This window comes from Terribacillus halophilus, assembly GCF_900101385.1.
GTDB lineage: Bacteria > Bacillota > Bacilli > Bacillales > Amphibacillaceae > Terribacillus > Terribacillus halophilus.
Genome location: NZ_FMZB01000010.1, coordinates 1 through 57671, shown reverse-complemented (window position 1 = coordinate 57671; position 57671 = coordinate 1). Strand labels below are relative to the sequence as shown.

Below are 57671 nucleotides of genomic sequence, written 5' to 3'. Positions count from 1 at the left end.
GGAGCGATACCGATACCGCCGACTTGTGCAGCAAGTGCATCGGAAATGTAATCTCCATTCAAGTTCATCGTCGCCACTACGTCAAATTCTGCAGGACGAGTCAAAATCTGCTGAAGGAAGATATCTGCAATCGCATCTTTGATGACAATCTTGCCAGCGGCTTCGGCTTCCTGCTGTGCTTTGTCAGCAGCTTCTCGGCCTTGGTCTTCGGCAATCTTATCATACTGCTGCCATGTGAATACTTTATCGCCGTACTCAGCTTCAGCTAGTTCGTAACCCCAGTTTTTAAAGGCGCCTTCGGTGAATTTCATGATGTTGCCTTTATGAACCAGTGTCACACTTTTTCTGTTTTCCTGGATTGCGTAGTCAATTGCTGCGCGCACCAATCGTTTTGTACCTTCTTCCGATACAGGCTTGATGCCGATACCAGATGTTTCCGGGAAGCGAATTTTATGTACTCCCATTTCATTCTCAAGAAAATCGATGACTTTTTTCACTTCCGGTGAGCCCTTCTGCCATTCGATACCCGCATAGATATCTTCCGTATTCTCACGGAAAATCACCATATCCGTATCTTCTGGTTTCTTCACTGGTGAAGGAACACCGTTGAAGTAGCGGACCGGACGCAAGCAAGTAAACAAATCAAGCTCTTGTCTAAGCGCTACGTTCAAAGAACGGATACCGCCGCCAACCGGCGTCGTCAATGGACCTTTGATGGCGATCTTGTATTCGCGGATTACATCCAATGTTTCTTCCGGGAGCCATTCGCCTGTCTTATCGAATGCTTTCTGCCCTGCATAAACTTCTTTCCATTCAATTGACTTCTCGCCTTTGTAAGCCTTATCTACAGCAGCCTCGAGTACACGGCTTGCGGCTGCCCAAATATCAGGACCTGTTCCATCTCCTTCGATGAAAGGGATGACCGGACGGTCTGGTACTTGCAACGCTCCGTTTGTTACTGTGATTTTGTTTGCTTCAGCCATGTTCGATTCCTCCTAAGGTAAAATCTGATACTCTATCAGTTTAGCAAAAATTGTCCTCTATAGTTGTAAAAAAATTAGACTCTTTCTTCAAGCGGGGTATACGTACGATGTGTTTCCCCGACATATTCTGCCCGCGGACGGATCAGACGGTTGTCTGCATACTGCTCCAGGATATGTGCAATCCATCCGGAGAAACGACTTACCGTGAATATCGGTGTATAAAGATCATGATCGATTCCCAAGCTGTAATAAACAGTTGCGGAATAGAAATCGACGTTGGCTGGCAGATTCTTTTCGCGCTTGACGATATCCTCTACTTTTACGCTCATCTCATACCATTTTGTCTGACCGGAGATCTCCGTCAGTTCACGGGACATTTCTTTCAGGAATTTAGCACGCGGATCACCGTTTTTGTAGACTCGATGTCCCATACCCATGATTTTTTCTTTGTTTGCGAATTTTTTCTCAAGGAATGCGTCCACATTGTCGATATCGCCTATTTCAAACAGCATTTCCATTACTGCCTCGTTCGCGCCTCCATGGAGCGGACCTTTCAAGGCACCAATCGCAGCCGTAAGACCGGAATACATGTCAGACAATGTGCCTACACAGACACGGGCTGTAAAGGTGGAGGCATTCAACTCGTGGTCTGCATGGAGCACAAGCGCCTTATTCATCGCTTCAATCTCGATGTCTTCTGGCTCCCTCTCATTGAACATATACAAGAAATTCGCAGCGTAGCTATACTCTTCCCTAGGCGCTACCGGTTCCTGACCGGAACGAATACGGGAGAACGCTGCCACTAGTGTCGCAATCTGCGCTTGGAGGCGGATTGCCTTTTTGCCATTCGCTTCTGCTGTATTCACTTCTGCATCCTCATCATACAACCCCAGCAGGGAAACAGCCGTGCGAAGTGCCGCCATTGGATGAACCGCTTTCAAATCACATGATTTCAGATGATCGATGACCGGTTCTGGAAGCTTCGCCTGCGCAGCCAATTCCCCTCTTAGCTGTGCAAGCTGCTCCTCAGTCGGCAGCTCACCATGCCATAACAAATAAATTACTTCCTCGAAACTGGAATTACTAGCAAGATCGTCGATGCTGTAGCCAGCATAAGTCAACTGATCATCGATGATCGAGCTGATCTTGGATTCTGCCGCTACAACACCTTCAAGCCCCTTAACTACTGCCATGTTAATCTCTCCCCTTTAGTAAAAGTCAAAACGCTAACATGTGTAATAAAAAATTCAAGTTGCTAGATATTTGAGTGAAGCACTTTCATTATAAACATAATATTTGAGTTTGTGAAATGAAAACGTTTTAATTTTTTTGTTTTCTTTATTATCTGATTATTACCAAATTATTGTCACTTTGTAAATAGCCCGATGATTTGGAACACCATATAGGCGATTCCCGCTCCGATCAGCGGCCCTACTGCAACGCCGTTCAATAGCACAACAGCAAGGATAGTTCCGATTACAAGTGCCACTGTCACTTGCGGATCCGAAGACATCAGGTTGACGCCGTATTTGCCGAGCACAGCCACCAAAATACCTGCTGCCAATGCTACCCATGCATAATATGATTTCACACTCGCATATAAATCCTTGAACCCAATTTCACCACTCGCTATCGGGACAAGCACCGCAATGGTAAGCACCGTTATTCCGATACTCAGTCCTTTGGACGCAAGGAAGGGAAACAGCTTGTCATCCAGCTGCAGGACTTTGATGCCGAGCAGGATGTATGCTGCGATTGTAATGGATTGGTTCTTTCCGATGATTCCTAAAATAAGTATGATTACTAAAAATAATGATGATGTATTTAACAAAATTTTTCCTCCAAACTTTCTTCATTACGATAAAGGATGTGAGCTCATGCAAATGACGACCCTTCACCAGCTGCTGCGATTATGCATAGTCCTGGGAACCACTGCCGGCAGTATTGCACTCATTCTGCTGGCCGCTCCTTATGTATATCCATTTATCATCTCTGTCATCCTCGCTATCCTGATGAATCCTGCTGTCCGGTTGATGGAACGAAAGACTGCATTGAACAGGACGGCAGCTGTCGGGCTTATCTTATTAATTTTTTTGGGCTTATGCCTAGGCGGACTTGCATTGGCCGTAAATGAAATTGCGCAAGGAGCAGCCTATCTTGCCAAGACCGTACCAGTTCATTTCACTGATTTTGTAAATTATGTACAAAAGATCGTGGAATTATATATTGTCCCTTATTACGAACGGTTGATGTCTTTTCAGCAGGATTTGAATCCTGGCCAGCAAGAAGCACTGGATGAGAATCTCCAAGCTGTCATCCAGCATCTTTCCGTTACACTTGGAGAAGGTATCCAAGCAGCACTGGAGGCTGTCCCCCTGCTGCTTGGCAAAGCCCCGCTTTATATAAGCGTCTGCATTTTTGCCTTACTTGGGACTTTTTTCATTTGTAAAGACTGGGAGAAAATCACGGCATTCCTGGATCGTTTTCTCCCTGCTTTGCTGCTCACTAGCACCAAACAAGTAGGGAAGGGATTGGTAAAGGCTTGCATAGGTTTCCTGAAAGCACAAGCTTTGCTGCTAAGCCTGACATTCGTCATCATGTGCTTAGGCTTTGCCGTACTTCGTATCGAGCATCCGATTGCCACGGCCTTTTTCATTTCCCTGGTCGATATCGTACCTTATTTAGGCACAGGCATTGTCTTCGTTCCTTGGATCCTCTACAGTTTCCTGACGGGTAATTTCTCTTTGACAATAGGACTGGCTGTATTGTATCTCGTAATCGTGCTGCAGCGTCAGCTTATGGAACCTAATCTACTGTCCGTCCAGATCGGGCTGCATCCGTTAGCTACACTGATTGCCGTTTTTGCTGGATTCCAGCTATTAGGCTTTATCGGACTTCTCGCCGGTCCCGTGCTGCTAGTAGTTTTGCACACACTTCACCATACTGGCGTCCTGCAAATCCTTTGGCAATATATCAAGAACGGCAAACTGCCTTAGCGACGGTAAACTCTGATAGTATTTTTCGATACGAGCCGCATGAGCAGTGCCTGTACCCAATAACGTAGTCTTTTACGAGTAAATGGCAGCAGAAACAAAAGACCGATCAAATCGCTGAAAAAGCCGGGCAGCAATAACAGAAAACCGCCAATCAATATGCACGTGCCATTCAAAAGTTCATCCGTGGGCGGTTGGCCATTCTGCATCTGTTCCCTGGCCCTCCTATATGTCTGGAGTCCCTCACGACGAGCAAGTGCCACCCCGAGCAGACCGGTTGCTACGATAAGAAGGAATAGCCAAAGAAAACCGATTTCCAAACCAGCCCAAATGAAAAATGTTATTTCAATGGCTGGAAACAAGATAAAAAGAAAAAGCAACGCTTTTTTCATACACAACGCTCCATTAGTCAGAATAGCTTTAGTTTAACACAGCCTTATAGCAAATAAAAAAGGAGAGGGTTCACATCCCTCTCCTCCATTCTTACATCTTAAAGGACACTAGCATGTCCATCGTAAATATCACCTTTGGCCGCATCGACTGTCACCAATGCACCATCGGTAATTTTCGATGAAGCTTCCGCCACACCTACTACGACCGGAATACCAAGGCTCAGGCCAACAACAGCTGCATGCGATGTCAAGCCGCCTTCTTCTACAATCAATCCGCCTGCTTTCTCGATGGCCGGCATCATGTCTTTATCTGTTCCGTATGTTACAAGGATGTCTCCTTGCTGCACAAGACGCTGTGCTTCGTCTGCATCCTTGGCAACAACAGCTTTACCATAGACACTGCCTTTACCAATGCCTTGGCCTTTGGCAAGGATATCGCCGATTACATGAACTTTCATCAAGTTCGTCGTACCAGTTTCACCTACAGGTACGCCCGCAGCGATGATGATGCGGTCTCCGCGCTGGAACAAATCAGTGGACAAGCCCGTATCCACAGCAAGATCCAGCATATCATCCGTAGATTCCACGCGTTCACCAGTAATCGCTTGAACACCCCAAACAAGGGAAAGTCTGCGATTGGTCGCTTCATCGAATGTTACTGCTACGATAGGAGCTTTCGGACGATACTTGGAAATCATCTTCGCAGTATAGCCGCTTGAAGTAGCTGTAACGATTGCGCTGACACTCAAGTTGATGGCAGTATGACCAACAGACTGGCTGATCGCATCTGTAATTGTCATATCACTTGCTTTGGAACGCTCTTCAAGGATTGCTTTATGGTCAAGTGCAGTCTCCGCCTTACGAGCGATGTTATTCATCGTGCGAACCGCTTCTACTGGATAGTTACCAGCTGCAGTTTCACCAGAAAGCATGATTGCGTCCGTACCATCGAAGATCGCATTCGCAACGTCGGAAGCTTCTGCGCGTGTCGGGCGCGGATTGCGCTGCATGCTATCAAGCATCTGTGTAGCTGTGATAACTGGTTTACCTGCGATGTTGCATCGTTTGATCATTTCTTTTTGTGCCAATGGTACATCTTCTGCAGGGATTTCCACACCAAGGTCACCACGTGCAACCATCAGACCATCACTCACCTGAAGGATCGCATCGAGGTTGTCGAAGCCTTCTTGGTTTTCGATTTTAGGAATGATTTGGATGTGACCAGCTTCATGCTTTTCAAGCAATTCACGGATTTCCAATACATCAGATGGACGTCTTACGAAAGAAGCAGCAATGAAATCGATGTCTTGTCCGATACCAAACTCGATGTCGCTTGCATCCTTGTCTGTGATACCTGGTAGGTTAACGCTCACGCCTGGTACGTTGACGCCTTTTTTGTTTTTAAGCAATCCGGAGTTCAATGCTTTTGTTTTGATTTCATTATTCGCTTTATCGATGTCAAGTACTTCCAATTCGATCAAGCCGTCATCCAATAGAAACTTCGATCCAACATGCACATCATTGATCAAACCTGGATACGTTACAGAGAATCTCTCTTTGGAACCTTCCATCTCGTTCATGCTGACAAAGATTTCGTCGCCCTTTTCAATGTTAGCTTCGCCGTCCTGCAGGACACCGGTACGGATTTCTGGACCTTTTGTATCCAAAAGGATAGCCACCGTTTTGCCAGTGCGTTTTGAAGCTTCGCGAATGTTCTTGATACGAGCGCCATGCTCTTCGAAATCCCCGTGGGAGAAGTTAAGGCGTGCAACATTCATGCCTGCCTCGATAAGCTGAACTAGTGTTTCTACGGACTCAGAAGCTGGTCCGATTGTACATACGATTTTTGTCTTTCTCATTTTGAGAATCCTCCTTCAGTAGTGCAACAACTATTAAATCGATAATTCCTGAGATAGTCTATACATATCCAAGTCGATTTCGTGTTTCCGGTCTAAAATTTCCAGGATATCATGGTCCACAAGTTTATTATTCTGGATTCCTACCATGCGTCCGGATTTACCTTCGAGCAGAAGATCGACCGCTTGAGCGCCGAGACGACTTGCAAGCACCCGATCATTCGCTGTAGGCGATCCACCCCTTTGCACATGTCCCAGAATAGTGACGCGTGTATCCATATTCGTTGCTTCTTCGATGCGTTTGCCGAACTCGAAACCACTGCCGACTCCCTCTGCAACGATGATGATACTATGTTTCTTACCACGCTCCTGGCCGCGCTTCAAACGTTCGATCACGTCATTGAAATCCGTCGGCTGTTCCGGAATAAGGATGCTTTCTGCACCATCTGCAAGTCCTGCCCACAGAGCAATATCACCTGCATGGCGGCCCATCACTTCCACTACATATGTGCGCTCATGGCTTGTAGCAGTATCACGGATTTTATCGATAGCTTCAATGACTGTGTTCAATGCTGTATCAAAACCGATCGTAAAATCAGTGCCTGGAATATCGTTATCGATCGTTCCCGGCACGCCGATGCAAGGATATCCTTTTTGAGTCAGTTTCTCTGCTCCGCGGAACGAACCGTCGCCGCCGATTACGACCAACCCTTCGATACCGAAACGCTTCAGCTGCTCGATGCCTTTCTCTTGTCCTTCATCCGTCTTGAATTCCACGCAGCGAGCCGTGTGCAGCATCGTTCCGCCGCGCTGGATGATATCACCGACGGATCCAAGATCCAGCTGTTTGATATTTCCATCAATCAGTCCTTGGTAGCCATTATATATACCATACACTTCCAAGTCATGATAAATAGCCTTCCTTACGACAGAACGGATTGCCGCGTTCATGCCTGGAGAGTCCCCTCCGCTTGTCAGAACACCTATCTTTTTCATGCGCTCACCTCTAGACAATTTCGATTATAGAACTTTTATACCCTTTTCAAAGATAATCCTTATCCAACTTATTATCAAATAAAACATATAATTTTCTTATTAAAAAAAGTAAGAGAAAGAATTCCGCAAAAAAGCCTATGTAAATCGTTTACAGAAGCGGAAGATGAAGTTAATCGGTCAGATGCTTATTCAGCATACGAACCGATTTTACTATATTTTTCCCATCTTTGTTCCAGTAATACTTGCTTGTCCAGTTTTTCCAGTTCCAAAAGCTGCTCCGTGATCACTTGATCCACAAGTTCAGCCTGGGCTTGGAGGTCCCGATGTGCACCGCCGCGAATTTCCGGGATGATGCTATCAATGACACCCAGTTCCTTCAAGTCCGGAGCCGTGATCTTAAGTTTTTCGGCAGCTTCCTTCGCTTTTCCGCCATCTTTCCATAGGATGGAGGCAGCGCCTTCTGGTGAAATGACAGAGAATGTGGAATTCTCCAGCATAAGTAGGCGGTCGCCTACGCCAAGTGCCAACGCACCGCCGCTTCCGCCTTCTCCGATAACGATGCAAATGATCGGTACTTCGAAGCCAGACATCTCCATCAGGTTGCGGGCAATTGCTTCACTTTGTCCCCGCTCTTCTGCTGCACGACCTGGGAATGCACCCTTGGTGTCGATGAAGCAAATGATCGGGCGGCCGAATTTGGCAGCCTGCTGCATGTGGCGTGCGGCCTTGCGGAATCCTTCTGGGTGAGGCATACCAAAATTACGGCGAATATTCTCTTTCGTCGTCTTGCCGCGCTGGTGGCCGACAATCGTGACCGGGCGGCCTTTATATTTGGCGATTCCTGCGACAATCGCCGCATCATCACCATAATAACGGTCTCCATGGAACTCCAGGAAGTCCGTGAAAAGATGCTCGACATAATCAAGCGTCGTCGGACGCTCTGCATGCCTTGCCATCTGGACACGATCCCAAGGCTTGAGATTCGTATAAATATCATTCTCCAGCTTTTCAAGCCGTGTTTCCAGCTTAACGATTTCTTCCGTCAAGTCAAGATCGCTTTCCTTCGTGAACGTCTTCAACTCCGCTATTTTTTCCCGCAGCGCGATGACTGGCTTCTCGAATTCCAATACTTGTTTCATGATACGTTTCCTCCTGCTTGATGGATATCGAGGATCGTGGTCAGATATTTTTTCATATCATGGCGATTGATGACAGCGTCAAGCTGACCGTGCTCCAGCAAAAACTCCGCGGTCTGGAAATCCTCCGGCAGTTTCTCCCGGATTGTTTCCTCCACAACACGTCTGCCGGCAAATCCGATCAAAGCACCAGGCTCGGCAAAGTTATAATCCCCTAAAGAGGCAAAACTTGCAGAGACTCCTCCATATGTAGGATTCGTCATGACAGAAATCATCAGTCCGCCTGCATCGCGGAAACGCTGCACAGCAGCAGACGTCTTCGCCATCTGCATCAGACTCAGTGCACCTTCTTGCATTCTGGCTCCGCCAGAGGCAGTGAAGATGATGAATGGTATATCTGCTTGTCGTGCTCTCTCGATCGCGCGTGCGATCTTTTCGCCGACTACAGAACCCATACTAGCCATTCTGAATCGTGAATCCATCACCGCAAAAGCAGTACGGTAACCACCAATCGTGCCTTCACCAGTCACAACGGCTTCTTTTAGCCCGGTTTTCAGCTGGTCCTTCTCCAACTTTTGCAGATAACTTGGAAATTCCAACGGATTGCCGGTATTTAAGTCTGTATCATATTCCGTAAACGAACCCTCGTCGAACAAGCTGTTAATTCGCTCGTCAGAAGGCAATTGATGATGGTGGCCACAATTCGGACACACATACAATTGCTTTCTCATCTCTTCTCGGTAGTAGATCTTTCCACAGCCCGAGCATTTGAGCATGAGTCCCTCAGGAATATCCTGCTTCGCCTCTTCGTTAGGCTTGGAAGCATGTTTCTTCTTGCTAAAAAAATCTTTAAGCAAGGTAATTCCTCCTTTTGAACAAACGCATCTAACTATTTATTGTACCATCATTTCCTTGTACGTGCGCGTTAAATTCAACTATGTAAACATATATAACCTGCGAAAAGCAGACATTTCCCAACAATGGAAACGCCTGCCTGTGCAGGTTGGATATCAGTCTTCGTCGATGATTGTCAGCTGACGAGTCTTTTCAGCTACTTCTTCCGGATCAACCGTGATACGGTTGACGCCCGTGTCCATTGCTGCTTTGGCTACTGCTTTGGCAACGGCTGGAGCAACGCGCGGATCGAATGGCGCTGGGATGACGTAATCTTCGTTCAAGTCGCTTTCGTCGATCAGCTCGGCAATCGCTTTGGCAGCGGCGATTTTCATTTCTTCGTTGATGTCAGTTGCGCGAACATCCAGGGCACCGCGGAAGATACCAGGGAAGGCAAGGACGTTGTTCACCTGGTTCGGGAAGTCAGAGCGTCCTGTACCGATAACGCGGGCACCAGCTTCTTTTGCATCATCCGGCAGGATTTCCGGATCTGGGTTCGCCATTGCGAAGATGATCGGGTCCTTCGCCATTGTGCGAACATCGTCTTTGGACAATAGGTTTGCCAAAGATACACCGATGAATACGTCAGCATCCTTGATTGCATCGGAAAGGCTGCCTTCCTGGCGATCACGGTTTGTGATTTTCGCAACGCGGTCTTTCATTTTGTTCATGCCTTCCGGACGACCTTCGTAGATCATACCTTTGGAATCACACATGATGACGTTGTTCACGCCAAGGCTGTGCAGCAATTCAATGATTGCGATACCGGCAGCACCAGCGCCGTTAGCTACCACCTTGATGTTATCGAAGCTTTTGCCAACCAATTTCAATGCGTTCAGCAAACCGGCAACTGTTACGATGGCAGTACCGTGCTGATCATCGTGGAATACGGGAATATCCGTTTCTGCTTTCAGACGCTCTTCGATTTCGAAGCAGCGAGGAGCAGAGATATCCTCCAAGTTCACGCCGCCGAATGTTGGAGCCATTAACTTCACAGTGCGAACGATTTCGTCCACATCGTTTGTATCGAGCACGATCGGGAAGCTATCAACACCTGCGAAGCTCTGGAATAGGACGGATTTTCCTTCCATTACTGGAAGGGCAGCTTCCGGGCCGATATTTCCAAGGCCAAGCACGGCAGTACCGTCACTGACAACGGCAACCATATTGCCTTTCATTGTGTATTCGTAAACGTCATCCCTGTTTTGGTGGATTTCTTTACAAGGTTCCGCTACACCAGGAGAGTAAGCAAGGCTCAGATCCGTCGCATTGCGAACGGGGATCTTCGACTTCATTGTCAGTTTCCCTTTATTTTCACGGTGTATTTTCAATGCATCTTCTCGTAGATTGGACATATTTTATCATCCTTTGTGTAATTTATAACATGACGGTCTGTGCAGACGTTTATACATTATATGGACATCTTCCCACAGTGTAAAGAAAGGTGAATCATCATTGACCCGACACAGCAACGTTTTCCTTGCCGAAATGCTTCCTGAGCTCACCCAATGTTCCATGATTCAGCTCAAGATGATATGCTCCGGATAGCTGATAGCTTTTACGCGTCTCCTTGTGTACAACAATGACAGGTACATTGCCTGGATACTGTTTGGCGCATTCACGGACAATTGCAAGAACTTCCTCTTCTTCTATATCATCATAGCGGATAAAAAGACGTTCCTTGCCATGTTCAAGCATGTCTTCCCGGAAAAGTTGACCTTCTTGTAAAATGAGCTGTCTTTCCCCATTTCTTTCTTCAATCCTGCCAGACAAGTCAAGCAGTGCTTCCTCTTCCAGGAAACGCCCGATTTGCCGATGCAAATCCGGGAATACAACAGCTTCCATTTCACCAGTTTCATCACCAAGAGTCAGAAACGCCATCGGTTGTCCTTTCTTTGTCCTGATTGTCCGCTGTTGGAGCAAAACAGCAGCCAGTCGCACTTGTTTCTTCAATGGCAGTGTGTCGAGCTGCTGTATAGCAATACGGCCGCTGCTGCGGAGATCACCCCGATAGCTTGCGAGTGGATGACTTGAAATATACAACCCCAACACTTCTTTTTCGTGCATTAACGTTGTCATCGATGAAAAAGGCTCCTGTTCTGCATAAGTGGCCTCAAATTCCACTTCCCCCAACAGCGAAGGCTGCTCGTACAGTTCCTTGAACAATTCAGCCTGCTCCATCGCTTTGTCAATCGTAGCCAATACAGCAGCTCTGTTGACATGCATACTATCGAAAGCTCCTGCTAAAACGAGCTGTTCCAGCGCCGATTTACTTAAGGATACTCGAATACAAAAGTCGAAAAGATGCTTGAAAGGACCGTCTTTTCGGGCCTGGATGATCTCACGGACGACTTGGGCTCCAATGCCTTTGACCGCCAGCAATCCCATCCTGATGTTCTTGTTCTCCACCGTGTACTTGCCGAAGCTTTTATTGATGGAAGGAGCCAAGACCTCAATCCCGCTGTCACCAGCTTCTCGCATATACTGCCGGATTTTCTCAGGCTGATTTGCGACACCGCTCATCAATTCAGCAAAAAAGTTAGCCGGGAAATGCGCCTTCAAATATGCCAGTTGATAGGCAAGATAGCTGTACGCAACGGCATGGCTGCGGTTAAATCCATAGTTAGCGAACTTTACGATCCAGGAAAATACTTCCTTGGCAGTATCGGCGCTATACCCATTATCTATACAGCCGGATAAGAAGCGGGTTTCTTCTTTTGACAGTACATCAGCATCTTTTTTACTCACTGCTCGGCGGAGCAAATCTGCCTCACCCAGCTTGTAGCCCGCCATCGAAGCCGCAATTTGCATGATTTGTTCTTGATAGACGAGTACACCGTATGTCTTCTCTAAGATCGGAGCCAGATTAGCATGCGGATAACTGATTGTTTCCTCTCCATGCTTCCTTCGGATAAAGACAGGAATATAACTCATCGGGCCAGGCCGATACAACGCGTTGACAGCGACGATATCCTCGAATGCCGATGGTTTCAGCTGCCGCAGCACTTGCTTCATGCCGCTTGATTCAAATTGGAATACACCATTCGTACGCCCCTCCCGGAACAAGCGGAAAGTTGCTTCATCATCAAGCGGTACCGAATCCATATCCGGTTTTTTCGGCAAACCATTGAGGACATGATCCATCAACGTCAGATTGCGTAAACCGAGAAAGTCCATTTTCAACAAACCAAGCTGCTCCAATTCCTTCATGGCAAATTGAGTCAATGCGACATCGTCATGCCCAGATGCAAGCGGCACTGTTTTTATCAGCGGATCCGCACTGATGACGATACCAGCTGCATGTGTCGATACATGACGCGGCAGCCCCTCCAACTTGACACCGATTCGAAATAGTCGCTTTAACTGTTCTGAATCCTTGACATAGACAGTGAGTTCCTCCGAGGCACGCAAGCCGGCAGACAAAGATGTCATATTATTCGGTATCATTTTAAGCAGATAGGCAGCATCTGCTTGTGGTATCTCCATCGTCTTGATCAACTCACGGAGGAGAGATCGGGCCGCAAAGGTGCCGAATGTAATGATTTGTGCCACATGATCTGAGCCGTATTTGCTGTGTACATAACGAATGACCTCGTCCCTGCGGTAATCGGAGAAGTCGATGTCAATATCGGGCATGGTAATCCTTTCGGGATTCAAGAATCGCTCGAACAAAAGATCATATGCCAGCGGATCCACTGCGGTTATCCCAAGCACATAGGCAACAAGGGAACCTGCTGCCGATCCCCTCCCCGGACCAACACGGATACCATGCTCCTTTGCATAGCGGACAAAATCCCAAACAATGAGGAAATAATCACTGAAACCCATTTCCTTGATCACGCCAAGCTCATACGCCAGCCGTTCTTTGGCGTCCTGGCGATTCCCGTATAGTTCCTCTAAGCGTTGCTTGCAGATTTCGCTTAAATATGCATCTGCTTGCCCTCCATGCGGAACCGGATATGCCGGCAAGTGGCGTTGGTCAAACTGCAGCTGGATTGTACAACGCTCCGCAATGGAACCTGCCTGAACCAACGCCTCTTGCCATAAAGCACTATCGGAGAGCTGTTCCATTTCTTCCTGGGTACGAAAATGGTGCTGCAGTCCTTCACCAGTCCGCGCCGGCTCCCACGTTGCTCCTTCCTCTATTGCAAGCAGACAATGATAGGCATCTATATCCTCCTTCTGCAAATAGCGAACATCGCCAGTGGCCGCAAATCGAAGATCGTGTTTCTGCTGCCACATATCCAGCATCTGATCATCCAGGTAACGCACTTCATCCGGACTGATACCGGCATACAGCCTTTCACCAAATATGGATCGCCATGTATCTACTTGAAGCTGAATCATTGTGTGGGCTGGGACAATGGCGATGACCCCACCCGCTAGAGCCTCCATCGAATCAAGCGGCAAGTGAACTATATCATTTGTTCGAAGATATGTACTTAATTGAATCAGATGCTGATAACCGATATCATTTTCAGCCAGCAAGAGCGTTTTCGTCACCTGCCCCTCTGCCTCGATGGGAACGTGGATGCCAATGATTGGTTTTATACCCGCATCCAAACAAGCCTTGTAAAATGGTACGACGCCATACATGACACTGTCATCTGTCAGTGCCAGGGCGTCATAGCCTGCTTCTTTGGCTTTCTTCACTAGCTGGGGAATTTTAATTATGCTTTGATAGAAGCTGTAGCTGCTTCTGATTTGCAGATGCGTAAATGCCATACTTCATTACCGTCCTTTTTTACACTCTCTTCATTATATACGAATTCCGGCATACATTGAAATGACTAACATAACTTGTCCGCTAACACCATAGGGTAAGAAAAAGAACAAAAAAAGGAGTTTCCGCATGGAAGAACGCGTAATCATTTCAATGATGCATTGTTATTTCATCGCACTTGGCGTTATGATCGGCGGCTGTTTCATAGGCAGCATCGGCGCTTTTGCTACTGGCGAGCCGCCGCTGACTGCCATCAAACGCATTTCCAACGGTATTCGAATCTGGGCAATCATCGCAGCGATCGGCGGTACATTCGATGCTATCAGCAATTTTGAGAAAGGGATTTATCAGGGGGCAACCTTTGACGTCATCAAACAGATCCTGATCATTGTCGCTGCGATGGGAGGCGTTAAAACGGCATTATTGATCATCGGCTGGTTCATCCAGGAGGATATCTCCTGATGCGAATTCCGCCGATTTATAAGCAAAGTGGCTGGCAGCGGTTTTTGGTTGGCTTTTTCCTAGGCGGTATCATTTCTTATTTTGTGTATTTATTCATGTACGGTACCCTTTATGAAGAATGGGTGAAGGAGAAAGTGGAAATGGAAGGCACAATACATGACCTGGAACGTGACATCGAAGTATTGAAGGATAATAATGAAGAAATGAATGAACTGCAGCAGGAAGGGCTGATAATCGATGAAATCACCGTCAATATCGAAACGGATGAAAGCCTGGAGCTGGACAAATTGATCGAGCATGAACTGAAGGAAGCGATCAAGGAAGAGGCACGGCATATGATTGGCCGCAGTGTAAACGGCGCCGTGCAAAGCACCCCATTACTGCTCGGTGCAATTGAGAATAAAGTTTATGAGTTGGATAATTTCCGGTATAAGGTCGCTGTCAAGCAGCTGATCATATCAGAGATCCTCTACTTGACAGTGACAGTGGAGACGGATACTTAATTCGCTTCAAAATGGCGGCAGATTTCCTGTAAATCCCGTTCAAGCCTGGCAGCTTCATCCCAGCTGTAAACGGTAGCACCGGAAGCAAACACATGGCCCCCGCCATTATATTTACCGGCCAAACCATTGATCACAGGTCCTTTCGAGCGGACACGCACCCGTATTTGTTCTTCTTCTTCCACGAAAAAGAGCCAGGCTTTGACACCTTCAATATTGGCAATCGTTCCGACAAGCTGACTCGTCTCCAAAGAAGTCACCCGATAGGTTGTTAGGATATCTTTTGTGAGCCGGATTGCACAGACACCGGTTTCGTGCAAAGTAAAGTTCTGCAAAATATAACCTTGCAGCCTGGCAACATCTTGCCGGGATGCATATAGCTTTTCATATAATACCGTTCGGTCGAATGGATACTTGATCAATTCGCCTGCATAATGAAATGTCTTCTCACTTGTCGAAGGGAATAAAAAGCGTCCCGTGTCACCGACAATACCCGCATACAAAAGCATCGCACCCCGGGTTGTCAGCTCCAGTTCTGGATGGGAAGCATATAGCTCATATATCATTTCACTTGTGGAACTGGCTGTCGGGACAACCCACTGGATATCCCCATAGCGGTCCACTTCCGGATGATGATCGATTTTGATGATTTCTTTGGCAATTTTATATCTCTGATCCGATATACGAGGCTGATTGGCGGCATCACAGATAATGACCAGCGCTTCTTCAAACACGTAATCGGAGACCGTATCCATTTCCGCCAAAAAAGTCAAAGAAGGATCCTCATCCCCCACAACCCACACCTGCTTATCAGGAAAAGATGCTTTGATGATTTCACTCAAGCCTACTTGGGATCCGTATGCATCTGGATCCGGCCGGACGTGCCGCTGAATGATGATTGTGTCATAAGCCTTGATTCTTTCCAGGATTCTATCGTGCATCATATCCCCTCCATACATGCTCAGCGATCCAATAGCTGTGCCATGAGCAGCGCCTTTGCAACTAGTGTTTTCTTGTTACTATACACTTCCACATCCATTTTTGCCAGCTTCCGCCCCACCTCCAGAATGCGAGGCTTGATCAATATTGTACTATCCAGCTGAATAGGTCGCAGAAAATAGACGGATATGTTATCCACTACCATATCCCCCTTTTTCATCTTCCGGACAAACCGCCGGCTCGCTTCGGTGACGAACGTTGTCAGGACCCCGGTGGATAGACTGCCCAGCTGGTTCGTCATCTGTGGTGTCACTTTTCCTTGGAACATGATGTCCGACGCCTCATCATCCAGTTGATCAATTTCCCTAATCACCAAATCCTCGATCGTTTCGCCTATTTGCGGCTGAAGCTGGATTTGCTGAAGCGCTTTTAAGACATCCTGTCTCGAAATCAAGCCATGCAGTTTATGCTGCTGATCCACGACAGGAATGATCTCGATGCCTTCCCAAACCATCATGTGTGCCGCATAAGCAAGTGTAGTATGTTTTTGGACCGTGAGCGGATTCTTGGTCATCGCTTTCACAACCGAAAGCTGTCTGTCCTTGTTGATGATATCCTTCGATGTGACCATCCCCGTCACTCTATCCATGCTATTGGTCACTGGGTAACGAGTATGTGTCGTTTCTTCGTTGAATTGATACCATTTTTCAAGCGTATCGGTTTCCTGCAAATAATATGTATGCTGCAATGGCGTGTATATATCTTCCACAACGATGATTTCTTTCTTGATCATCTGATCGTAAATGGCCCGGTTGATCAGTTCCGCTACCGTAAATGTATCATAGCTCGTCGATATGACAGGCAATTCCTTTTCATCTGCCAGCCGCTTGATCCGGTCATCTGTGTCAAATCCGCCGGTAATAAGCACAGCCGCACCTTCTTTGATGGCCAGTTCATGTGCTTCAATCCGGTTTCCCACGATCAGCAGTGCATCTTTTTGGGTATAGCGCATCATGGCGTCAAGCTCCATCGCACCGATAACGAATTTATTCAGCGTCTTATGCAGGCCATCCCTGCCTCCAAGCACTTGTCCGTCTACGATACCGATGATTTCAGCGAAAGAAAGCCGGTCAAAATTATCTTTGATCTTTGTCTCGATTCTTACTGTCCCGACACGTTCAATCGTACTGACAAGTCCTTTATTCTCCGCTTCCTTGATGGCGCGGTATGCCGTTCCTTCACTAACATTCAATTCCTTGGCGATTGCTCGTACGGATATCTTCCCGCCAACAGGAAGGTTCTCAATATATTTAATTATCTGGTCATGTTTTGTCGACATTCCTTCACCATGCTCTCATCTGTACTAGTCTTTAATTTTCTATTGTTATTGTACAGTTTTTAAGTGCAGGTTTCAATTTCAGAAGAAAAATAGCTGCTCGTCTAGCAAATTTGGGGCGATAGATTCCATCCACTTACTATAACAGATAAGAAAACAGCACCCTTTTCATTGGGTGCTGTTTTCTTTAGATTGTAATGGATTGGCCAGGTTCCAAATGAATACCTTGGCCAGGTTTTACATTTTCGGCAAATGCCGCACCATCCTGCTCAATCAGCGGGAACGTATTGTAATGGATCGGAATGACTTTCTTTGCCTTGACCCACTCAGCGGCAATCAGCGCATCTTCTGGTCCCATTGTGAAATTATCCCCTATCGGGAGCAATGCCACATCGATAGAGTTCGTATCCCCGATCAGTTTCATATCAGAGAATAAGCCTGTGTCACCCGCATGGTAGATCGTTTTGCCCTCTGCAGTAAACAGGATTCCGGTCGGCATCCCCATATAGTGTGTGTTGCCGTTTTCGTCCGTTATAGCACTGCTGTGGAACGCCTGTGTCAGTTTCACGCGTCCGAATTCAAATGCATGTGCACCGCCGATACCCATCGGGTGGGTTTTCAATCCCTGGTTCCCAAGATAAACTGCCAATTCGTTCGGCGCCACAACCAGTGCACCAGTCCGTTTTGCAATCGAAACGGTGTCTCCAACATGATCGTTATGACCATGGGTCAGGAGAATGACGTCTGGATCAACTTCATCTGCATTCAAATCACATGTACCATTTCCGGTAATGAATGGATCGATCAATATCGTATGCTTTTCGGTAACAATCTGTACGACAGCCTGTCCGTGGAATGAGATTTTCAAGTCCCCAGCCCCTTTTTCGTTTTTTCGCATTTAGTGTACCACAGTTGCATTCGGAAGAAACGCAATACGTTTTTTGCTATAATGGAGACAAGGAGGTTTTATTCATGCAACACAGAATCGATACATTATTGCAACAGTTAAAGGGCGACCAAACAGACAGCGTGTTCATCACCTCCATGGAAAACGTGTATTATGTGAGCAACTATTATACGGATCCTCATGAGCGACTTGTAGCCGTCTTTGCAGATCAAAAGGATGCACCGCTGCTCATCCTGCCGGCAATGGAGAAAGAAGACGCCATTCAAGCAGGTTGGAAAGAAGAAATGCTTACATATCACGATCATGAGGATGTTTGGCAGCTATTTAAGGCTTATCTGAAAGAACGTGGCAGAACCCCTGCATCCATGGGAATCGAAAAAGATCATATGTCGGTGACCCGATTGGAAATGCTGCAGCAAATATTGCCCGATACGACGTTTTCGAATGGAACGGAACTTTTGCAGAAATTGCGGAACATCAAAGACAAAAAGGAATATAATCTGCTGAAGCAAGCAGCTGTCCTGGCAGACTTTGGTGTGAAGACAGGAATCGAGGCAATTGCTGCCGGAAAAAGCGAACTGCAGATCGTGGCGGAGTTGGAATATGCATTGAAGCAAGAAGGCGTGACGAGCATGTCATTTGCGACCACCGTCCTTTCCGGGGCAAAAACAGCTTCCCCGCACGGAACTCCAGACAGTAAACAGATTGCGCCCGGAGACCTTGTTTTATTCGATTTGGGAGTAGTATTCGAAGGCTATTGCTCTGATATTACCCGGACTGTCGCTTATAAGCAGGCAACTGCCGATCAGCAGCATATCCACGATACGGTGCGCATTGCCTTGGAGAAAGCTACAGCAGCATCACAAGCCGGAACAGCCATCGCCGAGATCGACAAAGCTGCTCGTGGTCACATTGAACAAGCGGGCTACGGGGAATATTTCACCCATCGTGTCGGACATGGCTTGGGAATCGGTGTACATGAATTCCCTTCCCTATCCAGCAACAATGCCCAACCGTTGCAAGAAGGTATGTGCTATACCATTGAACCTGGTATTTATTTACCTGGTGTCGGCGGAGTACGGATCGAGGATGATATCTTCCTAACGAAAAATGGTCCGGATGTGCTAACGGCTTATCCGCGCGAATTACAAATTATCGAGTAGTACAAAAGCGAGCATCTGCAAAAAAGCAGATGCTCTATTTTTTCATCTTCGAAGCAGCTCTTCAGCTGCTTTATATGCCAGATTATGCGCTTCAGCTACAGCTTCATAAGTCACAAAACCCTCTAACGTATTGATCCCTTTTGAAAGTGATGGATTTTCCAGACAAGCTGTCTTATATCCCTTATTCGCAAGCTGCAATGCATAAGGCACTGTCACATTTGTCAGACCGATTGTGGAGGTGCGCGGAACAGCACCCGGCATGTTGGCAACAGCGTAATGCAGCACTTCATGCTTGATATAAGTCGGGTTATCATGGGTCGTGATTTTATCGGTAGTTGCAAATATCCCCCCCTGATCAATCGCGACATCAACAACTACAGAACCCGGCTTCATACTGGCAATCATCTCTTCGGTAACGAGCTTCGGCGCTTTGGCACCCGGTATGAGGACAGCCCCGATGACAAGATCCGATTCTTTGACCGCTTCGGCAATATTCAGCGGATTGGAAACAACCGTATTGATCGAGCTGCCGAATAAATCATCGAGCTCGCGCAGACGCTGCGGACTCAAGTCGACTATCGTGACATCCGCGCCGAGACCAACCGCTATTTTTGCTGCATTCGTTCCGACCACACCCCCGCCAATGATCGTGACCTTTCCCCGCTTAACGCCCGGTATACCGGATATCAAGATTCCGCTTCCGCCGTACGGCTTCTCCAGGAATTGAGCACCGATCTGTGATGCCATACGGCCGGCAACCTCACTCATCGGCGTAAGAAGAGGCAAGGATCGATCTTCAAGCTGAACGGTTTCATAAGCGATCCCCACAACTTTCTTCTCAATCAATGCATTTGTCAAGGAACCCTCCGCCGCGAGGTGCAGATATGTGAACAGGATGAGACCTTCATAGAAATAATCATATTCCTCCGGAAGCGGCTCCTTAACTTTCATGACCATCTCCTTACTCCATGCATCTGCGGCAGTCTGTACAATTATTGCACCTGCTTGTTCGTATTGTTCATCCGTAAATCCGGAGCCAAGACCCGCCCCGGTTTCGATGAATACATCATGCCCCGCTTCATGTAAGAGCGTCACGCCAGACGGTGCCATGGCAACACGGTTTTCATTATTCTTGATTTCCTTCGGTACACCAATCTTCATTCTGCTTTCCTCCATTTCATAAGTAACAGGACTAACTTTCGTCCCCAGTATACCACTGATCGAACTGCGAAAAATGCAAAAAAAGCCAGTCCCATCGAACTCGGGACCAGCTTATTTGCTAAATTATTTCGTTACCGCTTCAGATAAACGAACAGTGTCTCTTGCAATCATGACTTCTTCATTTGTCGGGATAACAATTACCTTCACTGGAGAATGAGGATAAGTCAAGAATTGTTCTTTGCCGCGTACATTGTTCAAGGATGGATCATAATATACACCCATGAATTCCAACCCTTTAAGCACTCGCTCACGTACGGCGATGCTGTTCTCACCAACGCCTGCTGTGAAGATGATCGCATCTACACCGCTCATGCGCGCTGCATAAGAACCAAGGTATTTGTGAATACGCTCAGCGAATACATCTAGTGCAAGTTCTGCACGATCATCACCCGCATCTGCTTTGTCCTGAATATCACGCAAGTCACTGGAGAAACCAGACAGCGCAAGCATTCCGCTTTCTTTGTTCAAGACATGCAATACTTCATCCGCAGTCTTGCCTGTTTTACGCATGATGAATGGAATCAGTGCAGGGTCGATATTACCGGAACGCGTACCCATCGTTACACCAGCAAGTGGTGTGAAGCCCATGGATGTATCGACGGATTTTCCGCCTTCGATTGCAGCGATGCTGGCTCCGTTACCAAGGTGGCAGGAGATCAGACGCAGCTGCTCGACTGGACGATCAAGCAATTCCGCAGCACGTTGGGATACGTATTTATGGCTTGTGCCATGGAAACCGTATTTACGAATACCATACTTTTCATAATACTCATATGGCAAGCTGTATAGATATGATTCCGGAGGCATCGTTTGATGGAAAGCTGTATCGAATACCGCAACAGACGGAATATTTGGAAGAATTTCTTTGAATGCACGGATTCCTGTCAAGTTTGCCGGGTTGTGTAATGGTGCAAGCTCGGATACTTCCGCGATTTCTTCCAACACTTGATCCGTGATAAGGACAGAATCACTGAATTTTTCTCCGCCGTGTACGACACGGTGACCCACGCCATCGATTTCTTCCAAAGAAGAAATGACACCTGTGGAAGTCAGCTTTTCAAGCAACATTTTTACTGCTTCTTCATGGTTTTCAATATCTTTAGTTGTTTCATCTTTTTCACCATTGAATTTGATAGTGAAGATGGAATCCTTCAGTCCGATGCGTTCTACGAGACCCACTGCCTTTACCTCTTCTTCAGGCATGCGGATTAGCTGGAATTTCAATGAAGAACTACCAGCATTGATTGCTAAAATATTACTCAACATGTTCAGCCCCTTGTAAACTTTTACGTACTTCCCTATTTTACCTGTGTCGACAAGCTCATTGCAAGATATGTCGAGGACTTGTTCTGGTTTTCATTAATTTTTTTAGTTTTTTAAATCAGACAACTCGTTTTCGAACCATTCATTGATTTGTTTCAGGACATTTGCCATCGCATTTGGATTTTTGAATGAAGGGAGCTGCACTAGCAACGCCTGCTTCGGTGCCGTAGTTAGCGTCCCCTTTTTCTGAAGGATCAAAACACTTTTCGCCTGCGTTTCATTTTTGAACATACTCTGGGGCAGCTGCAGCATGCCGACGATATGGGCATGCTCCTGCAAGAATGTATGCAGCGAACGGGATTGATCGCTTTCAAACAGGAAGTTCGGCACGACGAATAATAGATAACCGCCTTCCTTCGTATAATGCAGGCTTTGTTCCATGAACAAATGATGTGAATAGGAATGACCTTCATCAGCCTTCAATTCGAATTGCGCAGCTTGGATATCATCCGGATAATAACCAACCGGGAGGTCACTCACGACAAGATCGACCGGTTCCAGAAGGAAAGGGCGCAAGCTGTCTTGATGGAAGAACTCTATTTGTCTTTCCTGCATATTGGCATTCATGACAGCGAGCTGGATCAAAGTCGGATCCACATCACTTCCATAAGCCTCGACTTCCCGCTCCACTTGGTTTAGGACCGCTGTCAGCAAGTTTCCCGTCCCCACCGCTGGATCGAACAGGCGGAAATTTTCATTGTTTCCGACTAACTTGTTCGTCAAATAACCGATCAGCATGGCAACAGTATCGGGTGTCAGCATATGCTGCTGCTGCGTTGCCCCTTTCATGCCTTTCAGGATAGCTAGCTGGATTCCTTTGCGTATCTCTTCTTTTTTGTATGTCTGCTTATCAAATACAGCCGCATGTTTCTCCAGCTGCTGCTTCAATAATGGCTGTTCCGTGATGACGTCTATGTCACGATCCAATATATATTCCATTGCTGCACCAAGTGCATCAAGATATGGTATGTTTTCACGTGTTTCCAATGCTTCGGCCATCTGGTCAAGCGCTTGGTACACCTTCTCGACATTCTTTTGTTCCACGTATCTTTTCCTCCCATTTCTCTCATCTGCCTTATTGTATCAAATGCAGCGGACAGAAGCGAGAACAGGCACTGCTGCATGTAAAAAGCCCAGCCAAAGCTGAGCTTTCTGATCATCCAAAGAAGTGCATCAATGCTGTTGCACCAATAACAGTGGCAGCACCGCCAAGGCGAGTGGAAATCTGCGCGAAAGGCATCAACGCCATACGGCCGGATGCAGATAGAATCGCAACGTCCCCTGTTCCGCCAAGTCCGCTGTGACATGCTGTAACGATACAAGCTTCAACAGGATACATTTTCATCAATTTACCTACAAAGTAGCCAGTCGCTGCCATCGCAATCACGACAGACATACATGTAACGGCAAAGCCGATCGTGAAGACGCTCGCAACATCCTCAAGCGGGATGAATACGACACCAAGACCGACCATCAATGGCCAAGTGAAAGCAGTGGAAACGAATTTGTACAGCTGCTGTGCACCAGTTTGAAGCTTTTCAGGCAGCAAATTACCGGATTTGATAATTGTTGCAGCTATGATCATGATAATGGCACCAGACAATGTAAAGCCAGCGAAGACTTGAATCCAGTGCTCAACAACTCGTCCCAAAACGAACAAACTCATCGCAACAAGGAGACCTGCTCCCATCAAGCTGAAGTCAATTGCCTTGTTCGTATTTTCTTTGGCAGCTGCCAATACTTTATCGTCTTTGTTTGAACGTACCAGTTTGTCATGACCCGCAAGATCCGGGCGTTTTTCCCCAAGTTTCTTCATCAAGCCAGCGATGATGATGGCACAAACGTTACCAATGATGGCGGCCGGTACAAGCTGGGAAACATACTCTCCAGCTCCTCCTCCCAAGACTCCTGCATAACCCGCAGACAACGGCAGGATACCTTCCCCGATACCGCCTGCGATGATTGGAACAACAATATAGAAGAAAGCATGATGGGCACTATAGCCAAACAGCATACCGACTAAAGTACCAACAGTAACTGCAGCAATCGTACCAGTGACCAATGGAATGAACATACGGATGAATCCTTGGATAAGGACTGTCCGGTTCATACCAAGGATACTACCTACAACTAGACACGCGATGTAGAAGTAAAGGAAGTTGGATCCGTCTGAAGTCATCAGCTGATCGACAGCTTCCAAAGTTGACGAACTCAATGTGTTAAAGAACACAAGCATGGAAGGAATGAATAACGACAGGATTGCCGGCCCCCCGATGCTGTTGAAGTAAGGAATGCGCTGACCGATGTCCCCTAGCAGCACACCCAGTACCATGATGACAGCAAAGCCGCCGATCATGTCGGTAGGAAGTTGGTTGGTATATGCAGCAATAAGAACAATGATTGCTAATACGATATACACCGGAAGCGGCATGACACCAACTTTCCATTCCATGATTTTGTTAAAGCCTTTTGGCTCTTGGTTATTGGATAGATTTTCGCTTGTATGCGATTTCATTTCCATGAATAATGCACCCCCTAAGTAGATACGACTATTCTAATTTAACCAAAATTAATTGTGTTATTTTTTAACTAAACTAAACGAATTGTAACTTTTGTAATTAAAAAAACGACGGTGATTTTGTGTTAATATCATTAGCTCCAGAGCAATGTAACATGCCCGATTACGCCCGTTTAAAGCCTTTCGCTGACAGTTGGAAATAAGGATTTTTATCTATCGTCATTTTCATTCATCATGTGTCCATCATTTAAAAAATATTATATTTTTTAGGTAAAGCGCTATTTCTCCCCAACAAAAAAAGAAGCCTAATTGGCTTCTTTTTAAATGTACTGGCTGATGTGGTGGGAAGTATTGGCATTGACGCGGTATTTGAAAACCGGACGCCCGATACTGCCATAATGCATCTCCACTTCGAGCAGCTGCACATCTTCCAGGAACTTCAGATATTTCCGGACGGATACTTGCGACATTTCTGTTTCCTTCGCTATATCCTCTGTTGTGAAGAAATTATAACGGAAGGTGAGGATGCTGTTCCACACAACTTTCAAGGTGCTTCTTGTAAGACCTTTCGGGAGCTGTACCATCTGTTCCTGTTCCGGCAGCTGCAGCAGTTGGCTATCCAATTCCTGCTGGGTCATCTCTTCCTTGTTGCTGAAAATGAGCTGTCGCTTCCGATAACCGCTTAAAGCGTGCTGGAATCGATCGAATTCGAACGGCTTGATCAAATAATCGACCGCTCCGTATTGCAGCGCTTCTCGGATCATCGGTTTTTCACTTGCAGCAGAAATGATGATAGCGTCCACTTGTTGATCACGTTTCCGAATCTCCTTCAGCAATTCGATTCCATTCTTTCCTTTCATATATACATCCAAAAGAAGAAGATCCACTTCATTCTGCTGGATGAATTCAAGAGCTTCCTTATAATTCTGCGCCGCACCGACTGCAGTGAAACCACTCATTTGTTTGACATAGCGTTTGTTTAACTCGCTAACCATCGGATCGTCTTCCACGATCAGTACTTTAATCATTCATTACATCCTCCTGTGTATCATACGGCAACTGGACGCTGAAGGTGGTTCCTTCACCAGGCTCACTTGTCAAGACGAGATAGCCACCCAGCTTCTGCACATAGTCCTCCACTTGGTACAGGCCGAAGCCTCGGTCGTTTCCTTTTGTGGAATAGCCTTGCTTGAAAATTTTTTCTTGCCGTTCTTCACTGATTCCTTTTCCTGTATCAGTCAGCTCCAAATAGAGCAGCCCATCTGTGTATTTCATAGAAAGCTGGACACGCTTTTCAGGCTGCTGATCGACAGCATCCACAGCATTGTTCATAAGATTGCCGAGAATGGTAATCAGCATTTGATTCGTTTTTTCCGATGTATTCGGTATTGTTTCCCGACAGCTTACTTCGAGCTGGACGCCGTTTTCAGCCATATAGCTCTTCTTACCAAGCAGGAAGCCAGCAAGGATAGGGTTTTTCAGCTGATGGATCATTGCAAGTGTGGCTGATCTTTCCTTACCGGCCACATTTTTCACATAGCGCTCCAACTGATCATAATCCTCCAATTCCAGCAAACCTAGGATTACATGAAGTTTGTTCATGAAATCATGTGTCTGCGCCCGGAGAGCATCTGCATACAGCATCGTATCGGTAAGCTTCTCGTTGAGATGATTGTATTCCGTCCGGTCAAGGAATGTAGCGATTGCGCCTTCGGTCTTTCCTTTGATTTGGATTGGAATTTCATTCATGACCAGTGTCAACCCATTATGCTCCACTTGGCGGCCAATCAGCGGTTTATTCCAAGCAATCACTTGATGAAGCTTGGTAACTGGGAGCACATCATCCACATGGCGGTTCTTCAGCTCGCCTTTGATCCCCATCTCTTCCAGCAGTCTCTTCCCTTCTTTGTTGACCATCTGGATCTTTCCTTTGGTATCAACAGCCAACATCCCATCTTTGATTGATTCAAGCATGGCGATCCGCTCACTCAATAGCGCAGCAATTTCATCTGGCTCCATCCCATGCATGATTTGTTTGATCTTCCTTGCAAGCAGAACAGCACCGATCAGTCCGATAAGCAAACTAAGTACAGTGGCTAAATACAATGGAATGCGGTTGCTGCGAATGATCTCATTCAGCTCATTCATCGTGATGCCGACAGCAACAACCCCAACTTGCTCTCCTTGAGCATTATAAACAGGAGCAAATGCCCGCAAACTTAATCCCAACGTCCCTTTTGCCTTCGATACGAATTCTTTTCCCTGTATCGCCGGAGTTTCATCCCCTCCAGCAAATTCTTTTCCGATTTCATCCGGATCGGGGTGGCTCAGTCGGATGCTATCCATATTCATCACCACTACAAAGTCTGCATCCGTGATCCCCATTGCCTGGTTGGTAAATTGCTGAAGTGTGTCTGAATCCTGCTCGTCTGTTGCCGCTACAACGACCGGATCGACTGCTATCAGCTTAGCAGTTTGCAGCACTCGATCCCGTTCCTGGGATTTGATATTATTACTCGTCTCGATTCCGATCATGACGAATGTCGTCGTGACCGCCAGAATAACGACAATGAATACCAATGCTGTCATCTGCGTCCGCAGCTTTATCTTCTGTTTCAAATATAACCTTCTCTCTTTTCGCTTTCGACGGTTCAAGCTCATTATCTCTAAATTATAGCGGATTAAAGTCCGATTATAAACTAAAAAAACCACCAATAGGCGGCCTTTTAGTCAATAGATCGTTTCATCATCGAATCGCTGCGATTTTTGCTGCTTTTTTTGTTTCGGATTCTGTTTGAGCATTTCTTGAATTTTTTCCACTGCTGCCGGCGCTGCTTCTATCAGCTTTTCATACAGATGGGTTTGTTCATCCAGATGGATCATCTTGACGCCTTTATGACCGACAATGAGAAAGGCAATCGGGGTGATGGACACGCCGCCTCCGCTTCCCCCTCCAAAAGGCAGCTCTGTCTGTTCACCTTTACCTTGTGCAGCCGCATCAAACTCGCTCCCTCCAGCAGCAAAACCAAATCCGACGCGCGACACAGTCAAAATGATACTCCCATCCGGTGTTTCTACCGGGTCGCCGACTATCGTATTGACATCAATCATTTCCTTAAGGTTTTCCATCGCAGTCTTCATCAAACCTTGAATCGGGTGATCTGCCATACTGTTCGCTCCTCCTATCTTTCTCTGGCATTGGATATAATAGCCTGCATAGCTTTCCCTGTACGAATGGACACTATGCACTGAAAGCTGGTATTGAAAAGGAAAGTATTGAATATCGGCTGTACTTGGATATCAAAAGGCTCCGCTGTCCGGAAATTCGATCGGATGACCTGATTGGCAATCCCCTTGATTGTCCAAACAAAGCCGACGAGCGCACCGGCAGAAGCTGCATCAGACATGCCGATCATTGTATGCCAACGTAATTGCTGAAGCTCGGCATTCCTGGTGATTCTAAGCAGGTATGGAAAGGAATGACTGATTTTTTGTAAATCAGCAAATATATCGACAAGCTGCTGCTTCAAATCCTTGGAAGAAGAAGGCTCTATGGAAGAATTCTGCTTCATTTGCCATTTACGTATAAGGATGCCGAAAACCCGAATTTGGATGTTCCATTCAGGAGTAGCATAATGAATTTGAAACGTTACTTTAGCAGTCAATACCACTAAAAATAATAGCAGCACAACTATCGCGATGCTGATGGCTATCCACATTTCTTCTACGCCTCCTTCTACGATAGGATAAGCTTTTTCTTTCGTTTTTACACAGAAAAGGAGCAGCCTATGCTGCCCCTTCATGCCATACTTATGAAATTATCTGCTTAATTGCTCTTGTGCTGTACGAACAAGACGTTTTGTGATTTCTCCTCCAACAGAACCGTTGGCACGAGAAGTTTCGTTTCCGCCAAGCTGTACACCGAATTCTTGTGCGATTTCGAATTTCATTTGATCTAGAGCTTGTTGCGCTTGAGGTACAACTAGCTGGTTGCTTGAGTTGTTGTTAGCCATTGTATGTCACCTCCTTGTACATGTAGCATGTGCCGACAAGGAGGTTACCATACAAAAAAATCTCATGGGAAGTTCTTACAATAAATCAGCGAATGGAGCCGCGTTTTCAGCAGCGGGAGATGCTGTGATGATCTCTGTTCCTTCGATTGCCCGTTCGAACTCGGCAGAGAAATCGATTGTCCCTTCATACAAGTGGACTTTTTCACGCCGCGGCCTTGTTTTAGGCGCTTCCGGAACGAATACCGTGCAGCAGTCATCGTATGGACGCGTCGAAATATCATACGTATCGATTTGTTTTGAAATTTCGATGATATCCGACTTGTCCATTGTGATCAGCGGACGCAGCACCGGATAGTTTGTCACTTCATTGATTGTGTGCATGCTTTCCATTGTTTGACTTGCCACCTGACCAAGGCTTTCGCCTGTAGTCAGCGATAAGATGCCTTGTCTTTTGGCAATTCGTTCACTTATCCGCATCATCATCCGACGCATGACCGTCATGCTGTAGCCGAAAGGAATTTCCTGATGCACCTTCACTTGCAATTCCGTGAATGGCACCACATGGATCTTCACTTTGGCACCGAACTTGGACAAAGTATGTGCCAAGTCAATCACTTTCTGTTTTGCGCGCTCATTTGTGTAAGGCGGGGAATGGAAATGGATCGCTTCTATCTCCACCCCGCGCTTCATTGCCAAATAGCCAGCGACAGGGCTGTCAATCCCGCCCGAAAGCATCAAAAGTGTCTTTCCTGAGCTGCCGGCCGGCAAGCCGCCCGGACCCTTTATTTTCTGGCCGGTTACATATGTTGCACGTTCTCTAATTTCCACCATGATGTCGACACCCGGATTCCGGACATCGACAGGATAACCTTCACTGTTTTGCAGCACATACGCACCGATACGCTGGTTCATCTCCTGCGAGTCGATCGGAAACTGTTTATTTGTCCGGCGGCAAGATATTTTAAAACTGGTGCCTATCGGATTATCAAGCAATAGCTGCAAAGCTGCTTGTTTGATTGCCAGCTCCTCATTTTCAGTACGGATTGCCAGGCTGAAGCTGTGAATGCCGAATATATGACGGCATGCTTCCACTATTGGTTCATGATCTTCCCCGTGAAGATGGATGTACATCCGGTCGCGCGTACGTTCCACTTTGGCTTTTCGGTAAGGTCTAATTTGATCTTTGACGTTAAATTCAAGCTGTTTGGTGAAATGCTTCCGATTCTTGCCCTTAAGCGCCATTTCTCCGTAACGAATCAATATATGATCATACTGCATAAGTTTATCTCATCACTTTCTTTAAATGGGTTAATGTTTCTTTTAGAATCTGCAGGAAATAGTCCACTTCTGCCTGTGTGTTTTCGTAAGAAAAGCTCACCCGGATAGCAGATTCTGCTTGAGCATCCGGCACTCCGCAAGCGAGCAGGACGGCGCTTGCATCACTATTCTTTGAAGAACAAGCGGATTTGGTCGATACGTAGATATCTTTTTCGCCAAGTGCATGGACGAGCACTTCAGGTTTTAGCCCCGGGACCGAGAAATTCACGATATGCGGAGCTCCTGCAGGCGGGGAATGCACAATGACGCCATCCATTTTCTCCAATCCACCCAAAAGCTTTTCCTTTAGTTCGAAAAGCTTGGCAGGATGATTTCGCAGTTCTTCCATTGCCAATCGCAGGGCTTTTACCATAGCTGTAATACCGGGTACATTTTCGGTTCCGGAACGCAGTGCCTGTTCCTGACCTCCTCCAGATAACTGGGCTGCGATATGTGTATTCTCATCCTTATACAGGATGCCGCTCCCTTTCACGCCATGGAATTTATGAGCCGATAGCGTATAAAGGTGAATATGACTCTCCTTGATATCGAGCGCCACTTTTCCAGCTCCTTGTACACCATCTACATGATAAGTGATTTTAGGATGTGCTGTCAGCATCTGACCGATTGTCTTGATCGGCTGGATGGTACCAAGCTCATTATTTACATGCATCACACTGACAAGGATAGTTTCATCTGTTATGGCTGCTTTTATTTTTTCAGGTGCCACATAGCCGTACATATCCACATCCACATATGTCACCTTAAACCCTTGGCTTTCCAATTCTGCACATGTTTCCAGGACAGAAGGATGCTCTACTGCTGTCGTGATGATATGATTCCCTAACCGCTTTTTCCGATAGGCCGTTCCTTTGATTGCAAGGTTATTCCCTTCTGTGCCCCCGGAAGTGAAGAGAATCTCATCCTCCCCGACATGAAGCAGCTGGGCAGCCTGTTTACGGCATGCGGTGAGCAGCTGTTCGGCACTTCCACCCAAGCGATGCAGGGAGGAAGGGTTGGCGAAATACGTTTGTGCTGCTTCTGTGTAACTGGCAAGTACATCAGGGTGCGGTTTCGTTGTTGCACTATTGTCAAAGTAGATCATTTGTCCGTCTCCCTCTGTTCAAACTGTCTTTTACTAAAATAAAGCAATCCCTCGCAAGTGGCAAGGGATTGCTTTATGTATCAGCTAGGAATCTTAATATGTTTTTCCAAGCGTTCCAGCGCCTTTGGTTCTATATCCTGCAAAGCGCGTGCGGCCCGCTCCAAAGCTTGTTCATATTGATATTCACGGAATAACTTCTCCGCTTCTGCCATTTCCGCTGCAAGAATCGGATATTGACGGCGATATCGATTGGAGTACTGAATCACAACTTCCGCCAGATAAGCCTGCTCGAGCAAATGTTCGATTTGCTCGATAGCGCCATTGCTGATTTCCTCTGCCTGCTGCAGATGCGTCCGAACCTCAGCCATATCGAGCGGATGTGCTTCAAGCACCTCCATTGTAAGGGAAGTTTTCTCCTGACTATCTTCCACCATCTTCCACAGTTCCTGTGGTACACCTGGAATATTGCTCTTTTGCAGCTTTCGATTTACATCGTAGAGCTTCTGCCGCATATCAGCAATTTTCTCTTTCGCTTCCAGTTCATCTTTTCGCAATGTCTTGATCTTTTCGCGGATTACTTCATGCTCTTCCTCAATGGCGCTCAATTCACGGAATCCAGCTTCCAGTTCTTCCTTGAGTTTCGCATGGGACACACGATCATCATCGACCTCCTGCTGCAGCGCTTCGAGCTGTTTGACAAGCCTGGAAATCTTCGACTCAAGCTTCAAATGGAATTCCACATCGTTATCCGTGAAGAAATATGATTCCCGAAGCAAATCGATCTCCTCTTTTGTCTTGATATATGCCTCTGTCTTCTTTTCGACAGCTTGGACATATTGCTCGAATTTGGAATCGACATAATTCTTGGCAATGGCTTCATTTTCTAGCAGCTGATACATTTCCTTCATACGGTTCTCCAAGGTAGGAATGTATAATGTTATCTCTTCTGCATCCCCAGCTTCCAGCTGTTTGATAAGCTGATGCAATCTTTCCTTCTCTGCTTTCAGCTCATCTTCGAAGCCAAGGTGATGGATACGGTAACCGTCCTGCTTCATCTCGCGGATGCCGCCCAATAAATCCGTCACCTGTGCTGGCAGATCTTGCTTAACCTGCTTATATGCTTGAGGGAAAGCCTCAATCTCTGCTTCCAGCGATTCCGTCTTCGCCTTCACATCCGTGATGAGCTGGTTAGCTTCGAAATAGTTGCCGGATTCGATGAGTGAATGATAGGCAGCAAGCTGTGTGCTCTGCTCGGCGATTGCCGTTTCAAAGCGGACATCTGCTTTTCCGTATTGATGACGATGCTGTGATATGGTGCGCTTGAGTGCCTGCAAAGCAGGCTGCAAAGCTTCAGCTTGTTCGCGAGCTTCTTCTTCGGAAGCAAGCAGTTCGTCCAGTTCGCGGAACATACCTTCAATCTTATCCTCTATCCTGGAAAGCGTGACTTCCACTTGCTGCAGATGCTGCTTCGCTTTCTTGAAACGATAGCGGTCGGCACCCTCCTCCGCATCAAAAAGAGCCTCTTCTGTATCCGGAAGCTCTTTCGTCACGATATGATCCCAGCGTTCCTTCCATGATTCGAATTTTTCCTGTGTTTCTCCAGACAGGTTCAACGCTTTCACTTTCGCTAATTCTTCCGATACATTGCGGTTCGCTATATCCATTTTCCAGCTTTCAAGCCGGTCAACTTCATCATAAACTCGCTTTCTCATAATCAGGCCCAAGATGATCAAGGCGATGATTAGAATAATTCCTCCGACGATGTACAGCAATGTCCAGCCTCCTAACCAATACTCGGGAAAAAGGAGTAATACCCTAATAATCGTTATCTATTTTTAATACTAATATGATACCATGTAAACCGCAAATATGGCTAAATTTTTTCAAATTTCTCAGGTATTTTCCATGTTTTTCCCTCTGTTATGTGTCAATTGGCTGATACCGCCCTTAATGCGGCCGGGGAAACTGTGGCAAGCGTATCGATCCAATGGTGGATGCTTGACGTATACATGCTGCAGAAATAGTGCCGCGACTCTTCTGTCAGCAGCATTCCTTTCATTTCCTTGCTCATCGTGAATGGGGCAGACAACATGCCTGACAATTGCATATATAGATAGACGCCTTCGCGTTCCCGTATCCCGATTGTATCCAAGTAATCCCTGAAGGCCTGCTTCAGCGTATGGCTCTCTTTAGCCAAATACGTCACTGCCATTTCCCGGACGAATACGGAATCGAGCATAAGCTCCCGTTGTATGAAAGCCGTGAATTGATTCTGCGAGAGTTTATAATGTATAATTGCTTCAATTAATTGCTTCAGATAGATACCGGAAGACTCTTGCCCGCGATTTTGGGCCGTTTTTTCCAGTACAGCAAGATATTCTTCGTAATACAGCACAACGGATGCTTCCAGAAGTCCTTGCTTGCTTTTATAATAATAGTTGATCAAGGAGACATTGACCGAAGCTTTTCCCGCAATATCGCGGACTGATGTCCCATGGTAGCCTTTTGTGTAGAACAATTGACAAGCGGCGTCCATCACTTTCTGTTTCGTGTCATTTTTTTTCAATCTTCTCAGCTCCTTTACTTGTTGTATACGACGGCGACTGCTGCTATCCTGCATCTTTCGCTCGCCAAATATCGCGCCTTCTGTCGAATTACAGAAAATCATTATATGGGGGAAATGAAAATGTTCGAAACAACGGCTTATAGCGGTTCCCGTGAAAAAGATTATGAATTGCTCGTGAAACAGCTTGATGCATTGCTTACAGGAGAAGAGGATGAAATCGCTCATTTGGCTAATGCTTCCGCTCTCTTGAACCAATTCCTGGATGATGTGAACTGGGTTGGTTTTTATCTTCATAAAGGAGAGGAACTGATTCTCGGACCATTCCAAGGCCTCCCTGCCTGCGTGCGCATCAAAATCGGAAAAGGCGTATGCGGTACAGCTGTCGCAGAAAATAAAACACAGCTTGTGGCCGATGTCCATCAGTTCCCTGGTCACATTGCATGTGACGCAGCAAGCCAATCCGAGATCGTTGTTCCGATCGTCGTAAATGGCAAATCCTACGGAGTGCTTGATATCGATAGCCCTTCCAAAAATCGATTCGACGAAACTGATCAGAAATATCTGGAACAATTCGTTGGAATCCTCGTCAAACATTTGACTAAATAAGAAGACAGCTTCCGATCGGAAGCTGTCTTTTCTTTTCTATATACAGAATCTATTTTTTCCAAGTCGTTTGGCATCGTATAACTTGCGGTCCGCCCTGGAGAATAGATGTTGAACGGATGGACGATCCGCTTCTGTCCATGTGGATACCCCGCAAGAAACCGTCACTGCAGGACGTGTCGATCCGCCGATGCTTTTTACGATTTGCTCTGCCTTTTCGATGGTCTCCTCAAAAGAAGCATGCGGCAAATAAATTGCCAGTTCTTCTCCGCCCCATCTTGCTGCTATATCAGCGGGACCGATCATATCTTTGACAAGATTGGATACTTGGATCAGTAAATAATCACCAGTATTATGGCCATATGTATCATTCACTTTTTTGAAATCATCAATATCAATCAGAATGAAGCCTCCTTTGGTATCTCCGAGGATATGTTCACGCATCCGTTCATCCAAATAACTTCTGGAATAAAGATTGGTTAGATAATCCGTTATCACTAATTTTTCCAGTCTCTCTTGCAGCATGGAATTGACAATTGATAAGGACGAATGCTGCACAAGCGATTCGATAAGCCGAAAAGATTCGAAGGTGAAGAAGCTGGGATTTCGATGCAGGACAACCACGACACCGCGCAGCTGCTCCGACCTGACCATAGGAAATACTAACAAGGATCGATAAGACAGCCGTATCTCCGGATATCGTTCCTGAAAATTGCTGATAAACATCGCTTCCCCGTATTTATCCCGGTAATGACGCCCGACGAATTCCAGGAAAGGCTTGGATTTTTCATCAAAGAAGAATTCCGTGCTGCCTGCCAGAGTGGTACCGACATCTTGATTCCCTTTATATAAGATGAAACCTATTTCTTCCCCGCCGAAAGTATCCCTGATCTGCTGATGCATCAACGTGATGGTATCCGACAGACGCAAGTTGGCATTCATTTTCTTTGATGTTTCATTAAGGAGCTGCAGATCGCTGATCAGCTTCTTGGAATGCTGATACAGCCGTGCGTTTTCAAGTGCGTTACCCGCCGAATCAGCCAACTTCGTGATGAAGCTTTGATCTGCTTTTGTATATTGCAACCCAAAAGGAAGTGATACATGCAATACACCATAGATTCCTTGTTTACCATTCAGCGGTACATAACGATTGATTACTTTTCCCTCTGCACCAACTTCCACTTGCACTTCACCTGTCATATAAGCTTTCGTACTGGCCTCATGGACAGAGTAATCATATACGAGATTCTTAATCGGCAAATCCGTGTCTCCATGGTAATCTTGGGCGAGCAAAAGCGCATACGTGAATTGGGGATAAGTTTGCTGCAGTGTCTTGATCAGAACAGTCAGTACATCATGCATATCGATGGAAGCATGCAGATTCGTTGTTGCTTCATATAATTGGATGGCATGCTGCTCGTTTTCTTTCGTCTGCTGCAATCGAATGAGGTGAGTAATGAAATTACCGATTTCAAAAGCCAGCTCTCTGCAATCAGGGATCATTCTCCCGCCGCCCCCAATATAAAGGAACCCGATGACATGCTCATCCGCCTTCTGCAATGGCAATATCCTGTCCAGTGCCCGCGGAACATCCCTTAACAAGGCTGGCATACAACGATGCTTGGGATCATAGCTGACAGACAAATGAAAACCACTCTGCCTGGGACCGGCATAACTAATGCGCTCCAAACGCTGCTGCCACTCATCATAGACGAACAGCGCAACACTGTCTGCCTTCAGGAGATTCTTCATCTTATCCGTCATAAGTGCAAGTATCTCCCTGTAACTATAGTTTTCTCCCGATACAAGGAGCTGGTAGAAATATAGCTTTGCTTGTTTAAGATTGCTGTGAATTAGCCGCTCCATGTGCATCTCACCTTACATTTTGGTATTTTTATTCTATTATATAAGATAATAGACTCAATTCTCAATGATTATCCTAGTTCTATTTACTTACTTCGAGATACTCATGATCTCCTTTTCCGATTTAGCTTGACTTCCAGCAATCAAAAAGCTTATAATACTCTTTGTGTAAAATAAATGGCGGCCTATGTGAACTCCCATTTGTCTGATTTTGTTCCTTTCTTGGCAAGGCGATATAAAGAAACGCATACCCGTTTCTCCTTGTTTCAGAAGGTGTATCGTGTAACTCTCTGCTGTCGGAGCGATGGTACATGAAAACATAATCGGCAAATGACTCGAGAGCACTCTGTTTTTATTTTATGCAAATAAAATAATAAAGGTGGAATTTATCCATGGCACGTTATACAGGTCCATTATGGAAAAAATCCCGTCGTCTTGGTATCTCCCTAAGCGGAACAGGTAAAGAGCTTGACAAACGCCCTTACCCACCAGGACAACACGGTCCAAACCAACGCAGAAAGCAATCCGAATACGGTTTGCAGCAAGCTGAGAAACAAAAACTTCGTTACATGTACAACATGAACGAGCGCCAATTCCGTCGTGCATTCGAGGAAGCTGGTAAAATGAAAGGTATCCATGGTGAGAACTTCATGATCCTTCTTGAATCTCGTCTTGATAACCTTGTATACCGTCTAGGCTTGGCTCGCACTCGCAGACAAGCTCGTCAGATCGTTGGCCACGGCCACATCACTGTAGACGGTAAACGCGTAGATATCCCATCTTACCGCGTAAAACCTGGTCAAGTTATCGGTGTTCGTGAAAAATCCCTTAAACTTGACATCATCACTACATCTGTTGAAGCGAATAACTTCGTTCCAGATTACGTGACTTTCGATGCAAACAGCTTGCAAGGAACTTACTCTCGTTACCCAGAGCGTTCTGAGCTTCCAGCTGAAATCAACGAAGCACTTATCGTTGAGTTCTACTCCCGTTAATTGCTTGAAAAACGCCGGATTGCCGCAAGGCATATCCGGCGTTTTTGTTATACAAAGAAGCCGCCTCGCTTTAAGGAAGGCGGCTTCTTTCATGTTTATTTCGTATTCGTGAATCCGCCATCGATGCGGATTACTTCCCCATTGATGTATTGCGCTTTTGAAGTTAGCAAAAAGGTAACAAGCTCCGCTACTTCTTCCGGCGTTCCAAGACGTTTCTGCGGAATACCGCCAGTTGCATTTTCTTTCATTTTTGGATTGGCAGCATAAAACTCAGCTACCATCTTTGTTTCAGTAGGTCCTGGCGCAATTGCATTTACACGAAGACCATCTTTTGCATATTCAGCAACCAGGCTTTTCGTCATTCCGACAATCGCATGTTTTGTCGCTGCATAAGTGACAACAGAGTCCTGACCGATCACACCTGCGCTGGAGGAAGTATTAACGATGGAGCCTCCTCCGTTTTTCACCATTACTTCTGCAACATAGCGGACACCATAAAGCGCACCCAACAAATTGATGCCAACGATGCGTTCGATTTCCGCAACATCGGATTCCAAGAAATATTTTCCGCTGCCTGAGATACCAGCATTATTGAAGAAATAATCAATAGCGCCGAATTGCTCCAGTGTTTTATTCACATAATTTTTGACGTCAGCCTCTTTGGACACATCAGCTTGAATGAAAATTGCTTCTGCTCCAGCTTTTTTTACCAATTCGACCGTCTCGCCAGCTCCTTTTTCACTAACGTCAACTACTGCGATATTTACGCCTTCTTCAGCAAGTCGGATGGCTGTCGCTGTCCCAAACCGCTGCCTGCCCCTGTGATGATTGCTACTTTACTCATATGTAACCCCTCCGATAGTTGATAGTTTTTACTACACACATCCTATTGTACTACCTTGGGCAAAAAATATGAATTAAGTCGAATCCTGTCGAAAAAGAAAAGAAGACCTCCTAAGCTCTTCCTTCCGTGTCATCTATCTTGCCAGCATGATTTTCTCTACCGCATTTTTCAAGGAACTCGTTGTCTTTAGCTTATGAAGTGGTATACCTAGCTGAGTGGACGTTTGTGCGATTTCAGGTCGCATGCCCGAGAGGATCGTTTCGACACCAAGCAGCTTCAAGGCTTCGATGATGGAAAAAATTCGCTGGGCTACCAATGTATCGATGACGACAACACCAGACATATCGATGAACAGATGATCGACCTCAAGCGTAGCACAGCTATGGAGAACATTATCCATCATGAACTGGGCCCGATTCGTATCGATTTCACCTACAAGCGGCAGCAGCGCCACATTTGGAGTCAAGGAAATGACCGGCGTACTCAGCTCCAAGATCATTTCCTGCTGTGCCTGCAATTTAAATTCAGATTGTTTGGCGTTTTCACGAATGAACCACACAATCACTTGGTTAAAGGAATCGGTTATTTTCTCGTAATAATCAAGTGCCGTTTGCGCATCCACATTCTTTTCTTTACAGAAGTCACGCAGCAGCTCCAGATACAAAGCCTGATTACGGTAAAATTCATTAATGATTGCATCGATCGGAGTATCAAGATGACGGTCATCCTTGGCAATGGATGCAATCCAATCCTCGAATGCTTCACAAGACGCGTTCGAATCTTGATTTAACACTTCACAAAATTGTCTATGAAACCCTCTATTCTGATCTTTCAATCTTGCTATCACTTCCGGGTCACCAACAGCATACACACCGCTTGTCTTGTCAGCAGCTGCATACCACTTCTCTACGATTTCATCTATATTTTTTAAAAAATGCTGATGTAATTCCTGTTGATATAGCATTTCTCTGCTCCTTATTTCTTTTTTTACTAAATAGACACTTTTTACTATAGCGTCTTTTATTGGGCTTATCCACAATGAACAAGCGAAAGAGAAAAAAAATAATACCATTTTCCTAAGTGTAGATGAATAAGTAAATTCTTGGCGACAAACACTAGAGGTAAATCAAAAAAATGGGGTGCAATTAGATGTATTATTATAAAGAGGAATTAATCAATATCATTAAACCAGATAAGCCGGATCCTGCTGCTGCGAAAGTACTGCAAGAAATCCTAGGCGGTCATTATGGGGAAATGCGCACTATGATGCAATTCTTCTTTCAAAGCTCCAATTTCCGGGGGAAAGAGAAACAGTTCCGCGATCTTTTGCGCGGAATCTTCCTGGAAGAGATTGCGCATGTAGAGTTGGTACAGAATACCATCAATGCCTTGCTCGATGAGTCCGGTGAAGGCGGAGCGGGAAATACTGCGCCTAATGGAGCCCCACTTTCCGGTCCGATCGAGGATACACCAAACGTGAATCCTCACCACTATATAATCGGTGCCCAGTCTTCCATCCCATTCGATGCATCAGGCAATCCGTGGAATGGCTCCTGGGTCTACAACCATGGAAATCTTATCGCCGACTTGTTAAATAACGTCGTTCTCGAATCAACAGGAGTGCTGCAAAAGACACGTATTTATGAGATGAGCTCCAATGCCACATTCCGGGAAACGCTAGGTTTCCTCATCGTCCGTGACAACGCCCATCAAAATGCTTTTGCCAAAGCATTGGAAACACTGGGAGTCGATTGGGGCAAAACCTTCCCGATTCCAAATTACGATATCAATAAATATCCGGAATGCAAAAAATTCGTCGACATGGGCTTTCATAATACCCAATTCAATTTCCGTCTTGACCAGACCCGCATCGCTGAAATTATCCAAGGCACGGTTCCTAGTCGAAATGGCGGCGAATTTAGTGTTTCCCAGCCGCCAGCAGGTTTCCCTGTACCGGAATTACCGGATCTGCCGAACGAGCATAGCAGCGGATTAAGCGATTTGAATCGATAACAAACAGAAACCTCACCGCAAATCAACGGTGAGGTTTTCCTTACTTCAAATCTTTATTATTTTTTGTACTGTCTTTGATCTCTGCTTCTTCTCGTCTTACTTTCTCGTTTACATGAACATTATCATTTACATCTTTCTTATTGACGACGATTTCTTCTTTGACGATATCCTTCTTATTAACATCCACTTTTTCTTCATAAACCGGGACATGGATGCCGTCTTTTTCCGCATATGCTCCTGTATTTTTATCAGGTTCACTCACTTTATTCACTGGACGACGCTCGATATTTACTTCCTGATTCGTAACTGGAACGTCAAATTCCTCCTGATCAGTCACCGTGCGTTTTTCTACATCTACTGCGCCGGATTTCACCGAATTAGTATCCACATCCACTACCTCTTCATGTAATTCCATTTGTTCTGTCTGAGAAGTTTTTGGATTGTCCTTGTTGCCAGGCTGTGTATTGCGTGCTTCGATTGCTTGGCGATCTCCACCCGCTCTTCGTGTATCGTCTTTTGATGAGTACAGATTCTGATCAGCAGAAGCTGTAGTGCCAGGTTGCGCGTTACCTGCTCCAGTCACCGGGCGATTCTTTTCTGCTGGTGAGAGGGCCTTATTATTTGCGTTAGCTTCTGACTGCAATTTTTCTCTGGCGGAAGGGTCTACAAATAATAGAATTTTTCCGTTTTTCAATTCATCTACATATCGATCTGTTTCTGTTTGATTCAAATTCAATTTCTGTAATGTTTTCTCTTCTGGATCATCTCCGGAAAACAAAGCAGATACTTTATCGCCGAAGGAACCCTTCGCTTCTTTGTAATTCACACGCAGCCGGTCAGCCAAAATGGACGATTCAGGTTTCTTATCGGTGATCACCGTTACGTTGTTTTCTTGAATTCCTTTTGATTTCAATTCATTTACCCTTACAACCACATCATTCTCGTTTTGGAAGGTTTCAATTTTGTGTGCTAGCATGTTGTCATACCTCCTATATCTTGTTGAAGTGTTGCATGTTTTTTATGTTCCCGGCATGAAAATAAATAAACATATCTCTGTTTTGCCAACAAAAAGAAGATACAGCTACCTGCATCTTCTTGTAATTCTTACGGCTGGAATAGTACTTTCACCGCATCGATACTTCGGTCTGTAAGCTGTTTGAACATTGCTGGACCTTCACTTAATGGTATGTGGTGACTGATCATTTTCCGTCCGTTTATTTGACCAGTTTTCATATAATGGATAGTATTGAACCATTCCTTGCCAGGAAAAGGAGCGGATAATGCATTCCAGGATCCATGAATCGTCAGTTCGTTCCTGACAATTTTTTCGAAATAATTTCTTTCAATATTTATATCAGCGTATGGAATCCCAAGATAAACAACCTCCCCTCCCTTTTTCGGGAGTGCCAATACTTGCGCGGAAGTTATTGGTGATCCCGCCGATTCAACAGCCAAGTCGACACCTGCACCATCCGAATATGCTAATACCCCATCATGGGCCGGTATGGAACTTGCATCAATCACATGATCAGCGCCTACTTCTAAGGCAATATCCAATTTCTTCTTATCGATGTCGATCGCAATGACTGTTTTGGCGCCGAATATTTTAGCCCATTGGATGGCAAACATTCCGATACTCCCTGCCCCCATTACGGCAACTGTCGCGCCGGGCCTGATCTGTGTCAGATAAAAACCATGTGCCACGACCGCTGCAGGTTCGATCAAAGCCGCCGTCGCAACATCCACCTCAGGAGGAAGCGGTATGACATGGGCAGAAGGGAGCTTTACATACTCCGCGAATGCACCCGGCATCTTTGATCCGATGACCATCAGTTCCTTACATCTTGACGGGGATCCACTTTTGCAGTGTACACATTTTCCGCATGCATATGTGGGGCAGGCAGCTACTCTGTCACCAACTTGGACGTTGCTGACACCGCCGCCGACTTCTGCGACAGTGCCAGCAAATTCGTGCCCGAACGTCATTCCTGGACGATAGGGGCCAAGCTTTTTATAACGTGATAGATCAGAACCGCATATGCCGGCAGCTTCCACCTTTATAATGACATCGTGATCTGTTTCAACCACTGGCTTAGGCGATTCTTCATATCTTATATCCTCTATTCCATACAGATTCAGCGTCTTCACGATGCTACACCTCTTTACGTCTGTTTCGATTTCTTGCCTGTAAACAGCCTCCATAATACAACGCCGATGATGATTCCATTAAAGATCAGCTGGTGCTCAAAATAGAAAGCGCTCACTCCCCTCAAGGAACCAAGCATGAAGTCAAGCATCATTTCTACCATGTTATCCCTCCAGACTAGTAATCCGTATCCGATTTTTCGTTATGGATGATGGCAACAGCACCACTTGCACCAATCCGTGTTGCTCCAGCTTGCATCATCTTGACAGCATCGTCATATGTCCGAATGCCTCCAGCAGCTTTTATCCCGATTTTCCCTTGTACGATTGATGATAGAAGTTCGATATCTTCCACTGTCGCACCTCCACCGTTAAAGCCGGTGGCAGTCTTCACGAAGTTGGCTCCGGCAGCCATCACAATTTCTGTCGCTTTCCGTTTTTCCGTATCATCCAAGAGAGCTGTTTCAATGATCACTTTTGTCGTCAATCCATTGGCAGCTTTCACTACGGCATCAATATCCTGATAGACAGCATCGTATGCGCGTGACTTCAATGCTCCCAAGTTGATCAGCATGTCAATTTCGGATGCACCGTCCTCGATTGCTGCCTTCGTTTCTTCTACTTTGACCCTCGTCATGGCTCCACCCAGCGAAAAACCGATCGGCGCTCCGATTTTTATGTTATGCGGCGAAAGAATCGTAAAGGCATACGGTGGGAGCAAGCATCGTATAATCGATTACCTCGATTAATTTTTCTTTTTCCATCGGCTTCTCACCCTTCTTTCACTGGCGTCAAAAGGACTTTGATTGCTTCACCAGATTTGATCGACTGATAGGCCTGCTCCCATTCCGTGATATTGAATACGTGGGTGACCAATGCGGCTGCATCGACGGCACCGCTTGCCATCAGGCTCAAGGAAGGTTCCCAATCGGCAGGCTTTTGGCTTCTGCTCCCAACGATCCTTAATTCCTTTTGGATGACCTGTTCCATATCAAATGGTACCGAAGCTTCCGCAAACAAACCTACTTGCGCGTACTGCCCCTTCTTACGCAGGAGTTTCAATCCTTGACGCGCCGCAGGGACTGCTCCGGAACATTCGAAGACGACATCGGCCCCATAACCGCCTGTCAATCTTGAAATAAGTTCCTCCAGTGACTCTTCCTGGATATTGACCACATAATCGATACTTAACTCTTTTGCTTTCTCCAGGCGGACTTTATCAGAAGATAGACCGGTAATGATGACAGCCGCCCCTTTACTTTTGGCTACTTGCGCAGTCAATAGGCCAATCGGACCCGGTCCGATCACTACGACGATATCACCTTGTTGAATTGTCGTTTTGGCTGCTGCATGATGTGTGCAGGCAAGTGCCTCTGTCATCGCTGCTGACTGGTCATCGACATTGTCAGGGATTTTGTGGATGCTTGCGGCTCTTGCAATAACGTAATTCGCAAACCCTCCATCTTGCTGCGTTCCAAGCCCTTTACGATAGTTGCACAAGTTATAATCCTTCTGCTGACAATACGCGCACTCACCGCATATATAAAAAGTCGTCTCGGATGTCACCCGGTCTCCCGGCTTGAAACCGGTGACATTTGCGCCCACTTCTTCAACGACACCGGCAAATTCATGCCCAAGCGTAACCGGAGCCGCTACCCGATAGCTTCCTTCATACGTATGGATATCTGATCCGCAAATGCCTGCGTACGTCACCTTGATTTTCACTTGATCCTCTTTTGGGAATGGTTCTGGTTTGTCTTCTACTACGAGATTTCCATACCCCAACTGCTTTTTCACCAATGCTTGCATGAAGTGATCCTCCTAATCCATCAATTGAATAATGCGAAGAACTTCCAAATGATCCAGTTGACTAAGTTGCCCCCCTGGTCGATACTCGAAACCATGGCGGACCCTTCCGGCATCTCGATATCGGCGCTTGTTGTCATTTCCGTGAAAATAGGGGCTATGTCTGTAGCCATATATAAAGACAAGGCAATCATGATCGTCCCGGTAATGACAGAATGGATGATGTTCCCTTTGGCTGCTCCTACGATGAAAGCAACAATGAAAGGTATCGTAGCTAAATCCGCAAATGGCAGGACAGCATTACCTGGCAGGATGACTGCCAATAGTACGGTGATCGGCGTCAGGATCAAAGCCGTGGAGATGACAGCAGGGTGACCCAATAGCACAGCTGCATCCAGCCCGATATTGATTTCGCTGTTTCCAAATCGCTTGCTGAGCCAGTTCCTTGCAGACTCCGATACCGGCATCAGCCCCTCCATCAAGATTTTCACCATACGCGGCATCAAGACCATGACAGCCGCCATCGCCATACCGATTTCGATGATGTCCCCAACTCCGTATCCAGCCAGCGCACCAATGGCTGCACCTAATAGCAATCCGATTACCATCGAGTCTCCGAATATCCCAAATCTCTTTTGAATCGTTTCTGGATCGGCATGTATCTTGTTCAAACCCGGAACCTTCTCAATCAGCTTTACGATCAAGATACCTGGTGCATAGGAAATCGTGCTTCCGGTCGCCACTGTGACACCCGGCATTTCATAAAAGTCCTCTACCATCGGCTGTGTCCAATCGGCTACTTTCAAGCAGACAATCTGGAATAGGATAGCCGCAATCAGTCCTTGTACGACACTTCCTGAAACCGTATATACCACAGCAGCCATAAATGTATAGTGCCAATAATTCCAAATATCCACGTTCATTGTTTTCGTCGTCTTGGTCACCAGCATGACAACATTGACAACTAGACCAAGCGGGATGATAAATGCAGCCACTACAGATGCCCAAGCAATCGATGACGTAGCCGGCCACCCGACATCAATGACATTGAGATCCACGCCCAAACGGTCAACCATCTGCTGTGCAGCCGGTCCTAAATTCAGTGTCAGCAAGTCAACCACCAGGAAAATTCCGACGAAAGCCACCCCGATGGTTAAACCTGACCTGAACGCCTTCCCAGGCTTTTGACCGAACAAAAGTCCAAGAAGGAAGATTGCCACCGGCAATATCACCGTTGCTCCCAAGTCCAGAAAACTTTGTAAGAACCCGACAAATGATTCCATCACACAGCCCCCACTTTTTTAGAAATTGAGGTCGATTCCACAAAACCCGGAACCGACTCCCAATTTTTATTTTTTCAATTCAGTCAAGATTTGTTCCTTTGTTTCTTCCAAACCGATTCCTGTCAGGAACGAGCGTGCATTGATCACGGGAAAAGGATAGGATGTTTTCACCATAGCTGTCGTCACCAGCAGATCAGCTGTATCGACATAGGACTGCACTTCTGCTATTTTGATTTGAATCAGATTGACATCGATTTTATTTTCCTTCGCCATCTCTTCAATTGCACTGTTTACGACAGTGGAAGTGGCAATACCAGCGCCACAGGCGACCAATACTTGTTTTTTGGCCATTATCTGTCACCTCCTTTACTTGCAGTCAAGCTTAGCTTTCTATCAATTAGTTGGACAACTTCCTCTTTTGTCTTGGAATCATATAAATCTCGCAGCGTCCCTTCATCTTGCAAAAAGGTCATAAGATCTTTTAATAACGATAGCTGTGCATGTGACTCCTTCATCGCCAGCATAAAAATAATACTTACCGGTGTCTCCATCGAAGCTTCTCCCATCACTCGGAAAGCAGCTGGCTCCTTCAATACCGCAACACTGATTGCATTCTTTTTGACATGCTCGATATCCGTGTGCGGGATGGCGACAGATATAGACGAATTCGTCGGCAAACCTGTCGGATAATCTTTCTCCCGCTCCATGATACCGGATACAAAGCTTGTTTCGACTAAATCTTCTTTTACAAGATTCTCCGCCATTTCACGCAATATATCCTCACATGTCCCTGTCATATGCAGAAATACAAGATTTTCACCTAGATAAAATTCAGCCATAATACAACTCCTTCTCCTTTACAGCGTCATTGGAATATTGATGGATGATCCTTCTCATCTCTGGTATACCTGCAGCATTTATCATGTTTTTCACATCCTCTTCACACTTGGAGAGTTTCATGAGCTGCATGAGTGCATGTATGTGCTCCTTCTTGTCCTTCGCCGCGATGACTACTAAAATATGAATGCGATGTCCAAAATACTGCACACCATTTTTTATCTTGAGCAGACTCATTCCGGTTCGGACAACGCCATCTTCAGGTGAGGCATGCGGGATAGCTATACCGTTTCCTATCACGATATATGGATCTTTCTCACTGCTTTTGATCATGGCGTCAATGTATCTGTCTTCGATGATCCCTTTATCGAGCAAGATACCAGCACAGGATCGTACAGCCTCTTCCCATGATTCGGTTTGATATGTCATCTTTACATGCTGGTTCATCAAAAAATCCGATAGCTCTAGCGGCTGTGCCTCTTCCAAAGTTGTACGAACCACATGCTGATCCACTTCACTGAGATATGCCTGGAGTTCCTGTTCCAGCGCCTGCTTATTTTTGACTGTTGCATGATTACGGATGATTTGCATGATATCGCTTGTCCTTACTTCCTTGGAAACAAACCCATGAATATAGGTTAGAACCTGTTTTCTGAGGAGCCTTTTTTCGTGGGTATCCAACATCGTCTTCGTTAGGAACAGCTTTTTTGATGTCTCCAATAAGACTGGTGAAAATACAATATCGTAATCCAAGTCGTATGTGATGAATTCGCGAACGGACATGCTATCCAGAAATACGAATTCCGGGAAAAGACCGCTTAACTCATGGAACATCAGCTTGGAAACTGAAACACCTTGCGGACACACCACAATCGCTTTAACTTTCTCCCTGATGCTTTCACCCTGCTGCCTGATCCAACCACCGATAAGCAAGGTGATGTATACCTGTTCGTTTTCCGGAATTTCACTTTGTATGAAGCTTTTCAGTGGATCAAGGGAGCGTTTGACCAACTGATGCAATGAGCGGAATTCCCCGCTTAACACACCTGGAACTGGTGTAGTGTCCGTAAGGTTGTATTTAATCCGGTAATAAGCCGGCTTGATATGCTGCATCAGTTTATCAAGCAGCTGCTTCCGTTCCTGGACACGGATACAGGAAACCTTCTCAAAAAGACTGAGCATACTATCGACTGCAGGGAATAAATTGGGGATTGTATCCTCCGATTCCAGGTTTGCCGTTATCACATTGGCCGACAATAAATGGAGGGTGATAAAAAGCTTTTCTGCTTCCGGCAATCCTTGCTGATCGAATAACAATTCCTCTGCGGCTTGGTATTCTTTTGTTCCAGCCAATTCCTTATAACGTATCGGAGAGTCAGCCAAGCACTCTCCCTTTCTGATCCGCTCTAGAATGAGGAATAAAGTTATCGGCATCGTCTTCATTTTCTCGTCAGTGAATTTGATCGATAGTTTTTTTTCTACCATCTCAATTCTGTTGCGAAAGGCATCCACACAATCTTTTTCCAGTTCTAATACATCCATTAATTCAGGAAGTCCATCGTCCGTTTCCAGTAATTCCATTAATGCAGACATTAAAGCTTTTCGTAGTTGAAATTCATTTCCTTCCATGTAGTAACCATGTTTTCGGCTGTATCGTATATGCAGATGAAAAGGTTCAAGCTGCTTCTCCAAATTCTTCAAATCCCGCAATATGGTGTTTCTGCTGATACGCAATGCAATCGAGAAATGATCCAATGACAGGTAATCCTTGCTTATTAGCATACAAAGAAGGAGATGCGTCCTTTGCCGAACGGTCAAAATGGAAGAATGTTTCTGTTCCGCTGTTTCTTTCACATGGTTCAGTGCCGTAAATACTTTTTCATCGATAAGAAAATGCCCCTGAGATGTTCGCTCGATCAATGGCAATCCAATATGTTCAAGCCAGCTATTGATCTTATGGATGGAATAACCAAGCTGCCTTTTTGAAAGGTCGAATTTCTTCTCCATTAAAGCACTGGATATGCTTGGATTGCTTAATAAAGCATCCAATATAGCAGAGCTGCGTTCATTGAGATTCATCAAATCCTCCTTTCGTTACATTCATCTTAACACCGGGTTATGAATTTTGTATGCGCTTTCAGTACCATCGATTGAAGAATGGATGTACAGCATGGGACGGAACCCAATACATGTCTTTGAACACAAAAAAAGCTCCGACAGGACATGCTGTCGGAGCTTTTTGATATCGACTTATCTACTTGTCTTATTCCATTCATTGGCCTTCTGATCTTTCGTATTCGGTTCTGCATGAAGTCCATCATTCGGTTTATCGGCTGCATAAAGGCCATCTGCAGTCATACCCTTCTCAGCTTCCGTTGCCTGCTCCGTACGATCCTTTGCAGCTGCTGGCCGGGGGTGAGTTCGGGTTGCCGGAGCATTTTTTGCATACAGCAATACTTTTCCTGCTTTTAGCTCATCTGCATAGCTCTCTTTTTCAGCTTCTGACAGACCTAAGTTTTTGAGGACCTTCTCTTCTGGATCTTCACTGGAGAAAAAAGAGGCAAGTTTTGCACCGAAGGAACCATTTGCTTCCCTGTAATGGACATCTCTCTTGTCACCAAGGATGCTGTCCGCAGGTTTTTTATCAACGATGATCATGATATCTTGTTCCGGTACGCCAGAGGAAATCAGTTCGTTCACTTTCACTTTTGCATCACTTTCATTCAGGAATAATTCGATTGTAGTTGTGTTAGCCATGATTTTTACCTCCTATTATTTACTTTCTGTAAATGCGGAAGCGCTTCATGGTTTTTACATTCCCCTTGCCCTGTTCATCAAACATGAAAAGCACCGTCCTGTTGGGACAGTGCTTTTCATTACGCGAATTTTACCAACGTATATTTTTTCTTACCGCGACGGATGATGATGAATCTCCCATCGATTCGATCTGTTTTTGTAAGAACGCGGGATACATCTCCTTCTTTTTCACCGTTGATGCGGATTGCACCATTTGTGATGTCTTCCCTTGCCTGACGTTTGGAAGGGGAAATCCCCGCTTCCACCAGCATATCGACAAGCGGCTTATCTTCGTCGACAGCCGTGTGGGACGGAACATCTTTGAAGCCTTGTTCAATTTCTGCACCATTCAAGGACGCAATATCGCCACTGAAAAGTGCTTCAGAAATTTTTATCGCTTGTTCCAGTGCTTCGTTACCATGTACAAGCGTAGTCATCTCTTCGGCAAGCTTTGTCTGCGCCAGGCGTTTTTCCGGCTCTTTCTCAACGCTCTCTTCGTAAGTTGCGATTTCTTCAAGGGACATGAAAGTAAAGTATTTCATGAACTTGATGACATCCCGATCATCTGTATTGAACCAGAATTGGTAAAACTCATAAGGAGTCGTGCGTTCCGGACTTAGCCACACTGCTCCACCAGCTGTTTTACCGAATTTCGTTCCGTCTGCTTTCGTGATAAGCGGAACTGTCAAAGCGAATGCTTTGTCTGGAGCTTCTTCATCGTTCCCTGCATATGTCCGGCGAATCAATTCCATGCCAGCTGTGATATTGCCCCATTGATCACTACCACCAATTTGCAATGTCACATTTTCCTTTTCGTGCAAACGCAGGTAATCCAAAGATTGCAAAATCATGTATGTGAACTCCGTGAAAGAAATTCCATTCGCCAGCCTTGACTCAACAGAATCCTTTGCCAGCATGTAATTGACTCCAAAATGCTTCCCTATGTCGCGAAGGAAATCGATGATGCTCATGGAACCAAGCCAATCTTTATTGTTTACCGCTTTGGCAGCATTCTCACCTTCATCGAAGTTCAGAATTTTGGCCAGCTGCTTCTGTATACCTTGGCTGAAACGCTCAACTGTAGCTGCATCGTTCAAATTACGCTCATCAGAACGACCACTGGGATCCCCTATCATTCCTGTGCCTCCGCCGATAAGTGCAATCGGACGGTGACCTGCTTGCTGGAACCGCTTCAGCATCAACATCGGCACCAAATGCCCGATGTGCAAGCTGTCAGCTGTAGGGTCGAATCCGCAGTACAGACTTACTTGCTGGCTGGACAGATGCTTCTCCAACCCTGCATCATCACTTGTTTGCTGAATTAAACCCCTGTCTTTTAAATCCTGTAAAATTGACATTCGATCACACTCCCTGCTTCCATTTGAAAATAAAAAAACCCCGTCCCCAAAAAAGGGACGAGGAAATAACTCGCGGTACCACCCTTGTTGCAGTATGAACTGCCACTCGGTTTGCTAACGGATATACATCCGTCTCCTGCTTGAACAGGAGAAGCTCCAGCCTGTACTTGGCAAAACAACTGTATACTGACTCGCACCGGCCGTCAGCTCTCTGCAACAGGGAATTGTTCCGCTACTATAACCTTCAACGCAATATTTTATAATGACTGTTCCTTCATTATTACCACATAGAAGTGAATAATGCAACAAGGATTTTGGACTCACTACGGAAATTGACTATTATGGTATAATAGACAAACCAATTCGGGGGTGAAATATGCAAATCAAAGCAATATGGACGAGAATAAGCAAACGAATTGCCGAAGCTTGGAAGGCTGGGCGAATTCAGCGGAATTCTCGTATCACATATGACGTCATCTGGAACTTATTTCTCTTTTTCCTACTTATAGCTGGCGTCGGGATCTTCTTTGCTGCGGGAGCTGGTGCTGGATATTTTGCATCACTTGTAAAGAATGAGCCCGTCCGATCCTATGACTCTATGAAAGAAGAAATCTACAATTATGAAGAGACTTCCTCCATTTATTTTGCGGATAATATTTTCTTAGGCAATATTAAGACCGACCTCTATCGCGAAGATGTGAAACTCGATGACATTTCACCATATGTCATTAATGGCATTATTGCAACAGAGGATGATAATTTCGAAACTCATGACGGAGTAGTCCCTAAATCGATTCTCAGGGCGCTCATGCAGGAAGCAACGAACTCTGACATGAAGACGGGCGGCAGTACGCTCACCCAGCAGCTCGTCAAAAACCAAATATTGACCAATGAGGTATCCTTTGAAAGAAAAGCCAAGGAAATCATACTCGCCATGCGCTTGGAAAAAGTGCTGAAGAAAGACGAAATTCTGGAAGCATATATGAATATCGTCCCATTTGGGAGGAATGCTTCCGGTGACAATATCGCCGGCGTCCAGACAGCTGCCCAAGGCATCTTCGGTGTGGATGCCAAGGATCTTACCCTGCCGCAAGCGGCTTTCCTAGCCGGATTGCCTCAGAGTCCGACGGCGTATTCACCGTTCACCAACAGCGGTGAATTGAAAGAAGAGACGGCCATTCAACCCGGTTTGAATAGGATGAAGCAAGTACTCAACCGGATGCTCGATGAGGGTTATATCGAACAGCAGGAGTACGATGACGCTATCGGCTATGACATTACCAAGGATTTTGCAGAAGCAAAACCGGTGGCTGCCGACGACTATGGCTATCTGACTACCGAGGTCGAGCAGCGAGCAGCGGATATCATCGCCATACAGCTCGCTGAACAGGATGGCCATTCCGAGAAGGATTTGAACAAAGATAATGATTTGAAGAACGATTACCTGGAAAAAGCAGAACGCGATATTCGTCAAAAAGGCTACCAAATCCATACAACGATCAATAAAGATATGTATGTTGCCCAACAGAAAATCGCAAAAGAATACGCTTATTATCAGCCGGATCATTGGGTGGAACGGACGAATAGTGACGGAGAAACGGAGACTGTTTCCGAGCCGATCGAAGCCGGATCCATCATGATCGAGAATAGCACTGGTAAAATACTTAGCTTTGTCGGTGGACGGGATTATGAGGAAAACCAAGTGAACCATGCCACTGACACGAAGCGTTCCAATGGCAGTACGATGAAGCCGCTGCTTGTGTACGCCCCAGCGATGGAAGAAGGCACGTTGCAGCCGGGAAGTGTAATCGGTGACTTAAGCAAGAAATTCACTGTCCCTGGATCATCAAAAACTTGGAATCCTGGAAACTACGGTGGAGTATACCATGGACTTGTAACTGCACGAAAAGCGTTGGAAGAATCCTATAACGTACCAGCCGCGAAAGCCTATAAGGAAATAGTCAACCTTGATCCCGCCAGCAAATACTTGGAAAGCATGGGGATAACGACTTTGACTGAAGGAGACCACTCCCAGCTAGCAGCTTCCCTGGGCGGTTTGGACTACGGTACCACTGTTGAAGAAAACGTCAATGCCTATGCAACTTTCGGTAATAATGGCGAATTCACGGACGCTTATATGATCGAATCGATCACTACAAAAGATGGCAAAGAGATTTATAAACACGAATCCAAATCGAACAAAGTGTTCAGCCCGCAGACAAATTATTTAATGCTTGATATGATGCGAGGTGTCCTGAACAACGGTACGGCTACGTATGCGAAATCCCAGCTGTCCAATAAGAATGTGGATTGGGCCGGTAAAACTGGTACATCACAGAATTACCATGATTCCTGGTTCGTTGCCACCAACCCGAATGTAACAGTCGGCGTGTGGATGGGGTATGATAAACAAGCTTCCATCCAGACCTCCGGAATGAGCTATAGTCAGCGAAACCAATTGCTATGGACACAATTAGTCAATAGTGCCACAAAAATCGATCCCAAGCTGATGGCTCCAAGCGAGTCATTCAAGCAGCCTGACGGATTGACAAAGGCGTCCTATTGCGCAATTGGCGGCGGCAAACCAACGGACCTTTGTAAACAAGCTGGAATGGTCAAAACCGATTTGTTTGATATAGATCATGTACCAACGAAAGCGGATGACAGCCTGATCAAACAGAACGGTAAAATTGTGCTCAACCCAGATTATGTTAAGGAAAATGGCTTGCAGGGCGTCAGCATCGAACAGCTCTTCCCTAACAACGAAAAAGTCCAAAAGCTGATTGGGAAAGCAGCAAGCAGCAGTGCATCATCGAAATCGGATGATACTAAAACCGTAAAGACAAGTTCCGGTGCTCCGCTGCCGCCGACGAATGTACAAAAAGCGGATAAGAAATTGACGTGGACACAATCAAAAACAGGAGATGTGAAAGGGTATCGCATCCTGCAGAAGCAAGGAGACAGTTTCAAGCAAATCGGATTCAGCGATCAATCCTCCTTCAATCTTCCAGACAATGATTCCACCTATCAAATCAAAGCTGTCGGCGCAAATGACAAGGAATCAGAAACCATTACATTATAAAAAAACTAGCGTATCCAATTGGATACGCTAGTTTTTTATTTGGTCGAATTCCGTTCGATGATGCGGTGCGGAAGGATGACATTCTTCTCTGATACTTCCTCTTTATTCATCAGTTTTGTCAGTAGACGCATGGCTACAGCACCGATGTCGTAAGTAGGCTGTACGACAGTGGAAAGAGTTGGGCGGACCATCGTCGCCAGTCTCGTATTATCATATCCGACCACTTCAATATCTTCCGGTACACGCAAACCATTGTCTTGGAAACCATGGATGACACCAAGTGCCATTTCATCAGAAGAAACGAATACTGCAGAAGGACGATTTGTCAAATCTACCAGCTGCTTTGCCGCTTCCAAACCGGAATTGTACGTATTGTTAGCTTTTACGATGTACTCCTGTTTCACTTCGGCATTGTTTTCCATCACGGCGCGAAGATAACCTTTGTATTTCTGGTTATTCGTTTCAGCTTCTGCCGTTCCTGCAACAAATGCCGGATGTTCATGATCATGATCGATCAGCAATTTCGTCGCTTCATACGCAGCTTGTTCATAATCGATTGCGACAGATGGCGTATCTCCTGTTCCTTGTACATTGGCTGCAATGACGATCGGTACAGGGGATTTCTCGAACTGCTGCAATAGCTCCTCGCTGATTTTGCCGCCCATGAAGACAATACCGTCCACTTGTTTCTCCAGCATGCTGTTGAACAATGTAAGTTCTTTATCTGGATTCTGATCGGAATTGCTCAGGATCATATTGTATTTATACATCGTTGCAATATCCTCAATCCCGCGGGCAAGCTCGGAGAAGAAGATACTGGAGATATCCGGTATGATTGCCCCGACTGTTGTCGTTCTTTTACTCGCCAGCCCCCTGGCTACTGCATTTGGACGATACCCAAGCGCTTCGATTGTACTAAGTACTTTCTTCCGGGTTGCAGGTTTTACGTTCGGGTTGCCGTTTACCACACGGGATACGGTTGCCATCGATACGTTCGCTTCGCGGGCAACATCGTATATGGTTACATTCATTGTGTCATTTCCTCCTATATTCCTTACACGATTCCAATCATCTAAAGATGATAATATCAATTTGTATGTTTATTCACATATTCTTTACCCATTATACCAGAGTTTTGAACATTTCAGTAGAACGAGATGCAAAAAACGCTTGATACAAAAGGATAGCTATGTTCCCAGCAGTCAATCACCGGATGGGATACGGCTTGCATAACTGCTGTGCGCAATAAGATCCTGATAGAACGCATCGAAACGAGGTAAATCCATTTGCTGCGCTGCATCGGAAAGAGCAACAGCCGGATCCGGATGGACTTCCGCCATAATACCATCAGCCCCGATTGCCAGAGCCGCTTTCGCCGCTGGAAGCAGCAGATCCCGTCGTCCAGTGGAATGGGTGACATCGACCATTACCGGAAGATGCGTCTCTTGCTTCAAAATCGGTACAGCAGTGATATCCAGCGTATTCCTTGTTGCAGTCTCGTACGTACGTATTCCCCGTTCACAAAGGATGATGTCATTATTTCCGCGGGAGCTGATGTATTCCGCTGCATGGATGAATTCAGAAATGGTGGATGCCATACCTCGTTTTAATAGGATTGGCTTGTTTATATCCCCTGCTGCTTTAAGCAATTCGAAATTTTGCATATTGCGGGCGCCGATTTGGATCACATCCAAATATTCTGCCGCCTTTTCGATATCTTCGGGTGCGACGATTTCGCTGATGACAGCCAAATCATACGTATCGGCAATCTTTTTCAAGATGCGAAGCCCCTCTTCACCCAGCCCTTGGAAATCATAAGGAGATGTACGCGGCTTGAAAGCCCCGCCGCGTAGGAGCTTGAGACCTTTGTCCTGAAGGGAGCCGGCAACTTTGGCTGTTTGCTGATAGCTCTCCACAGAGCATGGTCCAAAAATGAACTGTGGCGTACCATCACCAATTTTTGTCCCCTTGATGTTGATGACCGTGTTTTCAGGCTTCCGACGTCGCGAGACAAGCAATGCTTTGTGCATGTCGTCTTCCTGAAGCTCCAAACCTGCCTTGAAGATCTCTTTGAATATATGCTGAAGTGTAGCATCTTGGAATGGCCCTTTATTGTTATCCGCTATAACATTCAGCATGTCTCTTTCACGGACTGGGTCGAAGCGTTTTGTTCCTTGCTTTTTCTTCACTTCACCGATTTCCTGGACCAGCTTTCCCCGTTTATTGATCATGGCAAGCAGCTCCAAGTTCACTTCATCCAATTTTTTTCGCAAAATCGCTAATTCATCCATATTCATCGCTCTCTCCCACTCTATTTCTATTATATCCAGCTCAGGTAATTAGCAATCATTATAGCTAAAAGTTTACGCGCTGTCATCCTTAAATAGTGTAGAATGAATCTAGGAGTTTCATAAGATTTCATTATTCAGTAAAACTAATAGTTCACTGCGGAAAGGAATATCGTCTTGAAAGAAAGAATTTTTGCCTTGGATATCGGAACAAGATCTGTTGTCGGTATGCTGTTGGAAGCAGATGCCGGCGTCTATACATTGATAGATCACGAGATGGTGGAGCATGATGAGCGCTCGATGCTTGACGGTCAGATTCACGATGTTGTGGCCGTTGCACAAGTCATTTCGGAAGTGAAGCACAAATTAGAAGAAAAACACGGTCCGTTGTATAAAGTATGTGTCGCAGCCGCCGGACGTTCGCTGCAGACAAAACGTGTCCGGATTCGCCATTCCATCTCCGAACGAGGAGTATTGGACAAAGAGCAAGTACAGCACTTGGAGCTAAGTGCTGTCCAGCAGGCTCAATATGAAATTGCGCAATCGAAAGATAAGAGTTCGGATTATTATTGTGTCGGCTACTCCGTCTTACATTATCAGCTCGACGAGCAAGACATTGGATCCCTTATAGATCAGCAAGGTAATGAAGCAAGTGCGGAGATCATTACTACTTTCCTGCCGAAGGTTGTAATTGAATCGTTGCTATCCGCATTGAAGCGAAGCAATTTGGAGATGGATGCTTTGACATTAGAGCCCATTGCCGCAATCAGTGTCCTCATCCCACCCTCCATGCGCCGTTTGAACGTAGCGTTGGTCGATATCGGTGCCGGAACCAGCGATATCGCTATAACCAATGAAGGGACAATCACGGCATATGGCATGGTGCCAAAAGCAGGGGATGAAATCACGGAAGCATTGAGTGATCATTATTTGCTCGATTTTCACGTAGCGGAAGCAGCCAAACGGGACTGGGCCGAAAAAGATGCAATCACAACGATGGATATCCTCGGTTTCGAACAGCAGCTGAATGGTGATCAGGTTGAGCAGGATATTGGCCATGCGGTCGATCAGCTGGCAGAAGCAATCGCAGCTGGCATCATCCAGCTGAATGCTGTCGCTCCGAAAGCTGTCATGCTCGTTGGCGGCGGAAGTCAGACGCCTGGTCTGGCTGGACGCTTGGCAAGTATGCTCGAGCTGCCCGAAAATAGAGTAGCCATCCGCGGGACAGAAGCAATTCAGCCGCTTGCAAAAACGGATAATGTACCAGTAGGACCGGCGTTTATTACTCCTATAGGTATTGCGCTGGCTGCTAAACAGAACCCAGTCCATTATGTCAGCATCGAAGTAAACGGACGAGTCATTCGTCTTTTCGATATGAAGAAGCTGACAGTCGGCGATGCATTGCTCGCTGCAGGTATTCAAATAGCACGACTCTATGGTAAACCCGGTGCTGCCTGCATGATTACATTCCAAGGAAAACCACTCACCCTGCCAGGCACAATCGGAAAAGCGCCGAAAATAAGATGCAATCAACAGCTTGCCGGTCTTGATTCGCCGATATACGATGGAGACAAGCTGGAAGTGGAAGCGGGAGAGGATGGTTTACCGGCACAAGTGACTGTACATGATATAACTGGCGATTTGGAACCGATGACTGTCTTCTATAATGGCGAATCGTACCAAGTGAAACAACAAGTGCTCGTAAACGGACAACCGGTTCAAACTTCACACCGCCTGGAAGATAGGGATGAGGTCCTGTTGCAGAGAGTGACTACCGCAGAACGCTTTTTACACGAACAAAAGCTGCCGCTGCCAGCATTGCCCGAGACAAAGGAATATGAGGTCTTCATCAATGATAAGCCAGTATCGATTGAAACTTTCGGTCAGGTATTTACTATCAATGATGTTCCGGCACGACTGCGGGATCAAGTGACCGATGGCGATAGTATCCGAATACAAGAACGAAAAGTCCCGACTGCAGCTGAATTGCTTTCTCATTTGCAGACAGACACCCCAACAACTTTAACCGTTGAATTTAACGGAAGTACCATTAAAGTGACACCACCTGCAGCACAGCTATATAACAAGGAAAAACCAGTGGAGCTTGATGAGCCGATCCCGAGCGGCACCAGACTACACATGCGCGTTACAACTGATCAGTTCATCATTCAGGATATTTTCCGTTTCGTTGATATTGATTTGACAAAAGTTAGCGGGAATTTCCAACTATACAAGAACGGTTCACCAGCATCCTTCCATGATGTATTATCTCCTCATGATAAGATCGAGCTGACCATGTAAAAAAAGCTGTACGCGATTGTAGACTAACCTAGTCAAATGGGACATAAAAAAACACCCTTCAAGTGGTACACTTAAACTAAGTGTCAATTTGGAGGGTATTTTTTATGCAGAAAA

The 57671-nt window shown here is 45.9% G+C and carries 50 protein-coding genes, 1 pseudogene and 1 other annotated feature (1 of these 52 running past the window's edge); of the genes and pseudogenes, 9 read left to right on the top strand and 42 right to left on the bottom strand.

From position 1 onward, the window contains the following. From icd to BLQ53_RS15395, 3 genes are all read right to left on the bottom strand, one after another. Positions 1 to 983 carry the 5' portion of an NADP-dependent isocitrate dehydrogenase gene (icd, locus tag BLQ53_RS15405; RefSeq protein ID WP_093728200.1) on the bottom strand. Its footprint begins 289 nt before the window's first position, so 983 of the gene's 1272 nt are visible here — the first part of the coding sequence; the start codon lies at positions 981 to 983; its stop codon lies beyond the left edge, outside the window. A 74-nt stretch (positions 984 to 1057) separates the two neighbouring features. Next, entirely contained in the window at positions 1058 to 2176 is a 1119-nt protein-coding gene (gene citZ / locus BLQ53_RS15400; protein ID WP_093728199.1) for a citrate synthase, read from the bottom strand. Positions 2177 to 2349: 173 nt separating this feature from the next. Beyond that, positions 2350 to 2814 carry a DUF441 domain-containing protein gene (locus BLQ53_RS15395; RefSeq protein WP_093728198.1) on the bottom strand — a complete coding sequence of 155 codons (465 nt, stop codon included), beginning with the start codon at positions 2812 to 2814 and terminating at the stop codon, positions 2350 to 2352. Positions 2815 to 2860: 46 nt separating this feature from the next. On the opposite strand from BLQ53_RS15395, the gene ytvI reads away from it, so the two are divergent. Next, positions 2861 to 3979, top strand: a complete 1119-nt coding sequence (gene ytvI / locus BLQ53_RS15390; RefSeq protein ID WP_170829730.1) for a sporulation integral membrane protein YtvI — start codon at positions 2861 to 2863, stop codon at positions 3977 to 3979. On the opposite strand, the gene BLQ53_RS15385 is transcribed toward ytvI, so the two are convergent. The 7 genes from BLQ53_RS15385 to dnaE form a co-directional block, all read right to left on the bottom strand. Further along, positions 3976 to 4368: an FxsA family protein gene (locus BLQ53_RS15385; RefSeq protein WP_093728196.1), complete on the bottom strand. Its 393-nt coding sequence runs from the start codon at positions 4366 to 4368 to the stop codon at positions 3976 to 3978. The genes ytvI and BLQ53_RS15385 overlap by 4 nt on opposite strands. Before the next feature lie 98 nt (positions 4369 to 4466). Further along, positions 4467 to 6227, bottom strand: a complete 1761-nt coding sequence (gene pyk, locus BLQ53_RS15380; RefSeq protein WP_093728195.1) for a pyruvate kinase — start codon at positions 6225 to 6227, stop codon at positions 4467 to 4469. A 33-nt stretch (positions 6228 to 6260) separates the two neighbouring features. Then, entirely contained in the window at positions 6261 to 7220 is a 960-nt protein-coding gene (pfkA, locus tag BLQ53_RS15375; RefSeq protein ID WP_093728194.1) for a 6-phosphofructokinase, read from the bottom strand. 185 nt (positions 7221 to 7405) lie between these two features. Further along, positions 7406 to 8359, bottom strand: coding sequence for an acetyl-CoA carboxylase carboxyl transferase subunit alpha (accA, locus tag BLQ53_RS15370; RefSeq protein WP_093728193.1), 954 nt, complete (start codon positions 8357 to 8359; stop codon positions 7406 to 7408). Continuing rightward, positions 8356 to 9213, bottom strand: a complete 858-nt coding sequence (gene accD / locus BLQ53_RS15365; protein WP_093728192.1) for an acetyl-CoA carboxylase, carboxyltransferase subunit beta — start codon at positions 9211 to 9213, stop codon at positions 8356 to 8358. The genes accA and accD overlap by 4 nt, the downstream gene beginning before the upstream one ends. 153 nt (positions 9214 to 9366) lie before the next feature. Then, positions 9367 to 10605 (bottom strand): NADP-dependent malic enzyme, encoded by a 1239-nt coding sequence (gene ystJ, locus BLQ53_RS15360; RefSeq protein ID WP_093728191.1) that lies wholly within the window; start codon positions 10603 to 10605, stop codon positions 9367 to 9369. Positions 10606 to 10702: 97 nt separating this feature from the next. After that, the gene (gene dnaE, locus BLQ53_RS15355; RefSeq protein ID WP_093728190.1) at positions 10703 to 13975 is read right to left on the bottom strand and encodes a DNA polymerase III subunit alpha; all 3273 of its coding nucleotides are present in this window, start codon (positions 13973 to 13975) and stop codon (positions 10703 to 10705) included. Between the two features lie 127 nt (positions 13976 to 14102). On the opposite strand from dnaE, the gene ytrH reads away from it, so the two are divergent. Both ytrH and ytrI read left to right on the top strand, forming a co-directional pair. Beyond that, positions 14103 to 14435, top strand: coding sequence for a sporulation membrane protein YtrH (ytrH, locus tag BLQ53_RS15350; protein WP_093728189.1), 333 nt, complete (start codon positions 14103 to 14105; stop codon positions 14433 to 14435). Then, entirely contained in the window at positions 14435 to 14938 is a 504-nt protein-coding gene (ytrI, locus tag BLQ53_RS15345; RefSeq protein ID WP_093728188.1) for a sporulation membrane protein YtrI, read from the top strand. The genes ytrH and ytrI overlap by 1 nt, the downstream gene beginning before the upstream one ends. Here ytrI and BLQ53_RS15340 read toward each other — a convergent pair. The 3 genes from BLQ53_RS15340 to BLQ53_RS15330 all read right to left on the bottom strand — a co-directional run bounded on the left by BLQ53_RS15340 (position 14935) and on the right by BLQ53_RS15330 (position 18078). Continuing rightward, the gene (locus BLQ53_RS15340) at positions 14935 to 15876 is read right to left on the bottom strand and encodes a DHH family phosphoesterase (RefSeq protein ID WP_093728187.1); all 942 of its coding nucleotides are present in this window, start codon (positions 15874 to 15876) and stop codon (positions 14935 to 14937) included. The genes ytrI and BLQ53_RS15340 overlap by 4 nt on opposite strands. Before the next feature lie 20 nt (positions 15877 to 15896). Beyond that, positions 15897 to 17213, bottom strand: coding sequence for a DRTGG domain-containing protein (locus tag BLQ53_RS15335; protein ID WP_093728186.1), 1317 nt, complete (start codon positions 17211 to 17213; stop codon positions 15897 to 15899). 184 nt (positions 17214 to 17397) lie between these two features. After that, a complete protein-coding gene (locus BLQ53_RS15330) occupies positions 17398 to 18078 on the bottom strand; it encodes a metal-dependent hydrolase (protein WP_093728185.1) in 681 nt (226 codons plus the stop codon). Between the two features lie 104 nt (positions 18079 to 18182). On the opposite strand from BLQ53_RS15330, the gene BLQ53_RS15325 reads away from it, so the two are divergent. Then, positions 18183 to 19280: a M24 family metallopeptidase gene (locus BLQ53_RS15325; RefSeq protein WP_093728184.1), complete on the top strand. Its 1098-nt coding sequence runs from the start codon at positions 18183 to 18185 to the stop codon at positions 19278 to 19280. A 42-nt stretch (positions 19281 to 19322) separates the two neighbouring features. Here the strand turns inward: BLQ53_RS15325 and ald are convergent, their stop codons facing one another. From ald to refZ, 13 genes are all read right to left on the bottom strand, one after another. Then, positions 19323 to 20441 (bottom strand): alanine dehydrogenase, encoded by a 1119-nt coding sequence (ald, locus tag BLQ53_RS15320; protein ID WP_093728183.1) that lies wholly within the window; start codon positions 20439 to 20441, stop codon positions 19323 to 19325. A gap of 123 nt (positions 20442 to 20564) precedes the next feature. Further along, positions 20565 to 21764 carry an acetate kinase gene (locus BLQ53_RS15315; RefSeq protein ID WP_093728263.1) on the bottom strand — a complete coding sequence of 400 codons (1200 nt, stop codon included), beginning with the start codon at positions 21762 to 21764 and terminating at the stop codon, positions 20565 to 20567. A gap of 105 nt (positions 21765 to 21869) precedes the next feature. Beyond that, the gene (locus BLQ53_RS15310) at positions 21870 to 22868 is read right to left on the bottom strand and encodes a class I SAM-dependent methyltransferase (RefSeq protein ID WP_093728182.1); all 999 of its coding nucleotides are present in this window, start codon (positions 22866 to 22868) and stop codon (positions 21870 to 21872) included. Between the two features lie 112 nt (positions 22869 to 22980). Further along, positions 22981 to 24345 carry a 2-hydroxycarboxylate transporter family protein gene (locus BLQ53_RS15305; protein WP_244499364.1) on the bottom strand — a complete coding sequence of 455 codons (1365 nt, stop codon included), beginning with the start codon at positions 24343 to 24345 and terminating at the stop codon, positions 22981 to 22983. A 317-nt stretch (positions 24346 to 24662) separates the two neighbouring features. After that, on the bottom strand, positions 24663 to 25370 hold the full coding sequence (locus tag BLQ53_RS15300; protein WP_093728181.1) for a response regulator: 708 nt from the start codon (positions 25368 to 25370) through the stop codon (positions 24663 to 24665). Then, complete coding sequence (gene dcuS / locus BLQ53_RS15295) at positions 25363 to 26961, bottom strand: DcuS/MalK family sensor histidine kinase (RefSeq protein ID WP_212733373.1); 1599 nt, start codon at positions 26959 to 26961, stop codon at positions 25363 to 25365. The genes BLQ53_RS15300 and dcuS overlap by 8 nt, the downstream gene beginning before the upstream one ends. 111 nt (positions 26962 to 27072) lie before the next feature. After that, entirely contained in the window at positions 27073 to 27510 is a 438-nt protein-coding gene (gene ytfJ, locus BLQ53_RS15290) for a GerW family sporulation protein (RefSeq protein ID WP_093728180.1), read from the bottom strand. 14 nt (positions 27511 to 27524) lie between these two features. After that, positions 27525 to 28061: a DUF2953 domain-containing protein gene (locus BLQ53_RS15285; protein WP_170829729.1), complete on the bottom strand. Its 537-nt coding sequence runs from the start codon at positions 28059 to 28061 to the stop codon at positions 27525 to 27527. Between the two features lie 99 nt (positions 28062 to 28160). Beyond that, positions 28161 to 28355, bottom strand: coding sequence for an alpha/beta-type small acid-soluble spore protein (locus tag BLQ53_RS15280; protein ID WP_093728178.1), 195 nt, complete (start codon positions 28353 to 28355; stop codon positions 28161 to 28163). 75 nt (positions 28356 to 28430) lie between these two features. Next, the gene (thiI, locus tag BLQ53_RS15275) at positions 28431 to 29633 is read right to left on the bottom strand and encodes a tRNA uracil 4-sulfurtransferase ThiI (RefSeq protein WP_093728177.1); all 1203 of its coding nucleotides are present in this window, start codon (positions 29631 to 29633) and stop codon (positions 28431 to 28433) included. A gap of 4 nt (positions 29634 to 29637) precedes the next feature. After that, a complete protein-coding gene (locus BLQ53_RS15270) occupies positions 29638 to 30777 on the bottom strand; it encodes a cysteine desulfurase family protein (protein WP_093728176.1) in 1140 nt (379 codons plus the stop codon). A gap of 80 nt (positions 30778 to 30857) precedes the next feature. Then, complete coding sequence (ezrA, locus tag BLQ53_RS15265; protein ID WP_093728175.1) at positions 30858 to 32549, bottom strand: septation ring formation regulator EzrA; 1692 nt, start codon at positions 32547 to 32549, stop codon at positions 30858 to 30860. Between the two features lie 155 nt (positions 32550 to 32704). Further along, positions 32705 to 33343 carry a forespore capture DNA-binding protein RefZ gene (gene refZ / locus BLQ53_RS15260; RefSeq protein ID WP_093728174.1) on the bottom strand — a complete coding sequence of 213 codons (639 nt, stop codon included), beginning with the start codon at positions 33341 to 33343 and terminating at the stop codon, positions 32705 to 32707. Between the two features lie 120 nt (positions 33344 to 33463). Between refZ and BLQ53_RS15255 the strand changes: the two genes are divergently transcribed. After that, positions 33464 to 33949 carry a GAF domain-containing protein gene (locus tag BLQ53_RS15255; RefSeq protein ID WP_093728173.1) on the top strand — a complete coding sequence of 162 codons (486 nt, stop codon included), beginning with the start codon at positions 33464 to 33466 and terminating at the stop codon, positions 33947 to 33949. Between the two features lie 36 nt (positions 33950 to 33985). Here the strand turns inward: BLQ53_RS15255 and BLQ53_RS15250 are convergent, their stop codons facing one another. Then, positions 33986 to 35812 carry a diguanylate cyclase domain-containing protein gene (locus BLQ53_RS15250; RefSeq protein ID WP_170829728.1) on the bottom strand — a complete coding sequence of 609 codons (1827 nt, stop codon included), beginning with the start codon at positions 35810 to 35812 and terminating at the stop codon, positions 33986 to 33988. 389 nt (positions 35813 to 36201) lie between these two features. Between BLQ53_RS15250 and rpsD the strand changes: the two genes are divergently transcribed. Continuing rightward, positions 36202 to 36804 carry a 30S ribosomal protein S4 gene (gene rpsD / locus BLQ53_RS15245; protein WP_093728171.1) on the top strand — a complete coding sequence of 201 codons (603 nt, stop codon included), beginning with the start codon at positions 36202 to 36204 and terminating at the stop codon, positions 36802 to 36804. Between the two features lie 95 nt (positions 36805 to 36899). On the opposite strand, the pseudogene BLQ53_RS15240 reads toward rpsD, so the two are convergent. Both BLQ53_RS15240 and BLQ53_RS19330 read right to left on the bottom strand, forming a co-directional pair. Continuing rightward, positions 36900 to 37648 (bottom strand): annotated as a pseudogene (locus BLQ53_RS15240) (SDR family NAD(P)-dependent oxidoreductase). A 133-nt stretch (positions 37649 to 37781) separates the two neighbouring features. Then, complete coding sequence (locus BLQ53_RS19330) at positions 37782 to 38612, bottom strand: STAS domain-containing protein (RefSeq protein ID WP_170829727.1); 831 nt, start codon at positions 38610 to 38612, stop codon at positions 37782 to 37784. 185 nt (positions 38613 to 38797) lie between these two features. Between BLQ53_RS19330 and BLQ53_RS15230 the strand changes: the two genes are divergently transcribed. Further along, on the top strand, positions 38798 to 39661 hold the full coding sequence (locus BLQ53_RS15230; protein WP_093728169.1) for a manganese catalase family protein: 864 nt from the start codon (positions 38798 to 38800) through the stop codon (positions 39659 to 39661). A 40-nt stretch (positions 39662 to 39701) separates the two neighbouring features. Here the strand turns inward: BLQ53_RS15230 and BLQ53_RS15225 are convergent, their stop codons facing one another. From BLQ53_RS15225 to tyrS, 11 genes are all read right to left on the bottom strand, one after another. Continuing rightward, complete coding sequence (locus BLQ53_RS15225) at positions 39702 to 40637, bottom strand: DUF2382 domain-containing protein (RefSeq protein WP_093728168.1); 936 nt, start codon at positions 40635 to 40637, stop codon at positions 39702 to 39704. A gap of 128 nt (positions 40638 to 40765) precedes the next feature. Then, positions 40766 to 41809, bottom strand: coding sequence for a galactitol-1-phosphate 5-dehydrogenase (locus BLQ53_RS15220; RefSeq protein ID WP_093728167.1), 1044 nt, complete (start codon positions 41807 to 41809; stop codon positions 40766 to 40768). 14 nt (positions 41810 to 41823) lie between these two features. After that, the gene (locus BLQ53_RS19000) at positions 41824 to 41970 is read right to left on the bottom strand and encodes a hypothetical protein (protein ID WP_170829726.1); all 147 of its coding nucleotides are present in this window, start codon (positions 41968 to 41970) and stop codon (positions 41824 to 41826) included. A 14-nt stretch (positions 41971 to 41984) separates the two neighbouring features. Continuing rightward, positions 41985 to 42527 (bottom strand): deoxyribose-phosphate aldolase, encoded by a 543-nt coding sequence (deoC, locus tag BLQ53_RS15215; RefSeq protein WP_244499363.1) that lies wholly within the window; start codon positions 42525 to 42527, stop codon positions 41985 to 41987. Positions 42528 to 42577: 50 nt separating this feature from the next. After that, positions 42578 to 43615, bottom strand: a complete 1038-nt coding sequence (locus BLQ53_RS15210) for a zinc-binding dehydrogenase (protein ID WP_093728166.1) — start codon at positions 43613 to 43615, stop codon at positions 42578 to 42580. A gap of 20 nt (positions 43616 to 43635) precedes the next feature. Further along, positions 43636 to 44895 carry a galactitol-specific PTS transporter subunit IIC gene (locus tag BLQ53_RS15205; protein ID WP_093728165.1) on the bottom strand — a complete coding sequence of 420 codons (1260 nt, stop codon included), beginning with the start codon at positions 44893 to 44895 and terminating at the stop codon, positions 43636 to 43638. A 66-nt stretch (positions 44896 to 44961) separates the two neighbouring features. Further along, positions 44962 to 45246 carry a PTS sugar transporter subunit IIB gene (locus tag BLQ53_RS15200; RefSeq protein ID WP_093728164.1) on the bottom strand — a complete coding sequence of 95 codons (285 nt, stop codon included), beginning with the start codon at positions 45244 to 45246 and terminating at the stop codon, positions 44962 to 44964. Next, positions 45246 to 45734: a PTS sugar transporter subunit IIA gene (locus tag BLQ53_RS15195; RefSeq protein ID WP_093728163.1), complete on the bottom strand. Its 489-nt coding sequence runs from the start codon at positions 45732 to 45734 to the stop codon at positions 45246 to 45248. Before BLQ53_RS15195 ends, BLQ53_RS15200 begins: the two co-directional genes overlap by 1 nt. Then, complete coding sequence (locus tag BLQ53_RS15190) at positions 45727 to 47811, bottom strand: BglG family transcription antiterminator (protein ID WP_093728162.1); 2085 nt, start codon at positions 47809 to 47811, stop codon at positions 45727 to 45729. Before BLQ53_RS15190 ends, BLQ53_RS15195 begins: the two co-directional genes overlap by 8 nt. A 171-nt stretch (positions 47812 to 47982) precedes the next feature. After that, positions 47983 to 48489 carry a YflT domain-containing protein gene (locus BLQ53_RS15185; RefSeq protein ID WP_093728161.1) on the bottom strand — a complete coding sequence of 169 codons (507 nt, stop codon included), beginning with the start codon at positions 48487 to 48489 and terminating at the stop codon, positions 47983 to 47985. Positions 48490 to 48608: 119 nt separating this feature from the next. Continuing rightward, on the bottom strand, positions 48609 to 49886 hold the full coding sequence (gene tyrS / locus BLQ53_RS15180) for a tyrosine--tRNA ligase (RefSeq protein ID WP_093728160.1): 1278 nt from the start codon (positions 49884 to 49886) through the stop codon (positions 48609 to 48611). 50 nt (positions 49887 to 49936) lie between these two features. Beyond that, positions 49937 to 50143, bottom strand: a binding site (T-box leader). Between the two features lie 119 nt (positions 50144 to 50262). On the opposite strand from tyrS, the gene BLQ53_RS15175 reads away from it, so the two are divergent. Next, on the top strand, positions 50263 to 52968 hold the full coding sequence (locus tag BLQ53_RS15175) for a transglycosylase domain-containing protein (protein ID WP_093728159.1): 2706 nt from the start codon (positions 50263 to 50265) through the stop codon (positions 52966 to 52968). Between the two features lie 35 nt (positions 52969 to 53003). On the opposite strand, the gene ccpA is transcribed toward BLQ53_RS15175, so the two are convergent. Continuing rightward, the gene (gene ccpA, locus BLQ53_RS15170) at positions 53004 to 53999 is read right to left on the bottom strand and encodes a catabolite control protein A (RefSeq protein WP_093728158.1); all 996 of its coding nucleotides are present in this window, start codon (positions 53997 to 53999) and stop codon (positions 53004 to 53006) included. A gap of 171 nt (positions 54000 to 54170) precedes the next feature. After that, entirely contained in the window at positions 54171 to 55265 is a 1095-nt protein-coding gene (locus BLQ53_RS15165) for a bifunctional 3-deoxy-7-phosphoheptulonate synthase/chorismate mutase (protein WP_093728157.1), read from the bottom strand. A 168-nt stretch (positions 55266 to 55433) separates the two neighbouring features. Here BLQ53_RS15165 and BLQ53_RS15160 point away from each other — a divergent pair, with 168 nt between their 5' ends. Continuing rightward, positions 55434 to 57557 carry a cell division protein FtsA gene (locus tag BLQ53_RS15160; RefSeq protein ID WP_093728156.1) on the top strand — a complete coding sequence of 708 codons (2124 nt, stop codon included), beginning with the start codon at positions 55434 to 55436 and terminating at the stop codon, positions 57555 to 57557. Positions 57558 to 57671: the final 114 nt, after the last annotated feature.

Excerpts from the sequence above, each read along its gene's own strand:
- BLQ53_RS15340 (WP_093728187.1), bottom strand. The coding sequence starts at position 15,876 with ATGCACGATAGAATCCTGGAAAGAATCAAGGCTTATGACACAATCATC.
- ccpA (WP_093728158.1), bottom strand. The coding sequence starts at position 53,999 with ATGAATGTAACCATATACGATGTTGCCCGCGAAGCGAACGTATCGATG.
- BLQ53_RS15285 (WP_170829729.1), bottom strand. The coding sequence starts at position 28,061 with ATGTGGATAGCCATCAGCATCGCGATAGTTGTGCTGCTATTATTTTTA.
- rpsD (WP_093728171.1), top strand. The coding sequence starts at position 36,202 with ATGGCACGTTATACAGGTCCATTATGGAAAAAATCCCGTCGTCTTGGT.
- BLQ53_RS15305 (WP_244499364.1), bottom strand. The coding sequence starts at position 24,345 with ATGGAAATGAAATCGCATACAAGCGAAAATCTATCCAATAACCAAGAG.
- ystJ (WP_093728191.1), bottom strand. The coding sequence starts at position 10,605 with ATGTCCAATCTACGAGAAGATGCATTGAAAATACACCGTGAAAATAAA.
- ytrI (WP_093728188.1), top strand. The coding sequence starts at position 14,435 with ATGCGAATTCCGCCGATTTATAAGCAAAGTGGCTGGCAGCGGTTTTTG.
- thiI (WP_093728177.1), bottom strand. The coding sequence starts at position 29,633 with ATGCAGTATGATCATATATTGATTCGTTACGGAGAAATGGCGCTTAAG.
- BLQ53_RS15175 (WP_093728159.1), top strand. The coding sequence starts at position 50,263 with ATGCAAATCAAAGCAATATGGACGAGAATAAGCAAACGAATTGCCGAA.
- ytrH (WP_093728189.1), top strand. The coding sequence starts at position 14,103 with ATGGAAGAACGCGTAATCATTTCAATGATGCATTGTTATTTCATCGCA.
- BLQ53_RS15185 (WP_093728161.1), bottom strand. The coding sequence starts at position 48,489 with ATGGCTAACACAACTACAATCGAATTATTCCTGAATGAAAGTGATGCA.
- BLQ53_RS15325 (WP_093728184.1), top strand. The coding sequence starts at position 18,183 with ATGCAACACAGAATCGATACATTATTGCAACAGTTAAAGGGCGACCAA.
- BLQ53_RS15385 (WP_093728196.1), bottom strand. The coding sequence starts at position 4,368 with ATGAAAAAAGCGTTGCTTTTTCTTTTTATCTTGTTTCCAGCCATTGAA.
- BLQ53_RS15255 (WP_093728173.1), top strand. The coding sequence starts at position 33,464 with ATGTTCGAAACAACGGCTTATAGCGGTTCCCGTGAAAAAGATTATGAA.
- BLQ53_RS15335 (WP_093728186.1), bottom strand. The coding sequence starts at position 17,213 with ATGTCGACAAAACATGACCAGATAATTAAATATATTGAGAACCTTCCT.
- ytvI (WP_170829730.1), top strand. The coding sequence starts at position 2,861 with ATGCAAATGACGACCCTTCACCAGCTGCTGCGATTATGCATAGTCCTG.
- BLQ53_RS15165 (WP_093728157.1), bottom strand. The coding sequence starts at position 55,265 with ATGAATATGGATGAATTAGCGATTTTGCGAAAAAAATTGGATGAAGTG.
- BLQ53_RS15280 (WP_093728178.1), bottom strand. The coding sequence starts at position 28,355 with ATGGCTAACAACAACTCAAGCAACCAGCTAGTTGTACCTCAAGCGCAA.
- dnaE (WP_093728190.1), bottom strand. The coding sequence starts at position 13,975 with ATGGCATTTACGCATCTGCAAATCAGAAGCAGCTACAGCTTCTATCAA.
- citZ (WP_093728199.1), bottom strand. The coding sequence starts at position 2,176 with ATGGCAGTAGTTAAGGGGCTTGAAGGTGTTGTAGCGGCAGAATCCAAG.
- BLQ53_RS15230 (WP_093728169.1), top strand. The coding sequence starts at position 38,798 with ATGTATTATTATAAAGAGGAATTAATCAATATCATTAAACCAGATAAG.
- BLQ53_RS15225 (WP_093728168.1), bottom strand. The coding sequence starts at position 40,637 with ATGCTAGCACACAAAATTGAAACCTTCCAAAACGAGAATGATGTGGTT.
- tyrS (WP_093728160.1), bottom strand. The coding sequence starts at position 49,886 with ATGTCAATTTTACAGGATTTAAAAGACAGGGGTTTAATTCAGCAAACA.
- BLQ53_RS15250 (WP_170829728.1), bottom strand. The coding sequence starts at position 35,812 with ATGGAGCGGCTAATTCACAGCAATCTTAAACAAGCAAAGCTATATTTC.
- BLQ53_RS15190 (WP_093728162.1), bottom strand. The coding sequence starts at position 47,811 with ATGAATCTCAATGAACGCAGCTCTGCTATATTGGATGCTTTATTAAGC.
- ytfJ (WP_093728180.1), bottom strand. The coding sequence starts at position 27,510 with ATGGCAGATCACCCGATTCAAGGTTTGATGAAGACTGCGATGGAAAAC.
- BLQ53_RS15195 (WP_093728163.1), bottom strand. The coding sequence starts at position 45,734 with ATGGCTGAATTTTATCTAGGTGAAAATCTTGTATTTCTGCATATGACA.
- pyk (WP_093728195.1), bottom strand. The coding sequence starts at position 6,227 with ATGAGAAAGACAAAAATCGTATGTACAATCGGACCAGCTTCTGAGTCC.
- accA (WP_093728193.1), bottom strand. The coding sequence starts at position 8,359 with ATGAAACAAGTATTGGAATTCGAGAAGCCAGTCATCGCGCTGCGGGAA.
- ald (WP_093728183.1), bottom strand. The coding sequence starts at position 20,441 with ATGAAGATTGGTGTACCGAAGGAAATCAAGAATAATGAAAACCGTGTT.
- BLQ53_RS15205 (WP_093728165.1), bottom strand. The coding sequence starts at position 44,895 with ATGGAATCATTTGTCGGGTTCTTACAAAGTTTTCTGGACTTGGGAGCA.
- BLQ53_RS15270 (WP_093728176.1), bottom strand. The coding sequence starts at position 30,777 with ATGATCTACTTTGACAATAGTGCAACAACGAAACCGCACCCTGATGTA.
- BLQ53_RS15300 (WP_093728181.1), bottom strand. The coding sequence starts at position 25,370 with ATGATTAAAGTACTGATCGTGGAAGACGATCCGATGGTTAGCGAGTTA.
- BLQ53_RS19000 (WP_170829726.1), bottom strand. The coding sequence starts at position 41,970 with ATGGTAGAAATGATGCTTGACTTCATGCTTGGTTCCTTGAGGGGAGTG.
- BLQ53_RS15210 (WP_093728166.1), bottom strand. The coding sequence starts at position 43,615 with ATGCAAGCATTGGTGAAAAAGCAGTTGGGGTATGGAAATCTCGTAGTA.
- BLQ53_RS19330 (WP_170829727.1), bottom strand. The coding sequence starts at position 38,612 with ATGCTATATCAACAGGAATTACATCAGCATTTTTTAAAAAATATAGAT.
- pfkA (WP_093728194.1), bottom strand. The coding sequence starts at position 7,220 with ATGAAAAAGATAGGTGTTCTGACAAGCGGAGGGGACTCTCCAGGCATG.
- BLQ53_RS15200 (WP_093728164.1), bottom strand. The coding sequence starts at position 45,246 with ATGGCCAAAAAACAAGTATTGGTCGCCTGTGGCGCTGGTATTGCCACT.